We start from the raw sequence: 57,671 nt of genomic DNA, 5'->3' as shown, positions 1-57,671 counted from the left end.
TGAGTATTTACCTTATTACTAGTTATTAAGTAACTTGTAGCATTTTCATCAACAGTTCCAACCCATTCTCTATTTACAAAAATGTTATATCCCAATAAATCTACATCAGGATTTCTATTCCAAGAAACATTTATGTTCCTATTCTGGTACGCTGCCTTTAATCCAGTAACAACACGAGGCTGCCTTAATAAATCTACATTATCCGGTCCCCAATTTGCATCAACAGGATTCCCAATTCCTTGTACAGTTTGGCTTTCACTATATTGCCATATCCTCCATCTGGTCCAGCCTCCAACATTAGGAGGGAATTCAGGATTAATAGGGATGCTTGTATACATTGCAATCCATAGTGGCATATTTTTTAGTGGATAGCCACGTCCAGGAATATAAAAATTATCATAAAGCTCTATAAAATTTGTTCCTGTGTAAATCATAAGCCTTCTTCTAGTTTTTCTTTCAAATCTTTTTCTAAATCTATCAATCCAATCAATTAATGTTCTTGTACTTATTGATTTATCCAAAGGTGCCTCTACATCTATTACAGGAAACAAATCCCCATAATCATTGTTTCCGAACCCCTGCTGCAGTGTATTTATAAAGTCATCACATTGTCTATCCGCATCTGTTAGATCATAAGATGGCATAGAAAAATGATATGCTCCAACTGGGATTCCATAATTCCTACTATTCTTCGCATAATCTACAAACTTTCTATCAACCCTAAACCTTCCTGTTGCAGATCCTGACGCTCTCAAGTACAAAAAATCTACTTTTGTTGCCAATACGTTAAACTGAACACTTGTTGTATATTCATTTATGTCTACTCCAAAACGACTGTTAGGATTTTTGTTTTGCATATTTCCTCCACATAAAAATACTTCTCTAATATAAATATTAATTTACAACAGAAAAAGTACCTATAATTTAGTAATTAATTATAGGTTTAGTTGTACATAAAAACTTATATTATTTCCTACTGATTCAGCCCATATTTTGCCGTCATGCAATTCTACTATATTCTTAGAAATAGCTAACCCAAGACCTGATCCTCCTGTATTAGTATTTCTAGATTCATCTAGTCTATAAAATCTATCAAATAATTTTTCACTTTTTTCTTTTGATAAATGGTCTCCTTTATTTCTAAAAACTACAATGGCTTTACCATCCTTCTCGTATAATCCTATTAATATTTCTCCTGGTTTATACGAATATTTTATTGCATTTGTTATTATATTCTCAAAAACTCTAAGCATCTTTAATGTATCTATAGAAACTGAGATTTTTTCAGATTCGAATTTTTTATATATCGTTAATTTATTTTCATCGAGTAACGGTGTCAATTCTTCTATTAATTGTGATAGAAATTCTGCTAGATTAACTTTAGTCTTTGTTAGTGTTATTCCGCTGTTATTTAGCTTAGTATACTCGAATAAATCATCAATTAGTAGCTTTAATCTTTCAGCTTTATTGAATGCTATGTTTAAGTATTCCTCCATTTCTTTTTCATCTTTATACCTGTTTTGAATAACAAGCCCTATGTATCCCATCACAGATGTCAGTGGCGTCCTTAAATCATGAGAAACATTCGTTATCAAATCTGCTTTTGTTTTTTCTGCATCTCTCTCAGCACTAATTTTCTCTCCAATTTCTTTAGCCATTTGATTTATATTATAAGCTATATTTTTAATTTCATCTGTTCCCTTTTCTTCTATCCTATAATTCAAGTTACCACTTGCTATTATCTTAAGACCGACTGCAATCTCATCTAAATATTTCATCTTATTATTAGTTATTACAACAAATAAAACTATAAAAACTATAACTGTAAGAATTAGTGCTAAAGATGAATTTGACGTGCTAATTGTATTGTATGTTATCCTTGCTTCTGGAATCTTTGAATAGATTAAATACACCCTATCAGTTCCTATCTTTAGAGGCATTATATAACTTTTTTCTCTTGGTTCACCAATCTTTTCACTATTTACATTTGTCATTGCACTTTTTAGTGCACTATAAATATCTATATTTTCCTCTGCAACATTTTTAGTTTTATATAACACCTTTCCATCTAAATCTGTTATATAACTTTCCTCTCCATCAGATACATTTTCTAAAATATCATTAATCTTATCTTTATCTTCTAATTTCAAATTTTCTTGAGACTCTATTTGTTTAGCCAAATCATTTGCAGACCTCTCAATAGAATCATAATCATATTTTATCTGCGGCTCAGTATGCTCTCTCTTAAAAAGATTATTAGAAAAACTATAGAAGATAAATGCTACTAAAAAGCATATTCCTATAACCATCATAAGTTCAAATCTTATATTCTTCTCAATTCTCTTTTTTATACTTCGTATTAATTTTTCAGTATACTGTAGTAATTTTGAATTTGGAATGTCATTGCTAAAAGTTCTATGCCTTCCAACATCTTTATTTCTCAACTTTATATCCTACCCCCCAAACAGTCTTTATAAATCGAGGATTTCTTGGATTTTCTTCTATTTTCTCTCTTATTTTTCTTATATGAACCATAACAGTGTTATCAGAAGTCATGAATTCCTGATTCCAAACACTCTCATAAATATTTTCTATTGAAAATACTTTACCTCGGCTTTGAGCTAACAATGATAATATATCAAATTCTGTTGGAGTAAGTTTCACTATATTATCGCCTAACAATACTTCATGTGTTTCTAACTTTATTTTAAGATCTTCTATTTGTATTATATTTTCTTCTTCTACTTCTAACATATTTGCGTTCTTACCAAACATATGAAATCTTCTAAGTTGTGACTTGACTCTTGCAACTAACTCTAATGGATTGAATGGTTTCGTTAAATAATCATCTGCTCCCATATTAAGTCCTAATATCTTGTCAATATCTTCACTTTTCGCAGATAACATTATTATAGGCATTTCTTTAATCTCTCTAATCTTTAAACAAGTCTCTATTCCATTTAAGTTAGGCATCATAACATCTAATATAATTAAATCTATATCATTATCTCTAACTAAATTAATAGCTTCCAAACCATCACATGCATTTATAGTATTAAATCCATCACTCTTAAGATATATATCAACTAAATCTCTTATTTCCTTTTCATCATCCACAATTAGAATAGTTCCTTTTTCCAAACATTCCATCTCCAATCTAAAAATTTTATATCTGAATTCTATTATAATTTCATTCTAACCTAAATATCTTAAAAAAAATTACTAGTAGTTCTTAATATTTTATAAAATATGTTCATGCATATTTTTATGTCTGACTATCAAAATAATTAAAATATAAAATATCCTCTATATGTGCATATAATACACATATAATTTCCTGATAAAAGGCATGCATTGCCATAGTTTATGAAACCTAATAAACTGTAATTAAGTTCACATTTGCACCATACACAAAACATGCCTTTATTTATAATGTTAATAGTCTTTCTCCCAGTTTTCTCTTTATAACTTGTTAGTCTATCTCACATTAAACTAACTAGAAAGCTCTTCCCATTGTTCATATAATTTTTCAATAGTTTCTTGAAGATTCTTAATTTCCTTATTTACTCTCTCACTTTCAGATGGATTAGAATAAACTTCTTCTTTACAAAGTTCCTCCTGTAACTTTTCAAGAGCTTCTTCATTTTGGGTTATATTAGTTTCTATATTCTTAATTTCATTTTGCTTAGCCTTAGCTTCTTTCTCTAGAGCCTTTTTCTTTTTCTTTTCTTCATTTAATTGAGTTTTTGTCTTTCCAGATGCTAGCCCCTCATATGTTTCAAATCTCTGTGGATTCTTCTTTTTTTCAGTATAGTAGCTATAATTCCCAAGATATTCATTGACTCCATGCTCTTCTAATTCCAATATTCTATTAATTACTTTATTTAAAAAATATCTATCATGGGAAATTACAATTAATGTACCATCATAGCTTAAAATTGCTTCTTCAAGAGCCTCTCTCGAAGGAATATCCAAATGATTTGTAGGTTCATCTAATAGAAGTAAGTTTGATTTAGATAACATTAATTTTAGGAGATTTATTCTACATCTTTCTCCTCCGCTCAACTTGTTTATTTCTTTAAATACATCATCGCCTCTAAAAAGAAATGATCCAAGAAATCCCCTAAGTTCACTTGTAGTTAACTCTGGAAAGTCATCCCATACTTCATTTAATATTGTCTTATTAGGATCAAGATTAGATTGTTCCTGATCATAGTATCCTACATTAACATTTACTCCTAAAACCTTAACTCCTGAATCACTTTTAACTTTATCCATTATTATATTAAAAAGTGTGGTTTTCCCCCGGCCATTTTCACCTATTAACGCAATCTTTTCTCCTCTTTTTAAATCAAAAGATAAATTATCGAATAATTTCTTTTCTCCATAGCTTTTAGCCAACTTTTCCACATGAAGCACATCATATCCACTTTTAACGGAAGCCTCAAATTTAATCTTCGATGCGGTTTTTTCTTTATCAGGAGCATCTACAATTTCCATTTTATCAAGTGCCTTTTCTCTACTTTCAGCTGCTTTTATACTTTTCTCTCTATTGAATGACCTAAATTTTTCTATTATTGCTTCTTGTCTTTTTATTTCCGTCTGTTGTAAATTATAAGCTTTTAATTTAGCCTCATAATCTTTCTTCATAAGTTCTAAAGATTTTGTATATGGAGAATTATAACAATTCACATGACCATTTATAACCTGAAATGTTCCTGTTGTTACAGAATCCAAGAAAAATCTATCATGGGAAATTACAATTACAGTTCCTTTATAGGTTTTTAAATATTCTTCAAGCCATTCAATTGCTTCCAAATCCAAATGATTTGTAGGCTCATCAAGCAATAATATATCAGGATTTAAAAGTAATAGCTTACAAAGTGCGACTCTAGTTTTCTGCCCTCCACTTAAAGTTGAAATTAGTTTATCAAAGTCACCTTCAGTAAATCCCAATCCCTTAAGAACTCTAGATATTTCCCCCTTATATGTATATCCACCTCTGTTTTGATACAAATCTTGGGCAGTTCCATAGTCTTTTATAATTTTCTCATGATATGAAGCATTATTTTCATCATACGGTTCATTCATCTTAGCTTCTAACTCTGTAATCTTCCGTTCTAACCTTTGGAGATCTTCAAAAACAATGAGCATTTCATCATAAATCGTTTTACATGAATCTAATGCTAAATGTTGAGCAAGATAACCCAAAGATTTATTTTTATCTATAAAAACTTCTCCATCATCTTGTGCAATTTCTTTTGATAGTATCTTAAATAAGGTCGTTTTTCCTTCTCCATTTGATCCAATTATACCAACCTTATCTCCTTCATTTATTGAAAATGTTACATCCTTCAAAATAGTATTTATACCATAACTTTTACATATATTTTTACAACTTAATACAATCATCTTTTATCCTCCAGTATTTCATACGAAAATCCAGAATTTAAACTATAAAGGTTTAATTTAATATTAAAACGTAAATCCTATATATAATGGATTAATAGTTTAACTAAATTTTCTCTACTAAATTATACTATCTTATCGGTGTTATATCAATTTAACTATATTAAGAGTTAATTGATAATTTTTTATTATCTCTACGTAAAATTTGGATTATTATTTAATTTGCTTTATAATAAGTTAAACACGTAATTTGGAGGCAAAATATGACTTTAAAGAATAACAACAAATCTCTTACCCAGAATAAAAAGCAATTAAAAGAGGAAGAGTTATTTTTAGCGGCATATGATTTATTTCTTAAAAATGGCATAGAAAAAACTTCGATCGATGATATAACTAAAAATGCAAAAGTAGCAAAAGGGACTTTTTATCTGTATTTCAGTGATAAATATGATATTTTAAATAAATTAATTCTTCAAAAAAGTAATGAAATAATACGAGAAGGATTAGCTAAAACAAATGCTTTTGGAAGCAAAGATTTTAAAGAACGTACACTATTCTTTATTGATTATATAATAAATTATTTAAAAGATAATGTTTCTCTGTTGAAGCTAATTAATAAGAATATTTCATGGGGACTTTATAGAAAGGCAATAATGAAACCAGAAGCATATAATGATGTAAAGAAAGTTCTAGATATTTTTGTAAAAAACCTAACTAAATCAGGAATGAATGAAGAAGAAGCTGAAATGACATTATTTATGATTTTTGAATTAGTTGGCAGCATATGTTTTACTACTATAATATTGAAAGAACCTACAGATATCGAAAGTATAAAACCAATACTTTTTAAAAAAATTTTAGCTATGATAAGCGTGTAACTCATATATATTGAAACCTATTTTTAAAAGCTATGTAAAGAAATATCTTAAAGATTTTACATTATAGTAGCTGTAAATCTTCAAGATATTTTTGTATGTTAAACTGGTTATTAATAGTTATTATTTTTATCGCAATATGCCAATGTAAGTTTTATCAACCTTTTTATAATTACTCTAACTATCGGACGAGGAATCCTATATGAATAAAGAGTCGCGAATATTCCTGGATGTCTTCTTTCAATTCTAGCATAAATTTTATTCACATCATTATCAGAATTATTTCTTTCAAGATCTTCTTCATTTAAATCTAAATCAAGACCTCTTAGTGCATCAAAAGTAGTAGGTATTTCATTATTAGCTATGTTATTAAAATTGAGACCACTACTAATTCCTTCATTTTGATTATCGGAATAATAACATAATTCAGGCATGCCTGTTTCAGAAGGAAATAAATCTAAATTACGATTATTATCATCAATACCAAACGAAGCTTTTTCGTAGATATTTGTACTCATAAATGCTGGTGGAACAAATCTAATATCGTTATCACTCGAGCTGACTTGAGACATATACTTCTTATCAGGGTTCATTTTAAACTACCTCCTATAAATAAATAATATTTGCTTCTCTTAATTAATATGCATAACAATTATATATAGTACAAACTGAAAAGAAAAAGATATGAATTTTACAGCCCTCTTAAGCGAACAATAAATATATTATAGGAATAATATATATATTGGAGGAGATGCATATGAAGATAGAAAATAAGGAAAACATTAAAGACTTATTTGTTGGATTAGATGAAAAAGTGTGTGATTCAGATGGAAACTGTATCGATGGAATAAATTTTGATAATGCAGCTACAACTCCGCCTATTAAGTCAAGTATTGAATATATAAAACAATTGAGCAATACTTATGCTTCTATAGGACGAGGAACAGGTCAAAAAGCTGAAATAACCACCAATTTATATAAAGAATCTAAAAATTTTTTATTGGATTTTTTCAATGTAAAAGATAAAGATAAATATGTTGTAATATACGTTAGTAATACAACTGAAGGTATAAACAAACTAGCAAAAACTCTTACTAAAACTCCAGACGAAATAGTATTAACCTCTAGAATGGAGCATCATTCAAATGATTTGCCTTGGCGAAAAAGAGGTAACGTTGATTATATCGAAGTAGATCAACAAGGCAGACTTAAACTTGAAGAGTTGGAAGAGAAACTAAAGAAAAGCAATGGTAAAATAAAATATGTATCTCTTACTGGAGCTTCTAATGTAACTGGTTATATAAATCATATTCATTTTATAGCAAAACTGGTTCATAAATATGGTGCCAAATTGATTGTAGATGGTGCACAACTTGTACCACACACAAGAGTTAATATTAGCGGGGATACAGATGATGATCAAATTGATTTCTTAGTATTTTCGTCGCACAAAATTTATTCTCCCTTTGGTATAGGAGTCATAATAGGATTAAAAGAGGATTTCATGGATGCAGACCCAGATTATTTAGGTGGTGGAACCGTTGAATTAGTAATGGATAGAGAGGTTAAGTTTCTTACACCACCAGAGAAGAATGAAGCAGGAACACCAAATTTTTTGGGTGTAATGAGCTTAGTTAATTCATTACGAGTTATTAATACCATTGGATACGACTATATAGAAAAACATGAAAGACTTCTTTTAGAGCACACTATAGAAGGACTTAAGAAAATCCCTAAAATTATAAACTATGGAGATACTGAAAACATCAGTGATAGACTTGGAATTGCTACCTTTAATATAGAGGATATGTATCATCATGATGTAGCTGATATCTTGGCTAAAAAGAAAGGAATTTCTGTACGACATGGTTGGTTTTGTTCCCATCCATATTGTAGAAGGCTCATGAACGTAAGTGAAGATGAAGCTAAAGAATTCCTTGATAATCCAGATAAAAAAATGTTAGGAATGATACGAGTAAGTTTTGCATTATATAATTCAATTGAAGAAGTTGATACCTTTTTAAATGTATTAGAAGATATCTCTTTACGAAAAATAAAATAACAAATTTTCTTGATTTAGAGCTAAAAATAAATAGTATAATAAAATTTATTATACTATTGAAAATTCTATTAATTTATAGGATGTATAAATGAAATTCTTCATATATACATCCTTCTTTTAGTTAAATATTAAAACATCTAAGCTTATGATTTTATACTTATTATCTATTGATTAAATACCTTATATTTTGGAAGATTTCTCTCAAAAGCTAAATTAGGAGAATCTTTGATTAATGGCTCAAAATATGAGCACGCTTCAGGTGTTAAAAAATTACCTTCTTTATTAATCCATTCTATAGGGAAATACTTAACATTATTTGCTACATCTTCTGCATTAACTAATGGGTAATTCACTTCATAAGGCTCATTAGATAACCTGTTAATGCTAACCATTTTCCCTGATTCTCCTTGTGAAGCATATTGTAAAGCCATCTTTCCAGCATTATACGCTTCTGTTAAATCAGTGTCTGAAGCACAATGCATTGCACAACGTTGAAGAACCCCAAGTTGTAGTGCTTTTACTCTTGTTGTAAATCCAGCATCAAGAATTATCCTTCTTAAGTATTCAGATACACCTCCTAATTGAACGTGTCCAAATTTATCTTGAGAAACACAATCAAATTCAGAAATGAATCTTCCATCTTTATCTCTTATTCCTTCTGATACAATTATATACACTTTATTTTGTTCTTCAAATCTCTGCCTAACATCATTTAAAAATTTAATTTTATCAAAAGCTGCTTCAGGAAGATATATAAAATCTGCAATTGGTTTTCCATCAAGCTTTGCAATACATGCAGAAGCTGCAAGCCATCCTGTATCCCTTCCCATTGTTTCTAAAATAAATATACCGTTGTTTATGTAAACTGATGCATCTAAATATGTCTCAAGCGCTGTTGTTCCAATGAATTTTGCTGCGCTGCCAAAGCCAGGAGTATGATCAGTGAATTTTAAATCATTATCAATAGTTTTAGGTATACCTATAAAACTTATTCCAATATCATTTTGTTTTGCATATCGTGAAAGCTTTGCTATGGTATCCATAGAATCATTCCCACCAACATAAAAGAATGACGTTATATCATATTCTCTAAGTATTTCTATTAAACTTTCATATTCTTCACTACAAGAATCTAAATCTTTTAATTTATACCTACAAGATCCAAGTCCTGAAGATGGAGTAAATCTAAAATTATCTATTTCATTTTCTGAAACTGATGACAAATCAATTATATTTCTATTTAATATACCCTCAATACCATTTAGGCCTCCATAAACTTTTTCAAAAGTTTTTAGTTCTTTATTAGCATTTAAAAGTCCTACTACACTTGAATTAATTACTGCTGTTGGCCCCCCAGATTGAGCTATTATACAATTTGACATGAAATTTCCTCCTTGTTTGCTATACTAATTTGGTTAAATATGCTATACTATTTAGCCAATAGTAATACACTATTTATTAATATACAACAAAAAAAAGATTTAATAAAGACTTTTTTTAAAATTTTTGCATATATTAAAAAAACTTTAATTATTATAGAGTAAGTCTAATTTTAAAGGAGGAAGAGAAAATGAATTTGTACGACATTATAATAATAGGAATTGCACTGGCCATGGATGCTTTTGGCGTAACATTAGGAATCGGTCTAAATCCTAGAATTAATAGAATCCATAAAATAAAGTTTTTATTATCATTTGCATTCTTTCAGTTTTTATTTACATATGTAGGTGGAAGTTTAGGATATTTATTTGATACTTATATTACATGTATACCTTCCATTGCTGGTGGAATAATTATGGCAATCGTAGGAATTCTTATAATAATAGATGGCTTTAAGGAAAAAGAAACTGAAATTTTAATAAAGAATACTACTTGTTTAATACTTGGAATATCCGTTAGTATAGATGCATTAGTTATAGGATTCACTGCATTTCATGAGATTTCATACAATCTACTACTTTGTGTTGATTCAATTTTGATTGGATTAATCACTTTATTTACATGTACAGTAGGATTTTTTATGTGTAGATATATTAAAAAAATAAAATTTGTTACAACGTATGCTAACTTTTTTGGCGGGATAGCTCTTATATTTTTTGGTTTTAAGATGATATTTTTTTAAGATATTAAATATATGTGATATAATATATTTAATATTTAGCTGTTAGGGGATATGAAAATGGAACCAAAGGAAATTCTTAAAAATAAAGGAATTAAAATAACTAAAGGAAGAACAGAAATCCTAAGTATATTAAAAAATTCTGAAAACAGTTTGTCAGCTGAAAAAATATATCAGATTTATAAAAGCAATAATATAAATATAAATTTGAGCACGGTTTATAGAACTTTAGAATTATTTGAAGAAAAAGAAATTATTGAAAAAATAACTCTAAATGATGGAGTCTTTTCATATAAGCTAAAAGGAAAAACTCATAGGCATCATTTGGAATGTGATATATGTCACAAAGAAGTTGAAATTCCTTGCCCTATGCTTCAAATTCAGGAATTAGTTCAAAATGCGACTGGCTTCACTTTAACAGATCATGACTTGGTTATGAAGGGCGTATGTAAAGATTGCAAAAAAAAACAATAACTAAGTTGTCTTAATATAAGTTATATTTTCTAAAAGGTTTTACAGGAAGATTTGCAGATTGTTTTCAATAGAAATTATGATAAAAACTACTTGTCTAAGGTATTCTTAAACAAGTAGTTTTTCAATTTTAATGTTATAAATATTCAAAAAGTTTTATACTTCATATACTATCTGCTTATTTTCAATGAATCCTGTATGATCATATCTATTAGTTCTGAAAATCCTATATTCAAAGCTGCTGCACTTTTAGGAATTAGGCTATTTTTAGTCATTCCTGGAAGAGTATTTATTTCTAAAATGTATGGTACACCTTCCTCTGTAACTATCATATCAACTCTAGAATACACTTCGCATTTAAGTGCCTTATAAGTTTCTAACGCCATCTTTTCTACTTCCTTGTGTAACTCTGCTTCTAGCTCAACCACTATTTCTTCTGCCCCTCCATCTTGATATTTAGATGTAAAGTCAAAGAATTCAGCCTTAGGCTTAATTGCAATTACTGGAAGCATTTTATTATTATATACAGGACAAGTTATTTCATCACCTTTTATAAATTTTTCTATCATAACTTCACTATCCCATTTAAAAGCTTCTGAAACACAGTTTTCAATTTCCTTATCTTCTTTAACTATAAATGTTGCAACACTTGATCCACCATGAGTAGGTTTTACTACAACTGGATATCCTAATTCATTTATTTTATTGAAATCTATATTATCACCTTTTCTTAAATTAATCCAAGAAGCAGTTCTAATCCCATTTGCCTCTAAAACGGATTTTGATACGTCTTTATCCATGCACATAACACTACTTAAAGGTCCACACCCTGAATATGGTATACCTAGTGTTTGAAGCACTGATTGAACTGTTCCATCCTCCCCAAATTGGCCATGTAAAGCTAAAAGTGCGAAATCTATCCCTTTAGATTTATTTATTATATCTTCTTTTTTATCTATTACAATTGGTAACACTTCATACTTTTCCTTGTTTATATTTTCAATTATAGATTTTCCACTTTGCAATGATATCTCTCTTTCTGATGATATACCACCCATTATAACTCCAATTTTCATAGATTACCTCCAAAATACTTATTAATATTTCCCGTTAATTAAATTTATTCATTCTAACTTATCTTTATTTTATTAAATTAACAGCACAATTAAAAGAACCACTTTGACTATAAATTGTCTTAATTGTGGTTCGTGAAAATTTTATAACTATTCTTTTATCTGTTAGTTTTATTATCATAACTACATAAATCCCTTATTGGACATTCCCCACACTTAGGATTTCTAGCACTACAACATCTTCTTCCATGAAATATAAGTAGATGATGCATAAGAGTCCACTCTTTCTTTGGTAGTTCTTTTTGTAATTGTTTTTCAACTTCTAAAACATTTTCCGAATCTGCAAGTTTTAATCTATTCGATACTCTAAAAACATGTGTATCTACAGCAATAGATGGTACATTAAAGGCATTTGATAAAACAACATTAGCAGTTTTTCTTCCCGCTCCAGCAAGTGAAGTTATTTCTTCCATTGTCTTTGGGACTTCTCCGTTAAATTTTTCCTTAAGTTGATTGAACATAAGTATTAAATTTTTAGATTTATTTCTATATAAACCTATTTGTTTTATCCGTTTTTCAAGTTCCTCATTCGTTAATGTTAAAAGTGAATCTAAATCTGGATAATCCTTAAATAAATCTTTTGTTACCTCATTTACTTTTTTATCTGTTGTTTGAGCAGACAATATTGTAGCTATAAGCAATTGTAGTGGTGTTTCATAATTCAATTCACATTTTGCATCTGGATATGTCTCTTTTAATATATCTACAATTTTTTTTGTCCTTGCTTTCATATCTTTTGTAATCTCCTTACTTATAAATTCCTCTATAACTTTCAGGTAAAAGACTAGCTATACTCCTCATTAGGATATCCATACATTTATTATCATATTCATGTTTGTCTTCATCCTTTTCTTTAGCAGGAAATACAATTTTTTCACCTATATTTATAGTAACATCAGCATGTTGCCATTTCTCTGCTCCCATATCACCACTTTTACTTATAGGTAATAACTTATCTGTTCCAGACATACCAATTGGAATTATTTCTGCTTTCGCCATCCTTGCAAATAACAGAATTCCCTTTTTACCTTCTATCATAGCACCTGTCCTACTCCTAGTACCTTCAGGAAATATTAAAATATCATTTCCCTCTTTAAGAGTTTTAACAACTCTTGTAATAGCTTCCTTATCAGCAGAATTAGGCTTTATTGGTATGTTCTTCACTATCTGAGTTCCTAATTTCGTTATTGGATCTTCTGACAATTTTATTCCCATTACAAAATGAGGATCACTTTTCTCTTTTAGCATTTTTGATAAAACTAATCCATCCGAATTACTCAAGTGATTACATACAAATATTCTTGGTTTTTTTACTTTATCTATATTATCTGCTCCATTAACAGTTATATTAGCATATTTTCTTATATAATTATCTACTATTTTTTTTGCTATTTTTATAATTATTCCTTCTGGCATCATTCTTATTAATTTTATTGCAACTGGTGATAACATTTTTCTCCAACCTTTCTTAATAATCACATTTTATATTATACTACTAATTACATTTTATTACAATTATTCAATTCTATACAAGTATTACATGCATAATATATTATTGATTATTATTTATATACATTATATATGCTTTCATATGTCTATGCAATTACCAAAAATATTAAGGTTATTGTAAGATTTAACACCAATTATACTAATATCTTCTTTTATTATTATAACTTATTTGCAAAAAGCATTTTAATTATGACCAAGATAAATTAATATAACTTATTTAACTTTATCAGAATTTTAATATAAAAAATGCATTAACTAAACTTTCTTGGTCTAAAGTTTAATTAATGCATCTATTAATTTTCAGATTATGATACATTTCTTAATAAAATAATTAATAAAAAATGCTCTATTTTAATATTTAGTAAAACCTCTTAACTTAGTAAAATTCCTATAAATAAATGCTACTGAACTATACAAGATACGAGTTTATATTAATTGTACTTCATATATTCCAATACTATAAAGCATTAAATAACCATATCGTTAAATATTTTCTTTTTGCGTCCTTTTAAATCACTAATTTCAATTATTGCTGCACTTGCACTATTTCTAACAATATTTTTAGCCTGAACTCCTATTGCTGTTGCACTTGCTGGTACATTCTTTACAACTACAGCATTAGCTCCTATCTTAGCACCCTTTCCTACAGTTATAGGTCCAAGCACCTTTGCACCTGTACCTATTAAAACATCATCCTCAATAGTTGGATGCCTTTTCCCTACGTCCTTACCTGTACCACCTAGAGTTACACCATGATAAAGCGTAACATTATCGCCAACTTCTGCAGTCTCACCAATAACTACTCCCATTCCATGATCTATAAACAACCCTTTTCCTATCTTAGCTCCCGGATGAATTTCTATACCTGTAAAAAACCTAGATAATTGGGAAATTAATCTCGCCAAGAAAAACCATTTCTTTAAATATAGGGCATGTGCGATTCTATATGATATTAGTGCATGAATACATGGGTACAATAATAATACTTCCAGTTTACTTTTAGCTGCTGGATCTTCGTTTAAAACTCTTTCTAGATCGTAATTTAATTTTTTAAACACAGCCTATTCTCCTTTCTATAGTTTTCAGTAGAGCTTTTCACATATACAATTATTAATAGAACTTCATTAGTATCTTAAGTTAAATCAATTGTTTCACTGTTAATTGCTGATGATTAATAAAACTTTTATAGTTAAATTAATTAATCATATAATCCCATAGATATATACTTTTCTCCCCCATCTGGAGCAATAGCCAATACCTTTTTACCTTTTCCAAGTCTTTTTGCAACCTGTATTGCTGCATATACAGCTGCACCTGAAGATATTCCAATCAATACGCCTTCATTTTCAGCAAATGCTTTTGCTGTTTTAAATGCATCTTCATCTCTTACTTGTAGTATTTCATCTACATATTCCTTATCATAAACTCCTGGAACAAATCCTGCCCCTATACCTTGAATTTTATGACCACCTGGATTTCCACCACTTAAAACTGGTGAATTTGCTGGTTCAACTGCAAATGCTTTAATATCCGAATTCTTCTTTTTTAAATTTTTAGATACTCCTATCACAGTTCCACCACTTCCAACTCCTGCAACAAAGGCATCTAAATCTGGAATGTCTTTATATATTTCTTCTGCTGTTGTTTCATAGTGCTTTTCTGGATTAGCTATATTTTCAAATTGTTGAGGGATAAAAAATCCTTCTCCACTTCCTATTTCTAGAGCCTTTTCTATAGCTCCCTTCATCCCCTTAGATCCTTCAGTCAATATCAGATTTGCGCCGTATGCTTTTATAAGATCTCTTCTTTCCTTACTCATTGTTTCTGGCATTACTATTGTTACACTATAACCTTTCAATTTTCCTATAAGTGCGAGTGCTATTCCTGTATTTCCGCTTGTAGGCTCTACTATTGTTGCCCCTGGCTTTAATACTCCTTCTTTCTCAGCTCTTTCGATCATTCCTAACGCTGCTCTGTCTTTAACACTTCCACCCGGATTAAATTTTTCAAGTTTTACGTATATATCTGCACTATTTTCGTCCTTAATTAAATTATTAATTTTTAAAATAGGTGTATTTCCTATTAACTCTAATCCTCCATTATAAACCATATTATTATTCTCCTCCTCAAACTTCTACTAATTTTAGTATATCTTTTTACATTCTTTTTATATTAAATATAATAAAAAAACTTCATCCTCCATAAAAAATTATAGAGACGAAGTAAATTTCGCGGTTCCACTCTAATTGGATTAAATAACTAATCCCTCTCAATTTTGATACTTAAGATATCATATCACTATAACGGGTGATCCCGGAAAATCATACTAAAAAATATATCAAAAAATCAATGGATATACTATCGCTCCATTTTTTAATATATTTAATTTCAAATTTCAACTCCAAAGAGCACTTCACATAAATTCTAGATAAAAAGTTCTCAGCATCCTTTTCTCTCTGTAAACTTCCTTTATGCTACTTTTCTTTTTCATAGTTTTTAATTCTTAGTGTTTTGATAGGTTTTATATTATAATTATATTCTTTCTAAAAAAAAAGTCAATACTTTTTAAAGTTTTAATTAAAAAGTGTTGACTTTCTTAAATATATAAAAACAAGTATTCCTGATAGGTAAATACTAAAACTAAAATATTCTTTTTATTAAAAATTTAAATGATTTATGTTCTAATTTTTCTTCTTCCAGAGTGGATACAAAAATTCATCTATTAAATCATGAATAATTACTATTCCAATTAATTTTTCGTATTCATCTACTACTGGCACTGAATTCAAATCATATTTTGAGGCAACCTCTATAGCTTCGCTAATTTCATCATCATGCCTTACACGTGATACAGAATAGTCCATTATTTCTCTTATCTTCAACTCACTATCACTAACTATTAAATCTCTTAAAGATACCACACCTTGAACACGTTCTTCTTCATCCGTTATATAAATATAATAAATAACTTCTTCATCTGGTTTTGTTTCTTTCAATATCTCAATAGTATCTCCAACTGTAATATCTAGATTAACAGATATAAATTCTTTACTCATTATACTACCAACAGTTTCATCCTCATATTGCAACAATTCCTTAACTTCATCTGCATCTTCTTTTTCTAAATTTACTAATATTTTTTCTCTTTCCTCTTCATCTAAATCATCTAGCAAATCAGCTATCTCATCATTAGGCATATTTTCTAGCACTTCTACAGTTTTGCTGTCAGATAATTCCTTAATTATTGTCCCCTTATATTCTGAATCTATTTCCTCTAATGTATCGGCTGCTAAATCCTCATCCAGCGATTCCAACACTTGTTTTCTTGAGTTTGTATCTAGATTTTCTAATATATCTGCAAGGTCCGCTGGATGTAGAGTTGACAATTTTTTATATGGTATGGATAATTTCAAATTATTTTCAACCATTTCCAAGGATTCAACATCATCCCATCTTAAAACTTTATCTTCTAACTTCTTTCTCATGATCCCGTATATGAATTTCATAATACCAGCTATTTTTAGTCTTCTGTATCTCGCTAATTTTCCTGTTTCAACTCCAATAACTCTGTATTCTCCTGCAATTTTTGCGATTCTCAAATCATTAACCCTTACAACTTGTTTTCCATTTATATCAACTATCTTTTTATCTAATAGATTTTCTGAAAGAAGATAACTATACCTCATCGGTAATATTTCTTTACTTCCTCTTGTTGTGATCTTAATTTTACCATCCCTATTTAAAAATTCTATATATCTAAACTCATAATGAAAGGCTACTCCGTCCTTTTTAAGCTTATACCCAATTATTCTAGGATATCCATCCTCAGTAGTCACATAAATGTCTCTTAGAGTTCCTAAAACATCACCAAACTCGTCATAAACTTTTTTATCTAGAATGTTAGTATATAGAAATATAGATAATTCCATCTTAATTATTTCCCCCCTACTTCTGCAGAAAGAAAATCCTTAAGTAAAATTAGTATTGTAACTAAATTGCATCTACTTATATCTTTTAAGGCAAGATAAAAGATTTTCCTTCTGAATATATTTAGTTTTTGCCATATTATAGTTTATATTCTGAGGTCCTTCCTCCATCTTTTACACCGCCCTGTATATCTTCACTTAGTTATAATTTACTACTATCTCTAATTATTATATTACATAGAAGTAAAAAGGCAATAATTTTTTGTTTTGATTTATCTTTTAAACACATAAAAATTTCTTTAATTAATCCTCAATTTGTAAATTATAAATATTTCTTTATGAGTTGCATTGAATTTACACTACACTTGCCTATTGATATTGTTTGTAAACTAATTATTGTTATGTTAATATACTTTAAGAATAAGCTTTAAAAGCTTATTCATTTGACTTTTTAATTATTTATTACGTTAGTATAATATCCCAATATAGCGATCTTTAATATACGTAATTTTAATATAAATATGCTTTAAGTAAAATAAATTAAGAATTGGAGTTAATATTATATGAAGCTTTGTAAAGAATTCTTACCTATTAGTAAAGAAGACTTAAAAAAAAGAAAAATTGACCAATTAGATTTTATTATTGTTTCTGGCGATGCTTATGTAGATCACCCTTCTTTTGGTACTGCTATTATAGGCAGAACTCTTGAAGCACAAGGTTTTAATGTTGGTATTATAGCTCAACCTAATTGGCATAGTTCTGAGGATTTCAAAAAATTAGGTAGGCCTAAATATGGTTTCCTAGTTAATTCAGGGAATATAGATTCTATGGTTAATCACTATACAGCCGCAAAGAAAACAAGACGTGAAGACTTATATTCTCCTGGAGGAGAGGCTGGCCACAGACCAGATAGATCAATAATTGTTTACTGCAATAGAATACGCGAAGCTTATAAAGATGCAGCTATTGCAATCGGAGGAATAGAGGCAAGTCTTAGACGCTTTGCTCACTATGACTACTGGGATAATAAAGTTAGAAGAAGTATCCTTGTAGATTCTAAAGCTGATTTATTGATGTACGGCATGGGCGAAAAAACCGTTGTTCAAATTGCAGAGTTATTAAGATATGGAGCAAATATTAAAAATATAACAAGTGTTCGTGGGACTTGTTATTTGACTAAAGATATATCTAATATTAAAAATGCAGTTATAGTCCCTTCATTTGACGAAGTATCTACGGATAAGGAAGCTTATGGTGAAGCTTATAAATTAGAATACTACGAACAAGATTCTATAAACGGTAGAACTATAATTCAACAATACGGTGATAGATATTTAGTTCAGAATCCACCTCAAGAAAACTTAACTCAAGAAGAAATGGATATGACATATGATTTACCTTACACAAGAACCTATCACCCTATATATGAAGAAAAGGGCGGCATACCTGCAATACAAGAAGTTAAATTTTCTATAACAAGCCATAGAGGCTGTTTCGGCTCATGTTCATTTTGTGCGCTAACATTTCATCAAGGAAGAGTAATTCAGAATAGAGGGCAAGAGTCAATAATTGACGAAGCAAAGCTTTTAACGACTTTACCTGACTTCAAAGGATATATTCATGATATTGGAGGTCCTACTGCAAATTTTAGACATAGAGCTTGTAAGAAACAAATAGAACACGGTACTTGCAAAAATAAACAATGTATGTTCCCTAGCCCATGTAAAAACTTGATAATAGATCATACTGAGTATCTTTCTCTATTAAAGAAAGTTAGAAAACTGCCTGGAATAAAAAAGGTATTTATACGTTCTGGTCTAAGATATGATTATTTAATACATGATAAAAATGATGCATTTTTTAAAGAATTATGCGAGCATCATATTAGTGGTCAGTTAAAGGTTGCTCCAGAACATGTAGTTCCAAAAGTATTGAATCAGATGGGTAAACCAACAAGAGAAGTCTATGATAGATTTGTTAATAAGTATTTTCAAATTAATAAGCAAATAGATAAAAAGCAATTTTTAGTGCCTTATTTAATGTCATCTCATCCAGGTTCTGATATAAATGCAGCAATAGATTTAGCATTATACATTAAAGAGATGGGATATACACCTGAACAAGTGCAAGATTTTTACCCAACACCAGGAAGCTTATCAACAACAATGTATTATACTGGATTCAACCCAATTACCGGAGAAAAAGTTTATATTCCCAAAACACCCGAAGAGAAAGAAATGCAAAGAGCTTTAATACAGTTTGCTGTTCCTAAAAATTATCAAAAAGTAAAGAAAGCTCTACTTAAAGCTCACAGAGAAGACCTAATTGGTAATAGTAAAAACTGTTTAATAGGCTTTGCTCCTGGAAAACTAGGCTATCAAGGTAAGCATAAATCAAACAATAGTCCTAGGAATAACTCAAATAAAAATTCAAATGTTAGTAGTAAAATATCTAATGAAAAAAATTCTATGAGTAATGCTAAGAATAATTCAACTAATAGCAATAAAAAACACTCAAATAAACATTCATCTGATAATTATTCAAATAGAAGAAAAGGAACCATATAAAAGAAAGGATACTTAGTTGCTTGATATTGCAACTAAGTATCCTTTCTGTCTATTAACCGTTAGCACATATTACTATTATTCAAAAAAATCCTCTGCACACTTATAACAACTTACCTTAGTATTACCTGCTATTTACATATTCTAAAGCGCGAATTCGTACTCAATTCATTTCCTATGAACGATAATTGTTCTTTGGCAATATTTTAAAGCCCTTTAATACTAAATTTATGATTATAAGAAATAACATATCGCCAATTACCGAATAAGGGAAGAGTTTAATTCCACCTAAGATAATAATATCCTCTATCATTACTATTAATATTGCTATAATTATAAACCATATTCCCTTCTTATTTGCATATGGTCTATCCAATAAAATTACATTTAGTATCAGTAATGCACCAAGTAGTATTAGCGAAAACAAAAATAAAATAGTTTCCTTATCTATCTGTAAGATAAATCCATATAAATAATTTACCTGAACTGTCAACTTTGAAGTTTGCATTATTACAGCATAAATAATACATACTGTTGCTGCAATAACATATGTTCCACCAAAATTCAACTTCTCAGATCTTAAATAAACATAGCTTACAGCTAGCACTATAAGAGGCACTGATAGATGATTCAAAAATATTATTGGTTTTAAATAATATATTATTGTACTATTCTTGAGTATACACAATAAAAATAATGCTATATGCCTTAATAAAAATAATGTAATTACTAATGCCAAATATATTTTTATTTTCTTTGGTGAAACCTCAAGATTCTTTCTTATAAGTGAAATTGACAAAAAAATTATAAGTAACAAAAATAAATAATATGCAAAATTCACAAATTACGCTCCATTCCATATTCCTGTTACTTATATTTATTACTGTCTATCTTATTTTATACCTAAAAGTTTAATTCCACCCTTAATACATTGAACCCTCAATGGAAAATCAGGCCCTCTTTCTCCATCAATATCTGTAACAATGTCTTCTGGAGATTCTATATATAAATCATCTGTTTTAAAATAAACCACTTTATCCGAATCTAAATGCTCGCCTTTTAAAAGCTTTATAAAAAGTGGTATTAGCTCTATTATTTGTATAGCCTTAAATATTATTACGTCGAGTTTTCCGTCTGTAACTTCTGCTTCTGTAGCTAAGTTAAAGTTTCCAGCAGTTTTACCATTAAAAACCAAAAGCAAATACATCTCTCCGTCATAATCACATTCTTTAGATGATAATTTTATCTTTAACTTTCTAAAGTTAGGTAATTCTTCAAGACCTTTTAGATAATATGCTAACTTCCCTATTGTATTTTTTAAATTTACATCAGTTTTTTGAGATACATCAGTGAAAAGTCCTGAGCTTGCTACATTTATAAAATACTTCTCATTTATTTTTCCAACGTCAACAGCTACTGGCTTTGAGCTTAATATTTGCTTACATGCTTCTTCTATATCATTTGGCATATTAATAAACTTTCCAAAGTCATTTGCAGTTCCAACTGGTAATATACCTATAGGTATATTTATGTTTTTATTTTTCATAGCATTTACTAAAGAATCCACTGTTCCATCTCCACCAGCTATTAAAATATAGCTATAAGTTTCATCTATTATATCTAATGCCTCTGCTAAATCTTTACCTTTTTGAATTCTATATGGCACTACTATTAATCCTACTTCTTGGTGTAGTTTTATAATGTTGTCTAATTCGCTTATTATACTATTTTCTCCTGAGTATGGGTTGTATATGAATCTAACCTTTTTCATAAATTAACCTACCTCCAATAAATTTTCTTAAATTATTATTTATATACATAAAAAATAGCCTTAAAATAATTCTTAATACAAAATTATAATTAGCTCTAAATACATATATTAAATTCCTATAAATATTTACATATAATACCTTTGTCATAGAGTTTATTATATCATTTTACTTACTTAATGTCGATACTAGATAATCTTAATAAAAACTTAAAGTTAATTTTGCACCTTATATTATTTTCATTTATGTGCTATAATAACTCTTTGTAAGTATTTTTTATAATTTTAGGAGTGATTTTATGAGGAAAAGTTGTATTCCTAATGTATTTACCTTTATTAATTTATCTTGTGGAATTATATCTATATTATCAGTAATGAATGAAAAGTATGCAATATCAGGTGCATTTATTTTATTAGCAGGATTGGTAGATAGATATGATGGAAGAATAGCTCGTTTTTTAAACGTTTCTAGTGAATTAGGTAAAGAATTAGATTCTTTAGCAGATTTGGTTTCATTTGGAGTAGCACCATCTATATTAGTATATATATTATTTAATCTTGAATCTTTTGGCCCTAAAGGATTATTTGGATTTATAGTTTTATTACTATTTCCAATTTGTGGTGCCTATAGATTAGCTAGATTTAATACTACTGATTTTGACGGCGCTTTTACTGGTATACCAATAACAATAGCAGGTTGCTTTATGGCATTCTTTTCATTAATTATATTTAATTTTAATATTACACCATCGATTTATCTTGTCGTTCTTTTGATGATCCTTGGTTCATACTTAATGGTAAGTAAAATTAAATTAAAGAAATTTTAATTATAATTCATAATAAAAAACTCTATCCTAAAGTTTCAAGATAGAGTTTTTTTGTTTAGTTTTCATCATTATTCTTCTCTTTCTGAGTTTTGAAAATTCAATTCATTATCTATTTCAGTAAATATCTTATCTTTCTCTGTACTTACTGTAATATATTCATTTTTAATCTTGCAATACTTTAGATAAGAACCTTCGCATCGTTCTAAAGTACTTATCAACTTATCTATTAATTCACCTACATTTTCAACTCTCTCTAGTGCTTTCTTAACTTCACTTTTCTCTGCTAAATTTACACCGTATAGTTCTGATGCTCCAGCAATTAATAGTCTATAAACATCCACATAATTCTTTAATAATACACTTAAATTATCGATATCTTCATATTGTTTTTTAGCTAAATCATTAAATCTCATAATTAATCCTTTACAAAAAATTAATACTATCTAAATAAAATATTTGTAGTTAATCCCTAATAAGTGACTAACTACAAATAATACATTACATTCTTAATGTTTCACCATCAGCATATTCATTATCTATATCGTTAAATATATTGTTAGAGCTATAATGTTCTTCTTCACTTTCAACTATATCATCAAACTTATATTTTTCATGGCAAGGTTTTTGAAGCAAATCTTCATCTAAATCTAAAAACATCATTCCTTTGTTTGAAATATCTTCATCATGGTACGTGCTCATCTGAAACATTTTATTTTCTTGCGGCTTTTCACTAAGAGTCATACTTTCATCAATCTGAAAATACTTAAACTCCAAACTTCTGTTAATAGGCTTCTCTTTCAAACCCTCTACATAAACCACAGGAACCACAAATTCTTCAGGATATTCATAAATCATATGTTTTCCCCCTACTTACAATCCTCATTACATAATCTTCTAAAATATGCTCTTGGATATCTACATAATGGGCATTTCATAGGTGCTTCCTTACCTTCGTATATATAACCACAATTTAGACATATCCATTCTTCTTCTCTATCTGATTTAAACATCTTACCTTCTTTGAGTTTTTTAGCTAAATCTAAAAATCTCTCCTTATGATGTTCTTCAACTTCTTGAAGTTCTTTATAAAAATCTGCAATATCATCAAAACCTTCTTCTCTAGCAATTTCTTCAAATTCTTTATAAATTACCTTACTTTCTTCAGATTCGCTAAGTGCAGATTCTATCAAATTATTTTTTGTATTATTAATCCTATCTAAATATCTTCTAAATACTTCTCTTGCATGCGCTTTTTCATTACCTGCAGTTGCTTCAAATACCTCTGCAACATAGAGGAAACCATCATCCCTAGCTTTCTCAGCATAAAAAGTATATTTATTTCTAGCTCTAGACTCTCCTGCAAATGTTTTAAATAAATTTCTTTCAGTTTGACTACCTTTTAAGTTCATCTTTGTCTCCCAAAATATTACTTTCTCTCATATATAAACTATTCATTTTATACTTTTGGTTACCTCATAAGTTAACTCATAATGATGAAACATGCTTATTAGCTTAAATCATAAAATATTGTTTATTACTTTTTTATAATTCCGATCTTTTAGGATACAATTATCTTCTTTTCCTGATTACAAGTTAAGATTACTTCTTGCTTATCGCTTGATTTAGTAATTAGCCTAACATCATGCCCCCATAATTCTTGAACGTACTTCAACGTTTCCTTTGCATAAGAAAGCTCAAGTGGTCTTCCGTCGAAAACATTTTCTAGGGTCAATGTATAATTCTTCTTATTCAAATCAACAACTCTAATATATGGTATATTCCCCATACCAGCAGTATAACTTAAAGTATCTCTAATAGTTTTCCAGCCAGTTTCATCTGAAATTTCTTCAATGACAACATCAAAAGTTCTTTGATTATATTGAAATAAATTTAATTCTTCGCACAATTCTTTAGTTAAATAACGTCGTAAAAATGAAGAATCTCTTTCAATTTCTCTTACTTCAAATATTTTTTCCTTTCCGTATCTTTTTTCAATATCTTCAAATACTTTGAAACCAACATAATAAGGATTTAACCCGCCTATAGCAGGAGCTATTACATCATTATGCCTTTTCAAGAACTCTAAATGTAGTTCTTGTGGCAATTCTAATTGTTTTAAAATATTATAGTGTGTATAGCTTGCCCATCCTTCATTCATAATTTTAGTTTCAATTTGAGGAATAAAATATTCTGTTTCTCTCTTAACAATTCTTAATACTGTTTTCTGCCATTCTTGTAACTGACCATAATTTATTATAAATCCCATGAGATCATCAACAGGTTCCAATGGAATCTTATCTAAATCTGGTAAACTAATTTCTTCATAAGGATCTAAAATATCTCTATTTTCTTTTTTGCGTTCATAATCTTTTAAAATATTTTCTTTAATCTCATTGTTAGTCAGTTCCTTAACTCCAACAGTTCTTTTAGATTGATACCTTATCGCATGACCTGCATCTAGTATTCTTTCAACTTCCGAGTATCCAATACTTGGATCATCAATATAATTTCTTATTATTTTGGCATCTAAATTAAACATTTCTAAAGTATATTTAGCATTAGTTCCTTCTTTAAATAATCTGTTATTTCTGAAGAAGTCATTATGCCCATATACATGGGCCATTGTTAATATCTGTAACAATAACGTATTATCCTTCATTAAATATGCTAAACAAGGATCTGAATTAATAACCATTTCATAAGGAAGGCCAGTAAGATTTAAAGAATAAAGTGTTTTACTTTTCTCATAAGATTTACCAAAACTCCAATGTGGATATCTTGAAGGCATTCCAACATAAGCTTCATATCCAATCATCTCATTAAAGCCTATAATTTCAAATTCTTGAGGATAACATTCTAGCCCATATTCCTTAACCTTTTTCTCTATTTTCTCATTCCACTTTTCAATATCACTAAAGCTATATTCCAATTTCTTATTCCTCCTTTAACTCCTTCCTAAGCATAATCTTAAGTGCATCCCATAAGTCCTTCTTTTCTTTTATAATTACAGGAACAAATTTTTCATTAGTGATCTCTTTTTTGAACTTATGATACATTGTAGTGGTATATGTGGATGGTAAAAGTTCTGCATAGCCGAACATATTGCTAACCTCACATATATCTTTTACCGCTGCAACTGCTTTTTCATTATCTTCAGACCAGTTATCTCCATCACTTGCGTATATGCTATATATATTCCATGCTGCCGGAGGATACTTCTCTTCAATCACCTTTAATGCCTCATTAATGCCACTAGATATATAAGTACCACCAGATTCAGACTTATGGAAGAATTCGAATTCATCTACTCTCTTTGCAACTGTAGTATGATATATAAATTCAAATGCTATATTGTTATATTTTCTTTTTAGAAAAGTTGCCAACACGAAAAAATAAGATCTTGCTAAATATTTTTTAGTCACATCCATAGAACCAGAAGCATCCATGATAAATAGCATTACTGCATTGCTATCTTTTTTAGGTTTTAATTTAACCCTATAGTACCTAAGATCCTCCTCTCTAAAAGGAAATCTTTCTAACTCTTCATCACTTTCTAATTCCTTTAAAGCTCTCTTCTTTCCCTGTTTTCTTGCTATCTTTGACATAACTGTTTTCTTTTTTGCAAGTCTTGGTCTTATTCCATGAGTTTGATATCCTCTCTTCTTGCCGCTAGTTTCAGTAACTATTTCTGAATATTTTTTTTGATCCAAATTAGGTAGGTTAAGATCTTCAGATATATAGTCCATTAGCTCCTCGAGAGTGATTTCTGTTTCATATATATCATCACCCTCTTCATTTCCAGCTCCCTGGTTTCCTTTGGCCAATTTCTTATTTCCATTTCCTAATTTTTCTCCCCTTTTTTCGTTACCTACTCCACTAGCCACTCCCTTAGAGTTCTTTCCATAGACGAATTGATATTCCTTAATTCCTTTAATTGGTATCTTAAATTTTTTGTTTTTACTCTCTCCAACTATACTCTCTTCTGATAATATATCTCCCAAATTTTCTTTTATTGATTTTTCTACAAGTTGCCTATGCCTTCTTCTATCTTCTATGGATCTGTCGTGATCAATTTGATTGTTAGTGTAATCTCTAAATATTGCCATAAGCTAATCTAATCCCTCCATAAGTTATTAGCTGCATATTTTAAGATTACGTCACAACAATGAAGACAATATCCGTTTCTTTTCATTTCTTCAACCATAGAATCATATTTCTCTGCTTGTTCCTTATCCCTAACCTTTGATTTAGTTATGATTCTTGATAAATCTTTAACTGAAGCTGTTAATTTCTTTTCTATTGCTTCCTTCAAAGGCTCATAAGAAGTATAATCTAATTTTCCGCCTTTCCTAACTATATAGAACATATATGAAGTCACATCTGATCTAAAGCCTTTAGCTGATGCGGCATATACACCTATTTGCTCTTCTATGCTTCTCATAAATTCTTCATCTGGATTAAGTTCTTCACCAGTTGAAACATCTTTTATCTTAGTCTTATTTACATATGCCTCAGCATTATCTATATAATTGTTAAATAAACTCTCAGCTTGTTCTCTAAATGAGTGAATAAATGCCTTTGTAATTTCTCTTTCAAGAATTTTATTATATTCTTTTCTTATATTATCCTGAATAAAGCCTAAATACTTCTTTTTATCATCTGCTGCAATATCTAGTTCTCTAACAGATTTTATTATACTTTCCATTATACTAAGTGGATTTATGCAATCATATCCTGACTCAGCAAGTGCATTATCTATTGCTTTTATGATAAATCTTGTACTTATTCCCTTCATGCCCTCATATTGACCGGCTTCTTCTCTAAGTTCTCCAATATCGATCTTCTTTGTAGTTCCTTTTTCAACAATCTCTTCTCCATTGTAGATCTTAAGTTTTGTCACCGCGTCTACTTTAGCTGAAGGTGTTAACCTTGAAAGTATTGCAAACATCGCTGCGATTTCAATAGTATGTGGCGCTATATGCGCTTTAAAATTGCTCTTCTTTAATATTTTTTCATATATCTTAACTTCTTCATCTAGTTCTAAGCAATATGGAACTTCAACTTTTACAATTCTATCTAAAATTGCTTCATTTGTATGATCTGATTTAAATTTATTCCATTCTGCCTCATTTGAGTGAGCAACTATGACTCCATCAAAGTAAATCATTGAACCCTTACCTGGAGATGGTACTGATTTTTCTTGGGTTGCAGTAATTATTGTATGAAGATATTCAACATCATTCTTAAATACCTCTATAAATTCTACTAGTCCACGGTTACCGACATTAAATGCTCCATTTAGAGAAAAAATTCTTGGATCATCTTCAGAGTACATATCCATCTTAGAAATATCAATTGATCCTGTTAGTATTGATGTATCTTGATTATTAGGATCAACAGGTGGAACTACTCCAATTCCTTTTCTTGATCTAATAGAAAATCCTGTTCTTTCAACCGGAAAATCTTCATAAACTCCCTTAAGTTCATTAACAAGTTTATACCTGCATACTGGGCATAAATCTCCTTCGATTTGTACTCCTAACATTTCCTCAAATTTTGGTCTTAAATGCTTTGGAATTAAATGAAGAGGTTCTTCATGCATTGGGCATCCCTTTAATGAATAAACTGGTTCACAACTTTCTAAAGCTGATTTTAAACTCTCAACTATTGAAGATTTACCTGCTCCTACTGGACCAACAAGATATAATACTTGCCTTGATTCTTCACCTTTCATGGCTGCTGATTTAAAATAACTTGCAAGTTTCATTATAACTTTATCAATTCCGTAAAAATCATTTTTAAAAAAGCCATATTTTCTTATTAAATCATTTCCATAAATTTTTCTTACTCGAGGGTTTTCTTCACCTTTTAACTCCTCTACGCCTTTGCTCATAATCATTTCATAGATTCTTTTATGCGCAAGATTAACAACTTCTGGATTCTCCTTAACAATATCTAAATATTCTAGAAAACTTCCTTCAAACTTTTGGGTGTTAGACTTTTCTCTATCTGTTTCTATAAATTCTTTAAAGTTCATACTCATAAACACTCCTCCTCCTTTATAACTAAAATATATTCAATTAAACAAAGACATTATGACTACTTTTTTCAAATACTTACTGTTTAATTCCTATTAAATAAAAACCTAAACAATAACCATACAAATTTATCACTAAGTGAGTGTTATTTCATAACTTTATTAAATAACATCCATATAATAATTTTGTTTTTCCCTGTAGCCTGTCTAATATATAGATATTTTGATATTTCTAATTAATAACTAATTATTAAATAAATTAATAATATTTCAAATTTATACCTTAAAACATTAAATTCTTTTGCACTAAAAAAGGAATATTTTAAGTTTTTTATACTCAAAATATTCCTTCTTTAACTATTAAATTGTATATATTATACAATTCACATTTCAGAAATCATTCTGAAATATAACTATATAATATATACAATCGCGCCTATGTTTAATTTCTATTTTATTAGTCAAAAGTTCTTGGAGTAAATTCAGAATCTTTCGCTTTTGGCTCACCAAAAACTGATTTTACGCTTTCTGCTTGTGGATTATGATTTAAAGTCTTATGTTTGCTTGTATGTTTCTTTTTCATACTGTTGTCCATTTATATCACTCTCCTCTTCCTATTGACTCTTTAATATTATGTGTATTTTAGACTGTTTTATGCTGGCTAATGTTGTATATATATATTTAGTTTTCTATAAGTTCTTTTATATCATCAACTGACGCACCTATTGTAAATATTATATTTTCATCAATTCTTAATTTACTTTCATTTTCGTTAATTTTTATTTTGTTGACAGTTAAGTTATTCGGACGTAATTCTTTGTATCTAGTACTTGATATATCTATATCAAACTTTTTATCTTTAGCGCCTGTAATTTTTATTACAGATCCATGCTCATTACCATCACGCTCTACACTTATATCTATAATGTTGTCTTTTCCATTGCAGCCACAGTTTGAATTATTTGGATACTTTAAAACATTAGCATTACCAGTTATTGTAGCCCATCCACCACTCAAGGCTAATTTCACTAATATGTTCAAATCATATTTATCCTCTATTTTCTTTAAAAGTTTTCCTAATTCAAATATTGTTAAATCTAGTTTCATTCTATAGTCTCCTTTGCTTATGTAATATACCATCTATTATAATTGCTTTTATAAAAAATTAATAATTTAATTTCCCTCTATCTATATACTTGTTAATATAAAATATAAAGGATATATCAAACAGATAAAAACATTTTGATATATCCTCTTTATATTATAGGTGATCCTTTTCTTTATGTGGAGGCGCACCTATCTTTTTTCCATCAATAATGCCTAAATCCGCATTATTTTTAGGATCTATTTTTCTACGTTCAGCATTAGATTTAGGTCTATCTTTTATTCTGTTTTTGTTATTATCCATATGTATCACCTCATTATTATGGTGTACATTTAAATTCATTTTATACTGCTGGCTTTAAAATTAAAATTTATTCAAATAATTATTAATAAAATTAACTATTGCCAATTAATATGGTTATCTATTATTCCTGAACTTACCTCTTTCATATTGCTCAGGCCATTTTACCTCACCATCTAATTTTGAATCAGCTTCAAGCGGCCAGTATGGTTTTCTTAAAAGAATTCTTCCTAAGAAAACCATATCTGCTCTATCATTTTGAATTATTTCCTCTGCCATATAAGGCGATATAATAAGTCCTCCAGCCATTACAGGAAGTCCTGTATTTTCTTTTATTATCTCTGCAAGTTTTATCTGATATCCTTCATATACCTTAATTGGAACAGGAGTTGGTGCAACGCCACCTGAGCTTACATTAATTATATCAATTCCTTCTTCTTTAACCAAATTTATTATTTTAGCCAAATCCTCTGGATGATTTCCTTCATTTAAATAATCTTCAGCACTTATCCTAAGTATTATTGGTTTTTCCTTTGTCCACACTTCTCTAACCGCTTTTACTACTTCTTTTAGAAATCGCGCTCTATTTTCTAAGTTTCCTCCATATTCATCATTTCTTTTGTTGGTAAGAGGAGATAAAAATTGATTTATTAAGTATCCGTGAGCACCGTGGATCTCTATAATATCATATCCTATTTCAATACACCTTTTAGCAGCACTTTTAAAGGCATTTATTACTTCATTTATATTCTCTTTACTCATTTCCTTTGGAACTTTATATTCACTACTAAATGCTTCAGCACTAGGTCCTATAATCTCAAGATTCTTTATTTCACACTTTCTACCTGCATGACCAAGTTGAATTCCCATAACCGCACCTAGGCTTTTACATGTATCAACTATCTTCTTTAAGCCATCTATTTGTGAATCATTCCATATTCCTAAATCTTTATCGCTTATTCTTCCTCTACTTTCAACTCCAGTTGCTTCTTGGATTATAAGTCCTACTCCGCCTAAAGCTCTTGTAGCATAATGTATTTTATGCCACTCAGTGGCTATTCCATCTTCTTTAGCTGTATACATACACATAGGCGCCATAACAACTCTATTTTTAAATTCTAAATTTTTGAGTTTAAAATTTGAAAAAAGTTTTGACATATAATTCTCCTCCCTTGTGTTTTTATATTTATGATGTTAATTCTATTCTTTCCTAATTAAACAATTGGATACTGAATTTTAAATATTAATTACCCATATAAAATCATTGTAAAAAACTACAGCTTATTAATAATACTAGCATTATATGCCGCCCCGAAACCATTATCTATATTAACTACGCTAACACCGCTAGCACAGCTATTCAACATAGATAATAAGGCTGCAATTCCTCCGAAATTAGCACCATATCCAACACTTGTTGGCACTGCTATTACTGGCTTATCTACAAGTCCTCCTACAACACTTGCTAAGGCACCTTCCATTCCGGCAATTACTATAACAACTTTTGCGCCCCTAATAACATCCAATTTTGAAAAAAGTCTGTGTATCCCTGCAACTCCAACATCAGTTATTTTTTCAACTCTATTGCCTAATATACTAGCTGTTTCAAATGCCTCCTCCACAACAGGCAAATCAGAAGTACCTGCTGCAACAATTGCTATATAATTCTCCGTAAGAGGTTGTTCATTTTTCCTAATAGTTATTGTTCTGCCAAGTTTATTATATTTTGCTTCTTTACATATTTCTTTAACTGCATTGTACATTTCCTCATTGGCTCTCGTTCCTAATATATTATTGTTTTTTGTAAGCATAAATTTTACAATATCTCTAACCTGCTCTACAGTCTTACCTTCGCAGTATATTACTTCTGGATAGCCAACTCTAATTTCTCTATGATTATCTATCTTCGCGAAACCCAAATCTTTAAAAGGTAGATCTTCTAACTTTTCAAGTGCCTCATCTACATTCAACTTGTTATCTTTAACACTTTCTAACAATTCTTTAATTTCTTCTTTGTTCATTAGCTTTATCCTCCTAAGATTTTCTCTGCTAACTTCTTACACCGCTTTAATTAATCTTCAAAATATTCTTATTTATTTTTGATTCTATTCTTTTTTCACTATAGTTTCATTAAAACTTCCTACTCTATAACCTTGTAAGTCTAATGTCACATATTTAAATCCGCATTCTTTTATTTTTTCAGCAATAGTATCTAAAAGCTCTTCATTAAATAATTTACTTCTATCATCCCTACTTACTTCAACTCTCGCTAAGTCACCGTGGCATCTTACCCTAACAGCTCTAAAACCTATACTCATCATATACTTTTCTGCATTTTCAATCTTTTCAAAATCTTCTACTTTCAGTTCATTTCCATAAGGTATCCTTGTCAAAAGGCAAGCATAAGGCGGCTTATCCCAAGTGTTAAGTCCCAATTCTTTAGAGAATGCTCTTATTTCTGCTTTAGTTAATTTACACTCTAATAGCGGGCTTTTTACTTCTAGTTCTTTTAACGCTTTAAGACCTGGTCTATAATCACTTATGTCATCAAAATTTGTCCCATCAATTACACAATTATAACCTTGTTCTTTTGCTACATTTAATATCATAGTGAATACAGCTGTTTTACAAAGATAGCACCTATCCTCCGGATTAAATTTAATTGAATCAATAATTGGAGCCTCAATAATTTCATGTTGAACTCCCAATTCCCTTACCAATTCTCTAGCCTCTGCTATTTCCCACTTAGGAATGTAAGGTGATAAAATCGTTACTGCCTTTACATTGTCTCCAAGAGCTTCTTTAGCTACTCTAAGTAAGAATGTGCTATCTACTCCCCCTGAGAATGCTAAAACTACTTTTCCTAATCCTTTAAGGTATTTCACTAGTTCACTATATTTATCATTATTAATCATCTATCTCTTCCGCCTCTCACCAATGCATTTCTATTTTCTTAATTTGATTTTAGAATTACTCATTATAAATATTCGAAGTTTGCTTATAAACTTCCCTATACACCTTTTCCATAGTTATGTTATTCTCTTTTGCAATCTTTTTACATTCCTCATATTCCGGCTTATATTTAACTAAGTTACCTTTATAATATGATTTCTTGATTGTTACTTCTCCATACTGAGTTTCTACCTTTGAAAACTCTCTATTTAACATTATTTTTTCAACTTTATATTTTCTTACGCCTATAGATGTCGTCTCTTCAAAAACTATGTCCAAAATATCTTTTTCTATTTTTTCACTAATTAATACACTTAACTTTATTCCTGGTCTTCCTTTTTTCATGAATATAGGAGTTTTAAAAACATCTAATGCTCCTGCATCAAAAAGCTTTTCTTCGATATATCCATAAAATTCTGGATTCATATCATCTATATTAGTTTCCAATATATACTGTTCTTCTATCTTCTCTAAGCTATTGTCTTCTCCTAAGTAAACTCTCAAAACATTAGGTATATCTAGATCTCTATGTCCAATTCCATATCCAATTTTCTTTATAGAGAAATCTATTTTCGAAGTAAATTCTTGAACATTTTCAGCTAGTATCGCAGCTCCTGTAGGCGTAGTTGTTTCAAATTGAACTACCCCAACATTTATTGGAATGCCTTTTAATATTTCTACGGTCGCAGGTGCTGGAACTGGCATGAGACCATGAGCACATTTTACGAATCCGCCACCAACTTGAACATGAGATGCCATAATCTTATCAACTTTTAAATAATCTAAACAAATAGCAGCTCCTACTATATCAACAATTGAATCAATGGTGCCTACTTCATGAAAGTGTACTTCATATAATGTTTTGCCATGTACCTTTGCTTCTGCTTCTGCTACTCTCATAAACATATTTAAACTTAAATTCTTAACTTTTTCACTTAAGTCACTAGAATTTATTATATTCTCTATATCTTTTAAGTTTCTATGATGATGCTCGTGATTTCCTGAATGGCTATGAACATGAGCTTGTTCGTGATTATGTGAACAATCATGTTCATGGCTATGTGGATGATTGTGTTCATGATTATGTGAAGCATCTTCACCATGAGAATGATTATGATGATCGTGCTCTTGATCATGTACGTGAGAGTGACTGTGATCTTCTATAATATCAGTACTACAACGCTCAAAATCTTTATATCCTATGTTATCTACATTATTTGCTTCATCTTTTAATATAACATCTACTCTTGTTCCTGTTATTCCAAGTTTCTCAGAACTGTTAATTTGTATATCATATTCAGAATTTAAATTAAGCTTTGAAATTTCTTTAAATAAATATTCTTTAGGAACTCCTAAGTTCAACATCGCTGCCAGATTCATATCTCCACTTATACCGCAAAAACAATCGTAATATAATATTCTCATTTAGCTCACTCCTTAACTCATTTGTATGATTTTAATAAATTTATTTTTATCTATATAATGTTATATCTTCTTAATTATCGAAAAAATACTCTTTTGAATTATATAAATTTTTTTCTTCTTTTGGAATGTAATCATCTTTTTTCAACTGTCTAGAAACTATTTTGTGAATTGTAATATTTTACTTTATGCAAATATTGTTTTAACATTTTTTAATTCTTGACGAATCTTGATTGCTTGAGGACAATGGCTTTCACACTTACCGCATTCAACACATTTATCTGCTCTTTCTGATGGTGCTACTCCATTATATCTTTCCTTAAGTTCTTTTTCTGTTGCTGGAGTAACGAATATATTATACTCATTATATAATGTAAAATTCTTAGGAATATTTACGCCTGCTGGACATGGCATGCAATACTCGCAAGCTGTACAATTAACTTTTATTCTTTCTTTAAATGCTTTTTTAACATTAGCCATTATTTCTAGCTCTTTTTCTGTTAGTGAATTTGGTAAAGCTTCACCTGCCACTCTAATATTTTCAGTAACATTATCCATTACATTCATACCACTTAGTACTACAGATACCTCTGGATGATTCCATACCCATCTTAGTGCCCATTCGGCTGGAGATCTCTTAATTTCTGCTTTATCAAATGTATCAGTAACTACATCTGGAAGATTTCCAACTATTTTTCCACCTCTAAGCGGCTCCATGATAACAACTCCAAGACCTCTATCTGCTGCATATTTTAAGCCTTCAGTTCCGGCTTGGAAGTCTTCATCTAAATAGTTATATTGAATTTGACAGAATGACCAATCATAATAATCCACTATCTCTTTAAAAACTTCTAACTTATCATGAAATGAAAATCCTGCATATCTTATTCTTCCATCTTTAATTGCTGAGTTTAAAAATTCATCTATTCCTAACTTCTTTAAATTTTCCCAGGAACCTTTATTTAAAGCATGAACTAAATAGAAATCTATTCTATCTGTTTGCAATCGCTCTAATTGTTCATTTAAATATTTATCCATATCCTCTCTAGTCTTAATTGCCCAACTAGGAAGTTTTGTAGCTAAATTCACCTTTTCTCTATATCCCTCTTTTAAGGCTCTACCTACAAATGGTTCACTTTCCCCTCCATTTCCCATTCCTGTTCCATGGTAAGGGTATGCAGTATCAATATAATTAACTCCTTCATCAATTGCGTGGCGAATCATTTTTGTAGCTTTTTCTTCGTCAATTTTAGTAGTATCTCCATCAATAATAGGTAACCTCATACAACCAAATCCTAGAACTGAAACCTTTTCATTTGTCTTTCCAAACCCTCTATATAACAAAGTAATTCCTCCTTAAAATAGATAATTTATATGATAAATTGTTCTATATATATTTTACATCTTATAGTTAACTCTAAGTCAACATATTTTGGAAAAATAAACGCTAAAATGAAAAGTTAATTTCGTTATTGCAGCACTAAAGTCATTGTTCTAAAATTAAAAAGTAATTTTTATTTATAATACCATATTCATGATTTATAACTTTTCATTTTAGAAACAATTTTTTGATGCAATTTTACAAATGCTTACTCTTAGAGTATACTCTAAGTTATAAAATACATCATGCAGTTTAAAGGAGGGTAATACTATGGGATACAGTATTGCTGAAGTTGCTGAAAAAACACATTTAAGTCCACACACTCTTAGATATTATGAAAAAGAAGGTTTACTTCCATTTGTGGATCGCAGTGAGTCAGGCAACAGGGATTTTAAAGAAAAAGATTTAGAATGGCTTGAACTTATTTGTTGTTTAAAAAATACAGGTATGCCTATAAAGCAAATCAAAGAATATATCCAGTTATGCCTTAAAGGTGATAATACTATTGATGTTCGTAGAGAAATATTTATAAAACACCGTGAAGAAGTTATTAGCCAAATAGCTGAATTACAAAGAAATCTTGATAAAATTAATTACAAAATTAATTTTTATAATTGCGCCTGCAAAAAGACTGTATAGCTGAGATAATACAGAACTTTATATAATAATTAGTCTAAATAAAGGATAATATCGGCAAGATTACATACAAAGATTATCCTTTATTTAGACTTTTTCATAAATTACAAATGAGTAAATTAATATTTTGTTCAATAAATTTATCTAATTCCTTAATTTAAAAACTCAATTTTAATTAATATTCTTCTAAAATTTATATACTTCTAAAACTGGAGCTAGTACTAAAGTCCTAAAATAATCTTTATTTCCTTAACATGAGATCTGCTCACCGGTATTTCATTATTTTCATTATCATCAATAATTAACTTATAAGTACCGTTAAACCAAGGGTAAACTTCTTTAACTTTTTCAAGATTAACTACGTAACTCCTGTGGCATCTAAAAAAATTTGTTTTCTCCGTTAGCTCTTGTAAAGTTTTTGTTGTACAATAAATCTCTTTATTAGTCTTAACATAATTCCTCTCTCCCTCTGAATAAAAGAAGGAAATTTTGTTAATATCGATAAGAATTATTTTTCCATTGTTCTCACACGGGATTTTCTTCAATGCTTGTTTATTTTCAAGCTTACTTAATATATTAATTATTTCATTTTCATTTCTATTACTAATTGTATTTAACGCACAATTTAATAATTCCGCTATTCTCTTTTCATCATATGGCTTTAGTATATAATCATAAATTTTAAGTTCAAAAGCCTTTATTGCATAAGTATCATATGCCGTTAAAAAAATTAGAATTATATCCGGAAATATCACTTTTACCTCTTCTGCCAATTTTATTCCGTTTTTTCCCGGAATATTAATATCAATAAAAGCAATATCTGGCTCCTCGCTTTCAATTAAAGTTAATGCGCTTATTCCATCATATGCTTGCCCTACAACTTTAAATCTGCCATCCTTAGATATTATGTATTTTAATTCATCGCTGGATATTGCTTCATCCTCAACTATTGCTACTTTTATCTCATCTAGTAATTTCAATTTAATTCCCCCCATTAATTATAATAATTATTTTGGAATGTTAAAATTAACACTACTTCCATTATTTGAACTTACTATATTTAAAGAGTAACTTTCTCCATATAATAATCTAAGTCTATTGTTGATATTTTTAAGGCCAAGTCCAGTTGATAAAGATTCATCTGCATTTTCAAAGCCTACCCCATTATCACTAATTTCAATACTAACGTCATTTTCATCATTTCTAATAGAAATTGTTACTATACCACCATTAATTTTTTTCAGTATTCCGTGCTTAATTGAATTTTCCACAATTGGCTGAAGTACAAGTATTGGGAATTTTATATCTAGTAAATTATCATCTATTAAAAATTTCACTTCTAGTCTATTTGAGAATCTAGCTTGTTCAATTGCTACATAAGCCTTTATCAAAGCCAATTCTTTTTTTAATGTAGAAAAATCTCCTTCTATTTCTAGCGTAGCTCTAAAATAATTTGAAAGATTTAATATAAGTTCCCTTGCCTTTTCTCCATCAGTTCTACAATATGCACTTATCACATTAAGAGAATTAAATAAAAAATGAGGCTCTATTTGTGCTTTTAAAGCCTTTAATTCTGCTACTTTATTTTCTTCTTTTAATTTTATAAGTTTTACTTCACCATCAACCAATTTTTTTGAGCTTTCAATTACCATAACTATTAAAAATACACCAATAGAATTTATAAGTATCATTGATAATGCTATTGTTTTCTCAAGCTCTATCGCTGAATTTATATCTTTAGAAAATATTAATATGATTATCATTTGAGTAATTTCTGCGACTACTGCTGCTAACCCTGCAACAGCTGGATTTAGGCCCTTTTTCTTAAATAATATTCTAAATCCTCCACCTATTGCACCTTCTACAATTGTTGATAATCCGCAAGCTAACGCCGTAAATCCTCCAAACGAATACCTATGCAATCCACTTATAAATCCAACTATAATTCCAATAACAGGTCCCCCTAAATATCCTGCAACTATTGCTCCAACTGGTCTGCTATTTGCTAATGATTGATCTTTTATATATATTCCAAAATAAGTTCCTAAAATAGCAAGGAGTGAAAATATCAGAATCATCATTATGTTATCTTTTCTATCAAACTTGTCCTTAACGAAACACTTCATAATATTAGTCTGTAATATTACATATATAAATATTGTTATAAGTGCCATTCTCTCTAGCATATTCACCATCAACATGCTATCACCTCCCTTTTACCTCTATATACATAAATTATACTACTATGTAATAAAATCTCAATTTTTACTTCCTTTATATAAAAACTTACTGCAAACCGCCTCAATATTTTGTTAATTCATCCACTAAATATAGCATTTCACATGCAAAATATAGTCACTATTTACTTCTGATGTTAGATTATATATGTAAGAAAACATTTACACAAAGGGGATGTAGATATGAATTCTATTGTTTTAGTTATCATTGGTGCTTTAATTCTAATACTATCATACAGATTCTACGGTGCTTTCATTGCTGCAAAGGTATTGGTTTTAGACGAATCTAAAAAAGTTCCTTCAGAAATATACAATGATGGCAAGGATTATGTTCCAACAAATAAGTGGGTTCTGCTAGGTCATCACTTTGCGGCTATTGCAGGAGCTGGTCCTCTTATCGGACCCGTTTTAGCCGCCCAGTTTGGTTACCTTCCTGGTACGCTCTGGATATTGATTGGTTCCGTTGCTGCAGGTGCAGTTCATGACATGATAATGCTTTTCTCATCAGTTAGGTTTAATGGTGAGTCCATAGCAGAAATTGCAAAGTATACATTAGGAAAAAGAATTGGCTTTATTACTTCCATTTCAGTTATCTTCATATTAATAATTACAATGGCGGGTCTTGGCTTGCCAGTCGTTAACTCACTTTATAATAGCCCTTGGGGTACATTTACAGTTGGAGCTACTATTCCAATCGCAATTTTTATAGGAATTTATTTAAAATACATTAGACCTGGTAAAATAGGTGAGGCTACTATAATAGGTATGGCTTTAATAATGCTTGCAGTTATCTTTGGACCACAAATTGAAGGTACAACTCTTGGTAATTTTTTGACTCTTGATACTAAACAACTATCTGTAATATTAGTAATCTATGGATTCTGTGCTGCGGCTTTACCTGTATGGCTATTATTATTACCTCGTGATTATCTAAGTACTTATATGAAACTTGGAGTTATTGGTGCTTTAGTTATCGGTATAATAATAGTCAGACCAAATTTAGAAATGCCTGCACTAACTCAATACGTTCATGGTGGTGGTCCAGTTGTTAGCGGTAAAGTATTTCCGTTTTTATTCATAACAATAGCCTGTGGTGCGCTATCTGGGTTCCATTCACTTATTAGCACTGGAACTACTCCAAAACTAATAAAGAGCGAAAAAGATATTCTTCCAATAGGTTATGGTTCTATGTTACTTGAGGCTTTTGTCTCCCTAATGGCATTGATTGCAGCTACCTCATTGCCTACAGCTGACTATTTTGCCATAAACTCTTTGCCAGAAGTTTTTGATAAATTAAATTTGGTCCCAAAAGATTTAGGAATGCTCGAATCACTTGTTGGTGAGAAACTTGCTGGAAGGCCTGGTGGATCTGTATCTCTAGCCGTTGGTATGACATATGTATTCCAAAAGCTACCTGGTGCATCAACCTTAATGTCTTATTGGTATCATTTCTGTATAATGTTTGAAGCATTATTTATTTTAACAACTATAGATTCAGGAACAAGAATAGGAAGATATTTATTACAAGATCTTTTTGGCAAAATGTGCAAACCACTTGCTAAAAAAGATTCTAAATTTAATCTAGTATTTTTCAGTGCATTAATGTCACTTAGCTGGGGAGCCTTACTTTATAGTGGTAACATTTCAACTATTTGGCCTCTATTTGGAGTCGCCAATCAAACTCTTGCCGCAATTGCTTTTGCAATCGGAACTTCTGTACTTATAGAGATGGGCAAGAAGAAATATACCCCTATAACAATATTACCTATGATATTTATCGCTATAACAACTTCAACAGCTTCTATTGAAAATATCTTTAATAACTATATTCCAAATGGTAAGACTACATTAACCGTGTTATCAGTTATAATACTTGCTATGTTAATTATAATCCTATATGAATGTATTAAATCTTGGAAAAATAATTGGAATAAGCATCCCAGTGATAAAATAAACTCCATTACTCAAGCTATCCAATAAATGCCTGATAAAATTTTAGTGGAGACTTATATGATTAATATTAGTCATATAATTCTCCACTAAATCATTTATTCTTAGATTATAAGCTACATTTATAAATTTACTTTTTATTCGGTTCTTTGTATTCAACACCTTTTGTATCAACAGTTATTGATGTAATTACAACATCCTTTTTAGGTGCATCAGCAGAACTAGTTTCTACATTTTGAATTTTATCTACTATATCTAACCCTGATATTACTTTTCCAAAAGCAGCATATTCTCCATCAAGATTTGGTGCATCTCCTGACATTATAAAAAATTGACTTCCTGCACTGTTAGGATCTTGTGCTCTTGCCATAGATAATACTCCTTTTGTATGCTTTAAACTGTTTGCAAAACCATTAGAAGTAAATTCCCCTTCAATTGAATAACCTGGCCCACCGGTTCCATTTCCTTTAGGATCTCCTCCTTGGATCATAAACCCTTTAATTACTCTATGGAATTTTAAATTGTTATAAAAGCCTTTATTGGCTAAATATATAAAGTTGTTAACAGTATTAGGAGCAATTTCCGGATATAATTCAGCTTGAATTTCTCCGAATCCTTCTACTTTTATAGTAGCTATTGGCAGGTCCTTACTATTTCCTGATGGAGTTTCCTCATTGCTTTCACTTGTTTTAGAGGAATTATCTGCTTCCCCTTTTCCATTGCTAGCATTTTTATTTCCGCAACCTACCAATAAAAATATTCCCATTATAATTGTTATAAAAACAAAACTTTTCTTCTTCGTGATCCTCATAACTTTTTCCACCTTTTATGTATATTTTAACAGCTTAAGTATATCATAATTCTCTATATTACTTAATATTTATTATAGAAGTAATATTGCTATATTATTATTTTTTATTCATTATGCAATTTGATTAGTAAAATTACGCTATACACAGCATATAATTTTATCAATAAATATTTTTAATTTTGATATATACTCTTTAATAATTCTATCTCCCTTGCATATCCGTCAAGCTCATTTGGTGTCTCAAGGAAAAATGGTAAATTGCATAACATTGGATGATTAATAATATTCTTAATTCCCTCTAATCCAATAGAACCTTCTCCTATTTTTTGATGCCTGTCTTTATGACTTCCAAATGGATTCATACTATCATTTAAATGTATTGCACATAATTTATCTAAGCCAATTATCTTATCAAATTGTTCTACTACTTCATCTAAATTATTAACAATATCATACCCTGCATCATAAACATGACACGTATCAAGACAAACACCTACTTTATGTGATAATTCTACATTATTTAAAATCTCTTTTAATTCATCAAATGTGCGTCCAATTTCTGTGCCCTTTCCTGCCATTGTTTCGAGCAATACAGTAGTTGTTTGTTCCGGCTTAAGAACTGTATTTAGCATATCTGAAATATATTTAATTCCAATCTCCACACCCTGCTTAACATGACTGCCTGGATGAAAATTATAAAGATTATTAGGAATATACTCCATCCTTTCTAAATCATCCTTCATTATCTCTACTGCAAAATTTCTTGTGTTCTCATCTGCAGAGCAAGCATTTAATGTATATGGTGCATGGCCTAATATTTTAGAGAAATTATTTTCTTCTGCTAACTTTAAAAATTCTTTTATATCTGTTTCATCTATAGTCTTTGCTTTACTACCTCTTGGATTTCTAGTAAAAAATTGAAATGTATTTCCGCCTATACTAATAGCCTCTTCTCCCATATTCTTGAATCCTTTTGAAGCCGATAAATGGCAACCTATCTTTAACATTGTATTTCCTCCCCGTATCTTATGTAATGCAATATATCTTCATAATATTATTTTAATTACTACATGTACTTTTGCCTATATAATATTTTTATATTCCTTCAAATTTAAATATTATAATCTCTCTTTAATATAAATTTTTCTCTTTACACCCCGTAAATATATATTACACTCAATTTTCTAAATTACAATCTTATTTTAACGCTTAGCTTACTATAGGCCTAATTGTAAATTTATTATATCAACATATATAAATATCTTTATGAAAAAAAAGACTGCTACAAAAATTTCTCTGTAGCAGTTTTAATAAAAATTTAAAATTGTGAAAGCATGATTATACTATTTAATATTCTTGTATGTGATTATTGGTTTATACTTAAATACTGGCGAAAATTATTATTTAATTTCTTTTATTTCATTTATCTTAGATTTATAATCCTCTATTTTATTGTTAAATAATGCAGATGTACCTAAAACATAAACATCTATTTGTTTATGTTTTAATTCCTTAACTGTCTCTTTATTTATGCATCCATCAACTTCTATTAATGGTCTATTACTAAGTGTTGATAAATATTTATTTAATTCATCTAACTTATCAAGAACTTTATAATTAAACTTTTGTCCTGAAAAACCAGGATTAACAGTCATAACAAGAATCATATCTATATCCTGTAAATATGGTTTTACGCTTTCTAATGACGTTTCTGGACTTATAGCAATTGATGCTTTTATTCCTCTTGATTTAATCTTCTTTATATCTATTTCTACATCTTTACTTGCTTCAATATGAAATGATATATATTCTGGATTTAGATAGCTATACATATCTATATATTTCAGTGTGTCTACAGTTGCCAAGTGTATGTCTAGAGGAATATTGGTAACACTTTTTATTTGTTCCAATACATAAGGTCCCATAGCTAAATTGTTAACAAGAACTCCATCCATTACATCGCAATGTAATAAATCAACCTTTGCATCTTCTAATTTTTTTAGTTCACTATGAAGTTCTAATTGATTCGCGCACATTATTGAGGCTGCTATCTTCAATACAATCACTCCAATCAAAAATCATTTAAGGCATATGAGAGAAAATAACAAGTCCAAAATGCCCTTATTATTTTTTTAATTGTACTTCAAATATATTGCTAAAGTTATCTAAGTTCAAATCTTCATATTTTCTTAAAAATGGCATTAATCTTTCTAATATCATGTTAATAGAGTTTTCCGAATCCGATTCTATATTTAGTGGCAGTACAGGCTCGTGCAGCGATAATCTTAACAATAGCCAGCCATCTCCATTTTCTTTATCGCAATTTATCTTTATTCCTTCATAATTTTTAGGTTCAATGGTCCATCCATTCACATGATCTGCATATTTCTTCAAGCCTTCTATTATCATTTCTCCATATGATTTAAAATCTTCCCTCTTTATGTTTATTCTCATATCCATACTTTCCTTAGGATATTTCAAATTTTCTATAAGGCTTGATATTTCTTTTCCTTCATCTTTTAACTTAGCCATCTTAATTAGTATTTTGGCTATTAAATATGCCCCATCATCTAAAAAGTAATTTTCTTTTAAAGATGCGTGTCCTGATGTTTCTATTGCCAAACAGCTTAATTTTCCTTCTTTATTTAACCTTTTAGATTCATTTATTACATTCTTATATCCTCTTTTAAATCTATGATGGATACCACCTAAACTAGTTATAAAATCTGAAAGTCCAGTAGAGGTTACTGAATCTGTAACGATAATTGAATTTGGATTTTCCTCTAGCACTATTGAAGATATCAATGCTATAAGTGCATTTTTATTTATTTCTTTTCCATCACTACTAACTATAGCCGCTCTGTCTACATCTGTATCAAAAATTATTCCTAAATCAGCTTTATTATTAAGTACTGCTTCTTTTATAGAATTCATAGCTTCTTCATTTTCTGGATTAGGAATATGGTTAGGAAAATTTCCATCCGGTTCTGTAAATTGACTTCCCTCAACACTCGCACCTAATTTCTCTAGAACTTTATATGCAAAAAAACCACCTGCTCCGTTTCCTGCATCTACAATTATTTTGGTTCCCTCTAAAGGTCTCTCATAATTTGTTTTTGAATTTACATTCTTTCGTATCTTATCAACTAAGATGTTTGAATAAACATCTATAAAATAGATTGTTTCAACTAATCCTTTAGTAATACAGTTCCTTTTTTCTGAATTAGAACATTCAATTATGTCTTCAATATCTTCTTTTTCACATCCACCTTCTTTAGTGAAAAACTTCAATCCATTATAATAATACGGAAGATGACTTGCTGTTATCATTACAGCTCCATCACATGAATAATTCTCTAATATAGTTGTCATAAACATTGCAGGAGTTGTACATATTCCACAATCATAAACATTGCAACCAGAATCAACTAAAGCTTCTATTAATGATTTCTTCAATTCTGGTCCAGATAACCTTGAATCCATGCCAACTGCTATTTTTATATTTTTATTACTGAGTCCTTTAGTTTTTTTAAGCCACTCTACAAAACCAAACCCGACATTATTGACTAAATTAGGCGTAAGATTTTTAGTTCCTTCATGTTCTATAGCTATTCCCCTTATATCCGTTCCGCTTTGTAGTCTTTTAAGTTCTTGCAGCATAATAAACCCTCCCCATTTTTGTCCATGCATAATTTCCCCGCAAAAAAGGATACTTCTTTAATTCCATATATCTATAACCTAGATAAAAAGATAGGAAAATAAGCATATTCTCCTATCTTGCTTTTAAAGGAAGTTACTTGCTTTGTCCATAGTAAGCATTTTTACCATGTTTTCTTAAAAAGTGCTTATTCATAAGCATCTTGTCCATAATATTGCCTGGACTCAACAATTCAGTGAAATATGCCATCTTCGCAACTTCTTCCATGACTACGGCATTATGAACAGCTTCTTCTGCATTTTTTCCCCATGCAAATGGACCATGATCATTTACAACTACACCTGGACAGTGTAACGGATTGTTTCCTGTTATTTCTTCAATTATAACTGTTCCTGTTTCCTTTTCATAAGCTCTACTTATTTCTTCCTTAGTCATTTTCCTTGTGCATGGTATACTTCCATAAAAATAATCTGCGTGTGTTGTTCCACAAGCTGGTATAGCTCTTCCTATTTGCGCCCATATAGTAGCCCAAGTTGAATGTGTATGAACAATTCCACCTATTTCATCAAACTCTTTATATAGTTCTAAATGTGTTGGTGTATCTGATGAAGGCTTTAAACTACCTTCAACTACGTTTCCTTCTAAGTCTACAACTACTAAATCTTCTAAAGTCATATTATCATACTCAACGCCACTTGGTTTTATTACCACTAATCCAGTACTTCTATCAATCCCACTAACATTTCCCCATGTATAAGTTATAAGTTTCTTTGCTGGTAATTCTAAATTTGCCTTTAAAACTTGTTTCTTTAATTCTTCTAACATTAATAATCACTCTCCTAATTAATATATTATTTAAATTTTTCTTCTATTTCTTTTATTTGATTAAGTCTATTAACATGATGCTTACCTATAAACTCTGTGGATAACCAAATATCTACTATCATTAAAGCTAATTCTTCGCCAATTACTCTTCCACCTAAACAAAGTACATTAGAATCATTATGCTCTCTGGTAGCTTTCGCAGTAAAACAATCTCCAACTAATGCTGCTCTTACACCTTTTATTTTGTTTGCTACGATAGACATACCAACACCAGTTCCACAACAAAGTATTCCCTTTTCACAATCTCCTATAGATACCCTATTTGCTACATCCATAGCTATTTGAGGATAATCTATACTATCTTCTGAAAATGTGCCAACATCGATATATTCTATCGAGTTTTTATCTAAATATCCCTTAATAAGTTCTTTTAATTTATATCCTCCATGATCTGCTCCTATTGCTATCATGTATTTCAGCTCCTTCATTTTATAAGCTTAGTTAAAGTATTGCTTCCCTAAATCTTTTTATTGTTGAATCAATATCCTCTTCTCTAAATATTGCCGATCCAACTACTATATTAGTTGCTCCATTTTCAACAACTTTACCTATGTTCTCTAAATTTATTCCTCCATCAACTTGAAGTTCGCATTCTATATTTTCGCTTTTTATGAAATTGCTTACTTCATGAATCTTTTCCATCATAGGTTCAATGAAGCTTTGTCCTCCAAATCCTGGTTCTACAGTCATTATTAATATTTTATTTACCATATGACTTATATGTTTCAATGTATTTATTGGTGTTGCCGGATTTAATGCTACCCCAACTTTTATCCCAAAACTCTTAATTATATACATTAAGTTATATATATGTGGAGAAGATTCCTGATGTATTGTTATTGTATTCGCACCAGCTTCAACCAACGCATCAATGAATATCTCTGGATTTGTTACCATTAGGTGTACATCTAATTCTATATCACACGCAATTTGTTTAATCATCTTAATTTGATCTATTCCAAAAGCAATATTAGGTACAAAATGTCCATCCATTATATCTATGTGTAATTCTTTAATCCCCTGCTTTTTAAGTTTTACTATAGTTTCTTCGAGTTTTAAAAAATTTGCTCCTAATATTGAAGGTGATAATTTAACTTCCATACTATATCCCTGCCTTTAAATTGATTTTACTGTTTCAACTATATGTTCTGCTGTTAAATTATATTTTTCTAATAAAACTTCGGCGTTACCTGATCTTCCAAACTCATCATTTATACCAATTCTCTTTATTTTTACTGGGTACTCTTCAATTAAAGCTTCTGCAACAGTTGAACCTAAGCCTCCAATTATGCTATGTTCTTCTACTGTTACGATTTTACCAACTCTTTTTGCAACCTCAACAATTAAGCTACTATCAAATGGCTTTATAGTTGAAATATTAACAACCGTTGCATTAATACCTTGTTCACTTAATATTTGAGCCGCATCCAAAGCTTTTGCTACCATTATTCCAGTTGCAATTATAGCCACATCATCACCATTTCTTAATACTTCACCTTTTCCAATATTAAATTCATAATCTTCAGTGTGTATTTCTGGAGTTGCTGCTCTTCCTAATCTTATATATACTGGTCCATTGTATTCTTTCGCTGCAAATATTGCTTTTTTTGCTTCGATAACATCTGCTGGACTTAATACAACCATATTAGGGATACTTCTCATTAAAGATATGTCCTCTATTGCTTGATGACTTCCACCATCTTCACCAACAGTTATACCTGCATGAGTTGCCACTATCTTAACATTTAATTTAGGATATGCTACTGAATTTCTTATCTGTTCAAATGCTCTTCCTGCTGCAAACATAGCAAACGTACTTGCAAATGGTATTTTTCCACATGTAGCAAGACCTGCCGCAGTTCCAATCATATCTCCTTCAGATATTCCCATATCAAAATATCTTTCTGGTGCAATTTTCTTAAACTCAATGCTTTTAGTTGCTTTTCCTAAATCTGCTTCTAATACAACAACATTATTATCTAATGCTAGCTCCTTTAATGCTTGTCCATACGCTTCTCTTGTTGCTACTCCCATTATTTTTCCCCTCCTTCTAATTCAGCTAGTGCCTTTTCAGTTTCTTCTTTATTTGGTGCCGATCCATGCCAATTAACGTTATTTTCCATAAACGAAACGCCTTTGCCTTTAACTGTCTTACAAATTATAATTGTTGGTTTACCTTTTGTAGCCTTAGCATCATCTATAGCTTTACTTATCTCTTCAAAGCAATGTCCATCTATGGTTACAACATTCCATCCAAATGATTTGAACTTCTCGTCAATCGGACTTATACTCATTATTTCTTCATTAGATCCATCTATCTGCAATCCGTTTAAATCAAGAAAAGCAGTTAAGTTATCAAGTTTATAGTGTGCAGCACTCATTGCAGCTTCCCATATTTGCCCTTCTTGTACTTCCCCATCTCCTAATATTGAATAAACTCTATAACTACTCTTATCCAATTTACCTGCTAATGCCATTCCATTCGCAGCTGATAATCCCTGACCTAGTGATCCCGTAGACATATCTACTCCTATTACTTTCTTCATATCAGGATGCCCTTGCAAATTTGACTCATATTTTCTTAACCCTAAAAGCTCTTCTTTAGGAAAGTATCCTCTTTCTGCTAATGTGCAATACAATGCTGGTGCTGAATGCCCCTTTGATAATACGAATCTATCTCTATTTAGGTCTTTAGGATTTTTAGGATCAATATTCATCTTTTCAAAATATAAAACAGTTAAAATATCTGCAATTGATAATGATCCACCTGGATGACCTGATTTTGCTGCTGATACACTTTTAATTATGTTCATTCTAATGCTATTAGATATTTTCTTTAAATTTTCTTTCATAACTATTCACCACCTATATTTCTACTACTACTTTATTGAAATTAATTTCTCTATTTGCCATCTTCTTTAAATATTCTCCAACCTCTTCAAGTTTTATCTTATGAGAAATCATAGGTTTAAATACAATCTCTCCTTTTCCCATAAAATCAACGGTTGCATGCCAAGCATTCCCTGGATATGGCTGTGTGTAAGAATTCCAAGATCCTTGAATTTTTAATTCTCCTCTTAATATACTTTCTGTTGCTGATTCACTTAATGGTAGTGGTGTATGAGATATTCCTACAAATACCACATTTCCTTTCTTTTTAGAAATAAGTAAGGCTTGTTCTTGAGTAAATTTGCTTCCTGCTGTCTCTATTACCGCATCAGCTCCACCACTTGTAATCTTTTTAATTTCAGCCACGACATCAGATTCCTTCGAATTGACTGAATAATTAGCTCCTAATTTTTTAGCAAGCTCCAATTTTTCATTAAAAATATCTACTGCTATAATTTTAGATGCTCCGAAAACCTTAGCCCATTGTATAGCAAATTGACCTATTGGCCCACATCCTAAAACTACTACACTGTCACCTACCTTAATACCTGCTTTTGCTAGTCCATGGTATGCTATAGTTGCTGGTTCAATTCCGGCAGCAGTTTCAAAATCTAAACTATCTGGTAATTTTAATATATGATCCGCTGGCACTTTGACATATTCAGCTAAAGCTCCATTTACTCTTGTTCCAATAATGTGATAATCAGTACATAATCCATAATCTCCAGATTTACAGTAAATACATTTTCCGCAAGGAACTAAAGGTGCAACTGCAACTCTATCTCCTATTTGAATATTTTTGACATCCGATCCTACCCCACTTATTTCACCTGAGAACTCATGACCTAATATAATCGGATATTTTGCTCCTCCACTAAGTCCACTTACCATACTTCTTGGTAGATCTGAACCACATATACCTACATTTTTAACTTTTACTAGCACTTCATTAGATGAAATTTCTGGTATATCTACAATTTCATATCTAACATCTCCTATTCCATATAATAATGAAGCCTTCATTTTATTTGTCACTATAAACATCCCCTTTCTATCTTTCTGAAAATATATAAAGCAATTTCCGTGCCATACAAAAAAGTAATTTTAATTTCTTTATATGCCTTATATTTAAAGTGTTAAATTGATTTATATTACATTTTATAAAACTCATTACATTATGATAAATTGTAAAATCATATGGTTTTATTGTGACCTATCTTTGTTAAAGCGAATAAGATTTCTTTTCTATTCTTTTTTAAATATAAAAACTATTCAATCAAACTTTTTTAAGTTATACCCTTAAGGAGTACAGCTTCCATAGATTTTACTGAAATATAAATTCCTAAAGAATAAAAAAGTATCCTGATCAGTAGATCAACTATGACTATCTACTAAACAGAATACTTTTCACTTAATTTATTTTTCTATATTAACTTGCCATACTAGGAGTTACCCCATCTTCTCCTATATTTTTTACAGCTTGTCTTTCTAAATAATCAACAATCGCATTTTTATTCTTCTTAAACAATGCCCATAAAGCAATATATACTGCCACCGCAATTGCAATAAACACTGGATTTCCTGTTAAGAATGCAAAGAATACTAATCCCATTAAAGGTTTTCCTAGTATATTAAAGCTTGTAATCATCATAGCACCTGCTGGTATAGCTACACCTACACCAACTGCCATCGATGTGAATAATGGCGCTGTAAATGTACATACATATAACCCTAATCCAAACCATATTATACCTGAAAGTAAAACTTTAAATATATTTCCGTTATATACGGCAACTAAACCTTGAACCATATATGGAAGTGCAAGTAAATCAACTACAGGTAATACTTGATTTCCTGGAAGTATCATTGCTAATACAAGCATAAATGGTATTAATATTAACCCTGATATCAATGTTGCTGGTTCACCATATCCTACTGCATCGTTTACTGCTATAAACCAATCACGATTTCCTTGGTTTTGCATGAATTTCCTTGCTCCATCTGTTATAGGTGAAAATGCTTGTGCAAACATACTAGCAACTTTAGGGAAAATAGCCATAACCGCACTAGTCGCAATACCTAATTTTAATATTTCTCCCCATGCCTCCATAGTTCCTATTCTTGCAACATTACCTAATATACCTATAAACATTCCTAAAAATAATCCTAGCGTCATAGGTTCTCCAAAGAATCCTAATTTCTTTTCTAATTGTTGTGGATTCAGTTTAATCTTATTAAATCCTAATGCGTTATATATTGGATCTATAGCAACTGCAAATATTGATGCTTCTACATTATGCATAGCTATTATTGTACAATTCGGATATCTGTAATAATTTGACCATCTTCTTGCTACTAATTCTGATATTAGTAAGCTGTATAGATTCAATAAAACCATACATGCTATTCCTAAAGGGAAGCTTCCTGTTACCCCTATAACCATAGCTCCCCAAACCATGTATGAGTAATTATTCCACAAATCTGATGGTTGAAAAACATCTGTCCACTTTATTAGAAATAATACAGTCTGCAATAGAATTCCTAATCCAAGATATATCATACCTGCACTTGAAGAGAAAGCAACTAGCGATGTAGCTTGCCATCCTACGTCAAACACTGGACGGTTTACTCCTGTACTTTCAACCATTCTATTAATAACTGGTGTTACTATTGGTGTAAATGAATTCAATATTAGTGAAAAGCCCTGCAAGGCAACACCAGCATATATAGCCGAAAGAAATGATTTATTAGTTGATATTCTGAAAACTTTTGCTATTACAAATATAATAAACGGAACTATTATTGCTGATCCAAATGTGTCAATTATTGATTTAAGAAATGCTAACATATTTAATTCCCCCATTATTAATAATATTTTACTATTTATTTAGTTCGTCTACTGTTTTGAATACGTCTTCAAAAAACTTATCTTCTCCTATTCCTGTAAGACATGCAAATGCATTGATAGTTGGTATCTTATAATCCCCAGGTGGTAGTGGACTTGTGTAAACAATAAAATCAAACCTTCCTGACTGTGCTAAATTTAATGCTTCTGTTGGTCTTGCTTCTGTTGTAGAAGAGCTTATTCCTTTTTCCTTTAATGTTTCTTTAACTTTTCCTGCGACCATAGATGATGTTACTGTACCTGAGCCACAAACTGATAATACGTTGACATTTTTCATAATATATTCCTCCCAAAAATTTATTATATAAACTTAAAATCTTTTATAATTTCAAGTACTATATTCCTATACATTCTAATAATTTTGTTACTTCCTCTGTAGATGATGAACTCTTTATCTGCTTTAATAACTCCACATTTTGAAAAACTGACATTAGTTTGCTTAGCAAAGTTACCTGAGAATCAGGATCGTTTATAGCTAATAAAAATACAACCATTACTTCAACTTTTTTGCTAGGATCTATCATATTTCTAAACTCTACTGGATTCTTTAGAACAGCTAGTGCTACATTAGATTCATTTACATGCTTAGAATCTGTATGCGGGATTGCTACACACATTTCTCCGATATCAAGTCCTGTAGGCAGCGTCTTTTCTCTTTCCAGAACAGCATCTATGTAAGTAGACTTAACATATCCCTTTTCAAACATTCTCTTTCCTAATTCCTGTATGACCTCTTCTTTATTTTTTACTTCTAAATTTAATGCAATTAAATCTGAATTCATTGTTATTCCCCCTATTTGTTATATTTCTTTAAACTTGTTTAAAATTATATTTTTAAATTCCAACTCAGTTAAACTATTCTTCATATTTTCTATGAAAATCTTATCCTCTAAAATTTTTAGTGTGTTTTTTACAATTACCTTATCATTTGCTTTAAAAACTGGCATAAATATTATATTTACATTTCCAACCCCCCAATCAATTGGACTTTTTAACTTGATAAATACAAAGCTTGTCTTGTTTACGTATGAAGACTCTCCATGTGGAACCGCTATTTCTCCCTTTAGATATGTTGGAGCTAAATTTTCCCTATTAACAACAGATGATAAATACTCTTTATCTACACTTCCATTATTTATAAGTATTGAGCAAACATACTCCAATAAATCCTTTTTGAAATATATATCTGGTTCAAATATCAATAAATCTTCATCTATAATCCTTTCATATTTTTTTAGTTCTTCACTTTTATTTACTAATGAATCTATATTTAAATTATTTAAGATTTCTTTATCATATGGTATGAAATTTATTCCCTGTATTTCTGGATCAATAGTTCCTATGACCGCTAATATATTATTATCTTCTTTTAATTTAACTATCTTGTTTGATAATTCTTCATCTAGTGCACTCATTTCATAGAAGTTTACATCACTATATTTATCCATTAAACTCTTACTTATATATTTAGCCATTCCCTCACCAGTTAGACATAATGAAATTATTGCTTTTGGTTTATCTGATACACTTTCCATAAAATATCTATGACCAATCCTATCCTTCATTAAAGAAAAGTATATTTCATCAAGATTCCCTTCTCCTATTGAAATCTTTCTAGCTGCTTCTAATGCGATTATAAGGTCTACCCTATCCATTGTTCTTGATTTTATTCCAGTTCTTTTATTAACTATATCTCCTATATTATTTAATGAACCCATATCTACTAAGAAGAGCACGCCTTTTCCCTGATCTATTATTTTTGATAGTTCAACTACCTTGTTATATATATTGATTGGATTCTCATCTAAAGGCATATCTATTGCTACAGGAAATCTTATTCCTAAAAGTTCCTTAACTACATTAGTTATAGCCGTAGCTATTTTTCCATGAGAAATTATCATTAATCCAACTTTATCTCTTTTATTTTCAGATTTTAGTACTGCTTTTATATACAGTCCTATAAATATAATTTCATCATTAGGTATTTCTATGTCTTTTATTTTTTCAACTCCCATAGCAAATCTTTTAGCTACTTCATATTCATAAGTTGTATCGCTTATAATTTTATCTACATTTATTATCTTTTGTTTTAACCTTATCCTTTTAATGCTTTCCTCTACATGGATAGCTAAGTATTTAAATACATTTTTATTTATTTCTAATGATGGATTCTCTTTAATTAGTTCTTCCATAAAAGTTTCTATAAAATCTAATAAATCTTCACTTACAAAGCTTCTTAAATCATTCATAGAAAATGATTTTTCATAATTAAAAGTAGTTTCTATATTTGTAAAACTATTTTGTATAAATGCCCAGAGAATACTTTCAATATCTGCTTCTTGTATATCTATCTTCTTAAGTTCGTAATATTTTCTTTCAATCTGCCTATATATATCCTCTGGAAACGCGCTTTCACTAACTTCTGTTGATTCTTCTCTTAATTGATTTTCCAACATAAATGGAATAAATATAGAATCCTTTACATATTTTCGTATCTCTGCTCTATTAATATCCTGAAATTTTATATCTTGAAACGAGTCATTTATCTTTAATATTTGATTCATATCTATTATCAATGATTCTTTATTTATATCTTCCTTATTTATGAACGTCATAAAAGCTCTTGCGCATAAAACCTGAATCATATTCTGCAATTGACCAATATTAGCACTAAACTTTTTTAGAGCGAGTATTTCTACTACTTTTTTATCAACAAAAATTTTAGCATCTATTCTATTACACTCTGCTTGAAATTCATTATAGATGATATCAATCTTCTCTCTTATTGATCTTTCATGCAGAGAAGGAATTTTTATTACCATTGGTATCCTTCTTCTAAATGTTAATAGTAAATTAGCTTCTACATTTTCAGTGGTTGCTCCAATCAACATTAAATTAACTTTTCTTTCTGAATTGGCTTCACCCAATCTTCTAAATTTTCCTCTGTCCATAATAGAGAAGAGTATTTCTTGACCTTTTGGAGGTAACCTATGAATCTCGTCTAAAAAAAGTACTCCTCCATTCGCTTCTTCTACTAATCCAGATGCATCTGAATCTGCGCCTGTAAATGCACCTTTTTTATGTCCAAATAAGAGTGATAATAATAATTGTGGATTGTCACCATAATCAGCACAATTGAATACAACAAACGAAGCGTTTTCTTTTATAACCTTCTTTTTCTTTGCAAATTCATACATGCATTCAGAAAATTTACTCTTACCAACTCCACTTTCTCCAACTATTAATGTTGTAAGTCCTCTAGGTGGATATAAAATTGCTGATTTAGCTTGTTCTATAGAATTTTTCAAACTTCCATTACTTCCAATTAAGCAATCAAAAGGATCTGTTACTTCCTCTTTTTCAACTTTAACTTTATTAACTTCAAAATTATCTTTTTCTAATATTTCTTCAACAATTCTTCTTGAAACATCAAATCCTTCAGCCAATAGTTCTCTAGTAAGCTCAGATACTGCAATGTCTTTATTTTTTTTCAATATAGTTGATGTTGCCACCTTTAAATATGGATATCGCCTTTGCCTAGAGTTTGCTATGTTTAATTCTTTTCTTAAATTGGTTATTGATTCTCTAGCTACACCCAAGAATTTAGCCATTTGAACATCAGTCAGTGGATTTTTTTTATTTTCGGTATTAATGATGTTTATAAGTTTGTTTTCTAAATCCATAATAATATCTCCTCTCGCAAATTAAATATAGCAACTTCCATGCCATACTTAATTCTTTTTTGTAATTTTATCCTAAGCATTGTATTTACTAGCATTTATTAAACCCTTTACATTTTAATCAAATATACATTTTGTATAGTAAGTAATTAACAAAATGTATATTTAGAATTAATGATATAGAAGTTATTATAATTTTACTATAATATCACTTAACTATATAATTTTGATCTAATGTTAACTTGAAAATTGAATTTTATAGTATATAATTGGTATTATAATTTAGTTGCATAGGGGGTATTCAATTTGAAAACATTTACTACCGAATCTATAATTAATCACTCTTGTAAGAAAATATTTAATACTTTTGTAAAATCTGCAAAGGCAAACTTTCCTGACTTTAAAGAAAAAAGAGCTGTTGGAACCTATTCTAAGCAAAAGAAGAATAAAAGATTTAGGGTTGAAATAACTGCATTTGAAAGAGATAAAATCTACGAAATAACTGCTAGAAATAGAAGAGAATCCTTTATAACTAGATATCAACTTATTCCTATTTCTGAAAATGAGACTAAACTCATTTTTACTGAGATAGAAAGTGATAGAAACATATTTGGAAAAATAAATTCTGCATTAACTTCTTTACTTTTAGGTAAACGTCAACCTGATGAATTTAATACTTTTATAAAGAACTTAGAAAAATCATTAGCTTCCTAATCAACATATTTTAATCTTTCATATAGAAAGCATTGTCATTAATAAATTGTTTCTAATAAAAACTACTTTAACTTTTAATGACAATGCTTTTTATAATTCATATATTCTCCACTTTTATACTAAGTGAATTAGGAATAAAAAAACTTTATTAAGCTGCAGTATCTATTTACAAATTATCAGTGTGCCTAAAATACACATAAAAATAAGATAGGACTAGTTTTATCACATAGCCTATCTCGAAAACTTGTTGATATTGTAATATCTATTTTATATATTTATTTACTAATCTAATCTCCAGTTTTTACTTAGAAATTGCTTTTCTATACATTATAGATATAAATTTATTTCCGCTTTTATTTATTCATGTATTTGAATTATTATATTTCTTCTATTGCCAACAGTCTAGGGTTACTCCCCTCTTGTATTTTAATATATACTTTTGCCATCTTCATTTGTAAATCTTTTATTACTGTTTTTACTCTACATATAAAATAATAATCTTCAATTCCATTTGTAATTACTGCAACCGGATTGAACTTCCATCCCTTTATGCCATCTAGTGCTTTTCTAAGCATTTGTTTGTCTTCTATTGTAATTTTATCTTTAATTTTTAATTCTTCAATTTCTCTTAACATAAATATCAAACTCCCTTCCTATGAATATACTATTATTTTTTCTTGTCAGTTCTTTGTCAAACATCTTAATCATTTCTTAATATATTGTTAAAAAAAAATAACTAATAAATTAATAGTATTAAACGATATAAATCTGTCCCAATAAACTCAAAATATTAGGCAGCATGTGAGCTAATTTAACCGAAAAAAACTAGTATGCTCTATACTAGTTTTTTCAAATCTTTTGCATTACATAATAAAAAATCACACTCTTATTTATAAACAATGTGATACGTTAGCGTGATATTTACCTTAAATATGTACATTGGGAAATCAGTTTTCCAAAACTCTTCTGACTGATTGTATTAATCTTTCATTTCTAAATGGTTTAACAATGAAATCTTTGGCTCCAGTTTTTATGGCTTTAATAACAATATCGCCTTGTCCCATTGCAGAACATATAATCACCTTCGCATTAGGATTAATCTCCATAATTGATGATAGTGCACTAATTCCATCCATTACAGGCATTGTAATATCCATTAGTATTAAATCAGGATTTAATTGCTTATATTTTTCAATCAACACTTCTCCATTTTCTGCCTCATCAACTACTTGATATCCTTCTTTTTCTAAGGAATTCTTTAAAGTAACTCTCATAAATCTAGCATCATCACAAATTAAAATTTTGTCATTCATTTCATTTTCCTCCTATTCATTTCAAATAGGCAAAGACTTGCAACTGGCTGCCATCCTTTCAAAAGGAAAAGGCCCTCTAGCTTTGCGTCACAGTTTTTCAACTGCTTTGCCAATTTAATATTAAATTTAACAT

At 29.7% G+C, this 57,671-nt stretch carries 55 protein-coding genes, 1 riboswitch and 1 other annotated feature (1 of these 57 running past the window's edge); of the genes, 9 read left to right on the top strand and 46 right to left on the bottom strand.

The window, feature by feature from the left end; genetic code table 11:
* From AXY43_RS18020 to abc-f, 4 genes are all read right to left on the bottom strand, one after another.
* Positions 1–857: the 5' portion of a glycoside hydrolase family 25 protein gene (locus tag AXY43_RS18020; RefSeq protein WP_011967939.1), read on the bottom strand. Its footprint begins 85 nt before the window's first position; only the first 857 of its 942 coding nucleotides appear in the window; its start codon is at positions 855–857; its stop codon lies off the left edge, out of view.
* Between the two features lie 78 nt (positions 858–935).
* Positions 936–2,444 carry a sensor histidine kinase gene (locus tag AXY43_RS18015; RefSeq protein ID WP_017212503.1) on the bottom strand — a complete coding sequence of 503 codons (1,509 nt, stop codon included), beginning with the start codon at positions 2,442–2,444 and terminating at the stop codon, positions 936–938.
* Positions 2,434–3,150: a response regulator transcription factor gene (locus tag AXY43_RS18010; RefSeq protein WP_031275617.1), complete on the bottom strand. Its 717-nt coding sequence runs from the start codon at positions 3,148–3,150 to the stop codon at positions 2,434–2,436. Before AXY43_RS18010 ends, AXY43_RS18015 begins: the two co-directional genes overlap by 11 nt.
* Before the next feature lie 342 nt (positions 3,151–3,492).
* Entirely contained in the window at positions 3,493–5,412 is a 1,920-nt protein-coding gene (abc-f, locus tag AXY43_RS18005) for a ribosomal protection-like ABC-F family protein (protein WP_105411909.1), read from the bottom strand.
* A gap of 260 nt (positions 5,413–5,672) precedes the next feature.
* Between abc-f and AXY43_RS18000 the strand changes: the two genes are divergently transcribed.
* Positions 5,673–6,287, top strand: coding sequence for a TetR/AcrR family transcriptional regulator (locus AXY43_RS18000; RefSeq protein ID WP_017212506.1), 615 nt, complete (start codon positions 5,673–5,675; stop codon positions 6,285–6,287).
* 110 nt (positions 6,288–6,397) lie between these two features.
* Here AXY43_RS18000 and AXY43_RS17995 read toward each other — a convergent pair whose 3' ends face one another.
* Positions 6,398–6,877 (bottom strand): hypothetical protein, encoded by a 480-nt coding sequence (locus tag AXY43_RS17995; protein ID WP_011967934.1) that lies wholly within the window; start codon positions 6,875–6,877, stop codon positions 6,398–6,400.
* A gap of 164 nt (positions 6,878–7,041) precedes the next feature.
* Here AXY43_RS17995 and AXY43_RS17990 point away from each other — a divergent pair, with 164 nt between their 5' ends.
* Positions 7,042–8,346, top strand: a complete 1,305-nt coding sequence (locus tag AXY43_RS17990; protein WP_011967933.1) for an aminotransferase class V-fold PLP-dependent enzyme — start codon at positions 7,042–7,044, stop codon at positions 8,344–8,346.
* Between the two features lie 164 nt (positions 8,347–8,510).
* Here the strand turns inward: AXY43_RS17990 and AXY43_RS17985 are convergent, their stop codons facing one another.
* Complete coding sequence (locus AXY43_RS17985) at positions 8,511–9,728, bottom strand: 6-phosphofructokinase (RefSeq protein WP_023973666.1); 1,218 nt, start codon at positions 9,726–9,728, stop codon at positions 8,511–8,513.
* Between the two features lie 188 nt (positions 9,729–9,916).
* On the opposite strand from AXY43_RS17985, the gene AXY43_RS17980 reads away from it, so the two are divergent.
* Positions 9,917–10,468, top strand: a complete 552-nt coding sequence (locus AXY43_RS17980) for a manganese efflux pump MntP (RefSeq protein WP_011967931.1) — start codon at positions 9,917–9,919, stop codon at positions 10,466–10,468.
* Between the two features lie 57 nt (positions 10,469–10,525).
* Positions 10,526–10,939: a Fur family transcriptional regulator gene (locus AXY43_RS17975; RefSeq protein ID WP_011967930.1), complete on the top strand. Its 414-nt coding sequence runs from the start codon at positions 10,526–10,528 to the stop codon at positions 10,937–10,939.
* Positions 10,940–11,106: 167 nt separating this feature from the next.
* Here the strand turns inward: AXY43_RS17975 and AXY43_RS17970 are convergent, their stop codons facing one another.
* The 6 genes from AXY43_RS17970 to AXY43_RS17945 form a co-directional block, all read right to left on the bottom strand.
* Positions 11,107–12,012: a D-alanine--D-alanine ligase gene (locus tag AXY43_RS17970; protein WP_105411908.1), complete on the bottom strand. Its 906-nt coding sequence runs from the start codon at positions 12,010–12,012 to the stop codon at positions 11,107–11,109.
* A 155-nt stretch (positions 12,013–12,167) separates the two neighbouring features.
* The gene (gene nth, locus AXY43_RS17965) at positions 12,168–12,800 is read right to left on the bottom strand and encodes an endonuclease III (protein ID WP_023973669.1); all 633 of its coding nucleotides are present in this window, start codon (positions 12,798–12,800) and stop codon (positions 12,168–12,170) included.
* A gap of 16 nt (positions 12,801–12,816) precedes the next feature.
* Complete coding sequence (locus AXY43_RS17960) at positions 12,817–13,521, bottom strand: lysophospholipid acyltransferase family protein (RefSeq protein ID WP_023973670.1); 705 nt, start codon at positions 13,519–13,521, stop codon at positions 12,817–12,819.
* Positions 13,522–14,045: 524 nt separating this feature from the next.
* Positions 14,046–14,636 carry a serine O-acetyltransferase EpsC gene (gene epsC / locus AXY43_RS17955; protein WP_023973671.1) on the bottom strand — a complete coding sequence of 197 codons (591 nt, stop codon included), beginning with the start codon at positions 14,634–14,636 and terminating at the stop codon, positions 14,046–14,048.
* 140 nt (positions 14,637–14,776) lie between these two features.
* A complete protein-coding gene (cysK, locus tag AXY43_RS17950) occupies positions 14,777–15,688 on the bottom strand; it encodes a cysteine synthase A (RefSeq protein WP_011967925.1) in 912 nt (303 codons plus the stop codon).
* 100 nt (positions 15,689–15,788) lie between these two features.
* Positions 15,789–16,078, bottom strand: a binding site (T-box leader).
* A 181-nt stretch (positions 16,079–16,259) separates the two neighbouring features.
* The gene (locus AXY43_RS17945; RefSeq protein WP_023973672.1) at positions 16,260–17,507 is read right to left on the bottom strand and encodes a magnesium transporter MgtE N-terminal domain-containing protein; all 1,248 of its coding nucleotides are present in this window, start codon (positions 17,505–17,507) and stop codon (positions 16,260–16,262) included.
* A gap of 560 nt (positions 17,508–18,067) precedes the next feature.
* On the opposite strand from AXY43_RS17945, the gene AXY43_RS17940 reads away from it, so the two are divergent.
* Complete coding sequence (locus tag AXY43_RS17940) at positions 18,068–20,071, top strand: YgiQ family radical SAM protein (RefSeq protein ID WP_105411907.1); 2,004 nt, start codon at positions 18,068–18,070, stop codon at positions 20,069–20,071.
* A 172-nt stretch (positions 20,072–20,243) separates the two neighbouring features.
* Here AXY43_RS17940 and AXY43_RS17935 read toward each other — a convergent pair whose 3' ends face one another.
* Positions 20,244–20,909, bottom strand: coding sequence for a hypothetical protein (locus AXY43_RS17935; protein ID WP_017212512.1), 666 nt, complete (start codon positions 20,907–20,909; stop codon positions 20,244–20,246).
* 51 nt (positions 20,910–20,960) lie between these two features.
* On the bottom strand, positions 20,961–21,839 hold the full coding sequence (locus tag AXY43_RS17930) for a YegS/Rv2252/BmrU family lipid kinase (protein WP_011967921.1): 879 nt from the start codon (positions 21,837–21,839) through the stop codon (positions 20,961–20,963).
* 296 nt (positions 21,840–22,135) lie between these two features.
* Between AXY43_RS17930 and pssA the strand changes: the two genes are divergently transcribed.
* Positions 22,136–22,663 carry a CDP-diacylglycerol--serine O-phosphatidyltransferase gene (pssA, locus tag AXY43_RS17925; RefSeq protein ID WP_011967920.1) on the top strand — a complete coding sequence of 176 codons (528 nt, stop codon included), beginning with the start codon at positions 22,136–22,138 and terminating at the stop codon, positions 22,661–22,663.
* 68 nt (positions 22,664–22,731) lie between these two features.
* Here pssA and AXY43_RS17920 read toward each other — a convergent pair whose 3' ends face one another.
* The 14 genes from AXY43_RS17920 to AXY43_RS17865 form a co-directional block, all read right to left on the bottom strand.
* Entirely contained in the window at positions 22,732–23,076 is a 345-nt protein-coding gene (locus tag AXY43_RS17920; protein WP_011967919.1) for a hypothetical protein, read from the bottom strand.
* A gap of 85 nt (positions 23,077–23,161) precedes the next feature.
* Positions 23,162–23,518 (bottom strand): hypothetical protein, encoded by a 357-nt coding sequence (locus AXY43_RS17915; protein ID WP_077867740.1) that lies wholly within the window; start codon positions 23,516–23,518, stop codon positions 23,162–23,164.
* An 11-nt stretch (positions 23,519–23,529) separates the two neighbouring features.
* Entirely contained in the window at positions 23,530–24,072 is a 543-nt protein-coding gene (locus tag AXY43_RS17910) for a rubrerythrin family protein (protein ID WP_011967917.1), read from the bottom strand.
* 149 nt (positions 24,073–24,221) lie between these two features.
* Positions 24,222–25,592 carry a SpoVR family protein gene (locus AXY43_RS17905; protein ID WP_077867739.1) on the bottom strand — a complete coding sequence of 457 codons (1,371 nt, stop codon included), beginning with the start codon at positions 25,590–25,592 and terminating at the stop codon, positions 24,222–24,224.
* A 4-nt stretch (positions 25,593–25,596) separates the two neighbouring features.
* Positions 25,597–26,769, bottom strand: coding sequence for a sporulation protein YhbH (yhbH, locus tag AXY43_RS17900; RefSeq protein ID WP_011967915.1), 1,173 nt, complete (start codon positions 26,767–26,769; stop codon positions 25,597–25,599).
* A gap of 8 nt (positions 26,770–26,777) precedes the next feature.
* A complete protein-coding gene (locus AXY43_RS17895; protein ID WP_023973680.1) occupies positions 26,778–28,700 on the bottom strand; it encodes a PrkA family serine protein kinase in 1,923 nt (640 codons plus the stop codon).
* Between the two features lie 457 nt (positions 28,701–29,157).
* Positions 29,158–29,295 carry a CPC_1213 family protein gene (locus tag AXY43_RS28050; RefSeq protein ID WP_017212516.1) on the bottom strand — a complete coding sequence of 46 codons (138 nt, stop codon included), beginning with the start codon at positions 29,293–29,295 and terminating at the stop codon, positions 29,158–29,160.
* Between the two features lie 86 nt (positions 29,296–29,381).
* The gene (locus tag AXY43_RS17890) at positions 29,382–29,807 is read right to left on the bottom strand and encodes a hypothetical protein (protein WP_039770298.1); all 426 of its coding nucleotides are present in this window, start codon (positions 29,805–29,807) and stop codon (positions 29,382–29,384) included.
* A gap of 154 nt (positions 29,808–29,961) precedes the next feature.
* Positions 29,962–30,108, bottom strand: coding sequence for a hypothetical protein (locus tag AXY43_RS28045; RefSeq protein ID WP_011967911.1), 147 nt, complete (start codon positions 30,106–30,108; stop codon positions 29,962–29,964).
* A gap of 114 nt (positions 30,109–30,222) precedes the next feature.
* Complete coding sequence (namA, locus tag AXY43_RS17885) at positions 30,223–31,263, bottom strand: NADPH dehydrogenase NamA (RefSeq protein WP_039770299.1); 1,041 nt, start codon at positions 31,261–31,263, stop codon at positions 30,223–30,225.
* Between the two features lie 116 nt (positions 31,264–31,379).
* Positions 31,380–32,126, bottom strand: coding sequence for a nickel pincer cofactor biosynthesis protein LarB (gene larB / locus AXY43_RS17880; RefSeq protein WP_023973683.1), 747 nt, complete (start codon positions 32,124–32,126; stop codon positions 31,380–31,382).
* Positions 32,127–32,210: 84 nt separating this feature from the next.
* The gene (gene larE, locus AXY43_RS17875; RefSeq protein ID WP_023973684.1) at positions 32,211–33,020 is read right to left on the bottom strand and encodes an ATP-dependent sacrificial sulfur transferase LarE; all 810 of its coding nucleotides are present in this window, start codon (positions 33,018–33,020) and stop codon (positions 32,211–32,213) included.
* A gap of 55 nt (positions 33,021–33,075) precedes the next feature.
* Positions 33,076–34,482, bottom strand: a complete 1,407-nt coding sequence (gene larC / locus AXY43_RS17870; protein ID WP_105411906.1) for a nickel pincer cofactor biosynthesis protein LarC — start codon at positions 34,480–34,482, stop codon at positions 33,076–33,078.
* Positions 34,483–34,665: 183 nt separating this feature from the next.
* On the bottom strand, positions 34,666–35,823 hold the full coding sequence (locus AXY43_RS17865; protein WP_105411905.1) for an aldo/keto reductase: 1,158 nt from the start codon (positions 35,821–35,823) through the stop codon (positions 34,666–34,668).
* A gap of 307 nt (positions 35,824–36,130) precedes the next feature.
* Here AXY43_RS17865 and AXY43_RS17860 point away from each other — a divergent pair, with 307 nt between their 5' ends.
* A complete protein-coding gene (locus AXY43_RS17860; protein ID WP_065416017.1) occupies positions 36,131–36,499 on the top strand; it encodes a MerR family transcriptional regulator in 369 nt (122 codons plus the stop codon).
* 218 nt (positions 36,500–36,717) lie between these two features.
* Here AXY43_RS17860 and AXY43_RS17855 read toward each other — a convergent pair whose 3' ends face one another.
* Together AXY43_RS17855 and AXY43_RS17850 are read right to left on the bottom strand one after the other, a co-directional pair.
* On the bottom strand, positions 36,718–37,476 hold the full coding sequence (locus AXY43_RS17855; protein ID WP_105411904.1) for a LytR/AlgR family response regulator transcription factor: 759 nt from the start codon (positions 37,474–37,476) through the stop codon (positions 36,718–36,720).
* Between the two features lie 27 nt (positions 37,477–37,503).
* Entirely contained in the window at positions 37,504–38,697 is a 1,194-nt protein-coding gene (locus AXY43_RS17850; RefSeq protein ID WP_105411903.1) for a sensor histidine kinase, read from the bottom strand.
* Between the two features lie 219 nt (positions 38,698–38,916).
* On the opposite strand from AXY43_RS17850, the gene AXY43_RS17845 reads away from it, so the two are divergent.
* Entirely contained in the window at positions 38,917–40,713 is a 1,797-nt protein-coding gene (locus AXY43_RS17845) for a carbon starvation CstA family protein (protein ID WP_105411902.1), read from the top strand.
* A gap of 100 nt (positions 40,714–40,813) precedes the next feature.
* Here the strand turns inward: AXY43_RS17845 and AXY43_RS17840 are convergent, their stop codons facing one another.
* From AXY43_RS17840 to AXY43_RS17775, 14 genes are all read right to left on the bottom strand, one after another.
* Positions 40,814–41,494, bottom strand: coding sequence for a peptidylprolyl isomerase (locus AXY43_RS17840; RefSeq protein WP_105411901.1), 681 nt, complete (start codon positions 41,492–41,494; stop codon positions 40,814–40,816).
* 173 nt (positions 41,495–41,667) lie between these two features.
* Positions 41,668–42,501 carry a deoxyribonuclease IV gene (locus AXY43_RS17835; protein WP_105411900.1) on the bottom strand — a complete coding sequence of 278 codons (834 nt, stop codon included), beginning with the start codon at positions 42,499–42,501 and terminating at the stop codon, positions 41,668–41,670.
* Positions 42,502–42,894: 393 nt separating this feature from the next.
* The gene (locus AXY43_RS17830; protein WP_242986178.1) at positions 42,895–43,560 is read right to left on the bottom strand and encodes a ribulose-phosphate 3-epimerase; all 666 of its coding nucleotides are present in this window, start codon (positions 43,558–43,560) and stop codon (positions 42,895–42,897) included.
* Between the two features lie 58 nt (positions 43,561–43,618).
* On the bottom strand, positions 43,619–45,154 hold the full coding sequence (locus AXY43_RS17825) for a phosphomannomutase/phosphoglucomutase (protein WP_105411898.1): 1,536 nt from the start codon (positions 45,152–45,154) through the stop codon (positions 43,619–43,621).
* Positions 45,155–45,287: 133 nt separating this feature from the next.
* The gene (gene araD / locus AXY43_RS17820) at positions 45,288–45,977 is read right to left on the bottom strand and encodes an L-ribulose-5-phosphate 4-epimerase (RefSeq protein WP_105411897.1); all 690 of its coding nucleotides are present in this window, start codon (positions 45,975–45,977) and stop codon (positions 45,288–45,290) included.
* 26 nt (positions 45,978–46,003) lie between these two features.
* Positions 46,004–46,447 carry a ribose 5-phosphate isomerase B gene (gene rpiB / locus AXY43_RS17815; protein WP_105411896.1) on the bottom strand — a complete coding sequence of 148 codons (444 nt, stop codon included), beginning with the start codon at positions 46,445–46,447 and terminating at the stop codon, positions 46,004–46,006.
* A 31-nt stretch (positions 46,448–46,478) separates the two neighbouring features.
* Positions 46,479–47,138 (bottom strand): ribulose-phosphate 3-epimerase, encoded by a 660-nt coding sequence (gene rpe / locus AXY43_RS17810; protein ID WP_077830859.1) that lies wholly within the window; start codon positions 47,136–47,138, stop codon positions 46,479–46,481.
* Positions 47,139–47,153: 15 nt separating this feature from the next.
* Positions 47,154–48,071, bottom strand: coding sequence for a transketolase family protein (locus AXY43_RS17805; protein WP_011967895.1), 918 nt, complete (start codon positions 48,069–48,071; stop codon positions 47,154–47,156).
* A complete protein-coding gene (locus AXY43_RS17800) occupies positions 48,071–48,889 on the bottom strand; it encodes a transketolase (protein ID WP_105411895.1) in 819 nt (272 codons plus the stop codon). Before AXY43_RS17800 ends, AXY43_RS17805 begins: the two co-directional genes overlap by 1 nt.
* A gap of 13 nt (positions 48,890–48,902) precedes the next feature.
* The gene (locus AXY43_RS17795) at positions 48,903–49,970 is read right to left on the bottom strand and encodes a galactitol-1-phosphate 5-dehydrogenase (RefSeq protein ID WP_034850487.1); all 1,068 of its coding nucleotides are present in this window, start codon (positions 49,968–49,970) and stop codon (positions 48,903–48,905) included.
* Between the two features lie 385 nt (positions 49,971–50,355).
* The gene (locus tag AXY43_RS17790; protein ID WP_077830856.1) at positions 50,356–51,774 is read right to left on the bottom strand and encodes a PTS galactitol transporter subunit IIC; all 1,419 of its coding nucleotides are present in this window, start codon (positions 51,772–51,774) and stop codon (positions 50,356–50,358) included.
* Between the two features lie 31 nt (positions 51,775–51,805).
* Complete coding sequence (locus AXY43_RS17785; RefSeq protein WP_011967891.1) at positions 51,806–52,108, bottom strand: PTS sugar transporter subunit IIB; 303 nt, start codon at positions 52,106–52,108, stop codon at positions 51,806–51,808.
* A gap of 58 nt (positions 52,109–52,166) precedes the next feature.
* Positions 52,167–52,613 carry a PTS sugar transporter subunit IIA gene (locus AXY43_RS17780; protein ID WP_023973698.1) on the bottom strand — a complete coding sequence of 149 codons (447 nt, stop codon included), beginning with the start codon at positions 52,611–52,613 and terminating at the stop codon, positions 52,167–52,169.
* Between the two features lie 18 nt (positions 52,614–52,631).
* Positions 52,632–55,514 (bottom strand): sigma 54-interacting transcriptional regulator, encoded by a 2,883-nt coding sequence (locus AXY43_RS17775; RefSeq protein WP_105411894.1) that lies wholly within the window; start codon positions 55,512–55,514, stop codon positions 52,632–52,634.
* A gap of 303 nt (positions 55,515–55,817) precedes the next feature.
* Here AXY43_RS17775 and AXY43_RS17770 point away from each other — a divergent pair, with 303 nt between their 5' ends.
* Complete coding sequence (locus AXY43_RS17770) at positions 55,818–56,225, top strand: DUF3284 domain-containing protein (protein WP_011967888.1); 408 nt, start codon at positions 55,818–55,820, stop codon at positions 56,223–56,225.
* Between the two features lie 377 nt (positions 56,226–56,602).
* Here AXY43_RS17770 and AXY43_RS17765 read toward each other — a convergent pair whose 3' ends face one another.
* Complete coding sequence (locus AXY43_RS17765) at positions 56,603–56,860, bottom strand: hypothetical protein (protein ID WP_011967887.1); 258 nt, start codon at positions 56,858–56,860, stop codon at positions 56,603–56,605.
* Between the two features lie 312 nt (positions 56,861–57,172).
* The gene (locus tag AXY43_RS17760; RefSeq protein WP_011967886.1) at positions 57,173–57,538 is read right to left on the bottom strand and encodes a response regulator; all 366 of its coding nucleotides are present in this window, start codon (positions 57,536–57,538) and stop codon (positions 57,173–57,175) included.
* Between the two features lie 35 nt (positions 57,539–57,573).
* A riboswitch (cyclic di-GMP riboswitch) is annotated at positions 57,574–57,659 on the bottom strand.
* Positions 57,660–57,671: the final 12 nt, after the last annotated feature.

The sequence above is a fragment of the Clostridium sp. MF28 genome, assembly GCF_002969175.1.
GTDB lineage: Bacteria > Bacillota > Clostridia > Clostridiales > Clostridiaceae > Clostridium > Clostridium beijerinckii.
This window is presented reverse-complemented; position numbering and strand designations above follow the sequence as displayed.

Coding starts and splice junctions, on each gene's coding strand:
- AXY43_RS17790 (WP_077830856.1), bottom strand. CDS start 51,774: ATGTTAGCATTTCTTAAATCAATAATTGACACATTTGGATCAGCAATA.
- AXY43_RS17895 (WP_023973680.1), bottom strand. CDS start 28,700: ATGAACTTTAAAGAATTTATAGAAACAGATAGAGAAAAGTCTAACACC.
- abc-f (WP_105411909.1), bottom strand. CDS start 5,412: ATGATTGTATTAAGTTGTAAAAATATATGTAAAAGTTATGGTATAAAT.
- AXY43_RS28045 (WP_011967911.1), bottom strand. CDS start 30,108: ATGGATAATAACAAAAACAGAATAAAAGATAGACCTAAATCTAATGCT.
- AXY43_RS17845 (WP_105411902.1), top strand. CDS start 38,917: ATGAATTCTATTGTTTTAGTTATCATTGGTGCTTTAATTCTAATACTA.
- larC (WP_105411906.1), bottom strand. CDS start 34,482: ATGAGAATATTATATTACGATTGTTTTTGCGGTATAAGTGGAGATATG.
- yhbH (WP_011967915.1), bottom strand. CDS start 26,769: ATGGCAATATTTAGAGATTACACTAACAATCAAATTGATCACGACAGA.
- AXY43_RS17990 (WP_011967933.1), top strand. CDS start 7,042: ATGAAGATAGAAAATAAGGAAAACATTAAAGACTTATTTGTTGGATTA.
- larB (WP_023973683.1), bottom strand. CDS start 32,126: ATGAACAAAGAAGAAATTAAAGAATTGTTAGAAAGTGTTAAAGATAAC.
- AXY43_RS17890 (WP_039770298.1), bottom strand. CDS start 29,807: ATGAAACTAGATTTAACAATATTTGAATTAGGAAAACTTTTAAAGAAA.
- AXY43_RS17930 (WP_011967921.1), bottom strand. CDS start 21,839: ATGAAAAAGGTTAGATTCATATACAACCCATACTCAGGAGAAAATAGT.
- AXY43_RS17795 (WP_034850487.1), bottom strand. CDS start 49,970: ATGTTTATAGTGACAAATAAAATGAAGGCTTCATTATTATATGGAATA.
- AXY43_RS17940 (WP_105411907.1), top strand. CDS start 18,068: ATGAAGCTTTGTAAAGAATTCTTACCTATTAGTAAAGAAGACTTAAAA.
- AXY43_RS17980 (WP_011967931.1), top strand. CDS start 9,917: ATGAATTTGTACGACATTATAATAATAGGAATTGCACTGGCCATGGAT.
- AXY43_RS17975 (WP_011967930.1), top strand. CDS start 10,526: ATGGAACCAAAGGAAATTCTTAAAAATAAAGGAATTAAAATAACTAAA.
- AXY43_RS17945 (WP_023973672.1), bottom strand. CDS start 17,507: ATGGAATTATCTATATTTCTATATACTAACATTCTAGATAAAAAAGTT.
- AXY43_RS28050 (WP_017212516.1), bottom strand. CDS start 29,295: ATGGACAACAGTATGAAAAAGAAACATACAAGCAAACATAAGACTTTA.
- AXY43_RS17840 (WP_105411901.1), bottom strand. CDS start 41,494: ATGAGGATCACGAAGAAGAAAAGTTTTGTTTTTATAACAATTATAATG.
- AXY43_RS17785 (WP_011967891.1), bottom strand. CDS start 52,108: ATGAAAAATGTCAACGTATTATCAGTTTGTGGCTCAGGTACAGTAACA.
- rpe (WP_077830859.1), bottom strand. CDS start 47,138: ATGGAAGTTAAATTATCACCTTCAATATTAGGAGCAAATTTTTTAAAA.
- AXY43_RS17760 (WP_011967886.1), bottom strand. CDS start 57,538: ATGAATGACAAAATTTTAATTTGTGATGATGCTAGATTTATGAGAGTT.
- AXY43_RS17835 (WP_105411900.1), bottom strand. CDS start 42,501: ATGTTAAAGATAGGTTGCCATTTATCGGCTTCAAAAGGATTCAAGAAT.
- namA (WP_039770299.1), bottom strand. CDS start 31,263: ATGTCAAAACTTTTTTCAAATTTTAAACTCAAAAATTTAGAATTTAAA.
- rpiB (WP_105411896.1), bottom strand. CDS start 46,447: ATGATAGCAATAGGAGCAGATCATGGAGGATATAAATTAAAAGAACTT.
- larE (WP_023973684.1), bottom strand. CDS start 33,020: ATGATTAATAATGATAAATATAGTGAACTAGTGAAATACCTTAAAGGA.
- AXY43_RS18000 (WP_017212506.1), top strand. CDS start 5,673: ATGACTTTAAAGAATAACAACAAATCTCTTACCCAGAATAAAAAGCAA.
- AXY43_RS17825 (WP_105411898.1), bottom strand. CDS start 45,154: ATGCTGCAAGAACTTAAAAGACTACAAAGCGGAACGGATATAAGGGGA.
- cysK (WP_011967925.1), bottom strand. CDS start 15,688: ATGGTTTATAATGGAGGATTAGAGTTAATAGGAAATACACCTATTTTA.
- AXY43_RS17970 (WP_105411908.1), bottom strand. CDS start 12,012: ATGAAAATTGGAGTTATAATGGGTGGTATATCATCAGAAAGAGAGATA.
- AXY43_RS17805 (WP_011967895.1), bottom strand. CDS start 48,071: ATGGGAGTAGCAACAAGAGAAGCGTATGGACAAGCATTAAAGGAGCTA.
- AXY43_RS17775 (WP_105411894.1), bottom strand. CDS start 55,514: ATGGATTTAGAAAACAAACTTATAAACATCATTAATACCGAAAATAAA.
- AXY43_RS17765 (WP_011967887.1), bottom strand. CDS start 56,860: ATGTTAAGAGAAATTGAAGAATTAAAAATTAAAGATAAAATTACAATA.
- araD (WP_105411897.1), bottom strand. CDS start 45,977: ATGTTAGAAGAATTAAAGAAACAAGTTTTAAAGGCAAATTTAGAATTA.
- AXY43_RS17850 (WP_105411903.1), bottom strand. CDS start 38,697: ATGTTGATGGTGAATATGCTAGAGAGAATGGCACTTATAACAATATTT.
- nth (WP_023973669.1), bottom strand. CDS start 12,800: ATGAAAGCAAGGACAAAAAAAATTGTAGATATATTAAAAGAGACATAT.
- pssA (WP_011967920.1), top strand. CDS start 22,136: ATGAGGAAAAGTTGTATTCCTAATGTATTTACCTTTATTAATTTATCT.
- AXY43_RS17800 (WP_105411895.1), bottom strand. CDS start 48,889: ATGAAAGAAAATTTAAAGAAAATATCTAATAGCATTAGAATGAACATA.
- AXY43_RS17910 (WP_011967917.1), bottom strand. CDS start 24,072: ATGAACTTAAAAGGTAGTCAAACTGAAAGAAATTTATTTAAAACATTT.
- AXY43_RS17920 (WP_011967919.1), bottom strand. CDS start 23,076: ATGAGATTTAATGATTTAGCTAAAAAACAATATGAAGATATCGATAAT.
- AXY43_RS17995 (WP_011967934.1), bottom strand. CDS start 6,877: ATGAACCCTGATAAGAAGTATATGTCTCAAGTCAGCTCGAGTGATAAC.
- AXY43_RS17860 (WP_065416017.1), top strand. CDS start 36,131: ATGGGATACAGTATTGCTGAAGTTGCTGAAAAAACACATTTAAGTCCA.
- AXY43_RS18010 (WP_031275617.1), bottom strand. CDS start 3,150: ATGGAATGTTTGGAAAAAGGAACTATTCTAATTGTGGATGATGAAAAG.
- AXY43_RS17985 (WP_023973666.1), bottom strand. CDS start 9,728: ATGTCAAATTGTATAATAGCTCAATCTGGGGGGCCAACAGCAGTAATT.
- AXY43_RS17780 (WP_023973698.1), bottom strand. CDS start 52,613: ATGAATTCAGATTTAATTGCATTAAATTTAGAAGTAAAAAATAAAGAA.
- AXY43_RS17915 (WP_077867740.1), bottom strand. CDS start 23,518: ATGATTTATGAATATCCTGAAGAATTTGTGGTTCCTGTGGTTTATGTA.
- AXY43_RS17960 (WP_023973670.1), bottom strand. CDS start 13,521: ATGTTATCACCAGTTGCAATAAAATTAATAAGAATGATGCCAGAAGGA.